Source organism: Streptomyces sp. YJ-C3 (genome assembly GCF_053891275.1).
On record NZ_CM132685.1, the window covers coordinates 3,373,304 to 3,430,974 of the forward strand.

Genomic DNA, 57,671 nt, shown 5'->3' on the forward strand with positions numbered 1-57,671 from the left:
GGCACACCACCCGTAATTCACTTGTGCGAGAGCTGGCCACTGACGCCAACCAGACGGTGCTCGACCACATCACCATGCTGGAGAACACCGGGGACGTGGACTTCGACGCCATCGCGAACGAGGCGGCGGGCAGCGCGAGCGCCAGTCCGACGGGCCCGCCCGCGCCGAACGGCCAGGTCCCGCCCGCTCCCGCGCCCGCCGGGCCCTCGGGATCGCCGGACGCCACATCGCGTCCCTCCGCCGGGCCGGCCGACGAACCGGGGCGCAGCATCGACACGGACCGGCCCGCCCCGACGTCGTGACGGAGCCCGGAAGGGGGCGACCGGAAGGAACCTGGCGAAGCCGGACGGAACCTGCTGAAGTACGCCCCGTGGACGGTAAACCGGTCGCGTCCCGGCGGGCCCGCGTGGCTGAATGAACACCCGGCGACCCCCACCGGGCGTACGGGTTTCAGCCCCATCGAGCGGACCCCCGCTCATTTGGTTACTCTGTAGCCGGACGGTTACCGCAAGTGGGTCCCACCCGTACCCATGGTGCCGTCCGGGAAGAGGCCGGTCACCACGGCCGATTCCACCAGCGACAACCGGCGCCACCGCGCCCGAACTGGCCCTCTGCTCAAGCCCGATCGGGCGTTCGGTGCCCTGCGCGACGCTGGGCCGGTCACGCCGGAGCGGGTTACCCGACACACAAGGAGTGCGCGGTGACACCAGAGAAGACGAATCGCGAACAGCGCCCGAAGGAACGTACGGAGCGGGCCGGCCGCAGGCCGGAGAAGCTCGGCAGTCTCGACGTCTGGGCCCGGTCGGCCCCGATCCGCCTCGCCGGGTACGAGGACGATCTCGCCGAACCGCACATCCTGCCCAGCGTCGACTGAGCCCCGCGCTCCGTCCCGTTCGTCCGCCCGCATCCCTCCACGGTGAGGGGTGTGGGCGCACGCGTGTCCGGATGCTCCGTCCCGGCCGGGACGATCCCGGGCGTCGTGCGGCAGGGCCGACAGGAGATCGGATCTGTGTCGGCGGATGTCCAAGCATCCGCCGGGTTTATCCATGGACTGTTCCGCTCCGTTCATGAATCATCCGATGTCATGTTGACCGAGCTCCGTACGAAGCCGCCCATGGGGCGGCGCAGATCGCGTCTCTTCGGCGGCGCCCTCGCCCTGCTGCTGACCGCCGTCCCGGTCTCCGCCGCCCACGCGGACCCGGCGCCCACCGCGCCCCGCACGGTCCCGGCGCTCACCGACTGGACCGCGGGGGAGGGAAGTTACACCTTCGGGGACCGGACCCGGCTGGTGGCCGCCGATGCCGCGTCCCGCCGCGTCGCCCGAACCCTCTCCGACGATCTGCGCGCCGCCGGCAAGGGGACCGTACCCGTCACCGCGGGCCCGGCCCGGACCGGCGACATCGTCGTCGACGTGGACGCCCACGACAAGCGACTGGGCGCCGAAGGCTACGAGTTGACCGCGGGCAAGCGCGTGGAGATCACCGGAGCCGCGGAGACCGGCGCCTTCTACGGCACCCGCACCCTCCTGCAACTCCTGCGCCAGAGCGACGAGATACCGGCCGGCCGCACCGTCGACGTGCCGCAGTACAAGGAGCGGGGCGTCGGCGTCTGCGCCTGCTACGTGCACATCTCCACCGACTGGCTGGAGAACCTCGTCCGCGACATGGCGTACCACAAGCTCAACCAGCTCCTCCTCGAACTCAAGGTGAAGAGCGACGCCCACCCCGAGGCCAACACCTGGGGCTACTACTCCAAGGACGAGATCCGCCGCCTCGTCGCACTCGGCGAGAAGTACCACGTCACCATCGTCCCGGAGATCAACTCCCCGGGCCACATGGACCCCTGGATCCAGGACCGGCCCGACCTCCAGCTCGTCGACGCCGACGGCAACGCCCAGCCGTCGCGCCTCGACATCACCGAGCCCGAGGCCCTCGCCTACTACAAGAGCCTCATCGACGAGTACGGCGAGGTGTTCCCCGCCAAGTGGTGGCACATGGGCGCCGACGAGTACATGCTCGGCTCCGACTTCGCCAAGTACCCGCACGTCCTGGAGTACGCGCGGGCCAAGTACGGCGCGAACGCGACACCGCAGGACGCGTTCATCGACTTCGTGAACCGCGTCGAGGCGTACGCCGCGAGCAAGGGCAAGCGGCTGCGTATCTGGAACGACGGACTGACCGGCGCCAACACCGTGCCCGTGAAGCCCGGCACCACCGTCGAGCACTGGCTGGACGTGAACGTGAAGCCGAGCCGGCTCATCGCGCAGGGCTACCCGGTGATGAACGCCGCCTACTCGCTCTACGTCATCCGCGGCGGCTTCCACACCGACACGAAGAAGCTGTACGACGAGCAGTGGGACCCGCGCAGCTTCGAGGGCGAGAAGCTCGCCTCACGCGACGGCGTCACCGGAGCCAAGATCATCCTGTGGCCGGACAACGGGCGCGGCGAGACCGAGAACGAGGTCGCCACGGCCACGTCCCAGCCGCTCGACCACATCGCCCAGGTGACCTGGGGATCGCCCCACCCGGACGCCACCTACGCCGAGTTCACGGCCCGCGCCGACGCCGTCGGCCACGCCCCCGGACGGCGGGACCTGACCCGGGTGCCGCTCGCCGACGGCACGTACACCCTCGCCGACCGCGGCCACCGCACGCCCCGCGCCCCGGTGCGGCTGACCCGCACCGCCGACGGCTACGCCACGCTCACGAACGCGGACGGCGCCTGCCTGGAGACGCGCAGCGGCAAGCTCACCCTCAACGTGCCGCTGGAGCCCGGCTCCGCCGTCACCTGGGAGACGTGCGACGCGAAGAACACCCTCCAGCGCTGGCAGCTCACGTCGGGCCAGGGCGGCTTCCGGATCACGAACGCCATCACCCGGATGACGCTGGACGCGACCTCCGGCGGCCGCCTCGTGCAGTACCCGCCGGACCAGCGGACCCCCACGACCTGGACCCTGACCCGCGCCTGAGCCGAAGGGACCCACCCCCAGATGCCCCTGATCCGACGTCACTTCCTGGCCGCGGCGACGGCCACGGCGGCCGTCGCCGCCACCGGCCTGCCCGCCGCCGCGGCACCGGCCGCCCCCGCCGATCCGTCCTTCCGGATCCCCGTCAGCCCCGGCGACAGCGCCCGGCAACTCCTCGCGAAGGCCGCGCGCGTCCGCCCCACCCGGCGCCAACTCGCCTGGCAGGCACTGGAGAAGACCGCCTTCCTGCACTTCGGCGTCAACACCTTCACCGGCCTCGAATGGGGCATCGGCGACGAGGACCCGAACATCTTCCAGCCCACCGGGCTCGACACCGACCAGTGGGCGCGCGCCCTGCGCGACGGCGGCTTCAAGCTCGCCATCCTCACCGCCAAGCACCACGACGGCTTCGTGCTCTACCAGTCCCGCTACACCGAGCACAGTGTGGTGAGCAGCAGCTGGCGCGACGGCCGGGGCGACGTACTCCGCTCCTTCGCCGACTCGATGCGCAAGTACGGCATCAAGGTCGGCGTCTACATCTCGCCCGCCGACGAGAACCAGTACCTCGACGGCGTCTACGCCAACGGCAGCGCCCGCACCACCCGCACGATCCCCACCCTCGTCGACGGCGACGACCGCGCGGGCCGGGACCTGCCCGCGTACGAGCTCGACGCCACCGACTACGGCGCCCACATGCTCAACCAGCTCTACGAGGTCCTCACCGAGTACGGGCCCGTCGACGAGGTGTGGTTCGACGGCGCCCAGGGCCGCATCCCGCCCGACAAGGTCGAGACGTACGACTGGGACAGCTGGTACTCCCTGGTGCGCGCGCTCGCTCCGGACGCGTCGATCGCCGTGTCCGGACCGGACGTCCGCTGGGTCGGCAACGAGGACGGCATGGCGCGTGAGAACGAGTGGAGCGTCATCGCCGTCAAGGACAGCGGCAACGGCAAGTACGACCGTGTCCTGCCGTACGACTCCGCCGACGAGGGCAGCCGCGAGGCCCTGCTGAAGGCGCAGCCGGACGCGGCCGCGCTCCAGTGGTGGCCCGCCGAGTGCGACGTGTCGATCCGCCCGGGCTGGTTCTACCACGCCGATCAACAGCCCAAGTCCGTGGAGCAGTTGACGGACATCTGGTACCGCTCCGTGGGCCGGGGCGCTGTCCTCCTGCTCAACATCCCGCCGGACACGGACGGCCTGCTGCCCGCCGCCGACGTCGCCCGCCTCAAGGAGTTCCGGGAGCGCACCGACCGCGAGCTGCCGCGGGACCTCGCCCGAGACGCCCGCGTCCGCGACGACGGCGCGGGCACCCGCACGGTCGATCTGGGCCGGCCCCTGGCGGTCGACCGGATCAGGATCGCCGAGGACATCCGGCACGGGCAGCAGGTCGAGCACTTCGTGGTGGAGGCCTGGGTCGACGGGGCGTGGACGACCGCCGCCGAACTGGGCACCATCGGCGCGACCCGCATCCTGCCCCTGGCCGCTCCCGTCACGGCGCGACGCTGGCGCCTGCGGGTCACCCGGGCCCGATCGGCCGTCCGCATCAGGGAGTTCGGGCTGTACAAGTCCCAGGTATGAGGCGAGAGGGGCGGGGCTCCGGCAGGGGTCCCGCCCCACCCCCTCCCTAGACGCGCACGTACGCCGCCGCCCATGACGTGTGGTCGTACGAACTGTTGCCGTTCGCGTCCTCCACGACCAGACGCAGCAGCCGCACCCCGGAGACGTCCACGTCGACGGGGCGCGGGCCGCCCGCGGCCGTCAGCGGCCCGCTGTCGAAGAGCTCCGTCCCGTCGTCCCCGACGACACGCGCCCGCGTGCCGCCCTTGCCGCTCTGCCTCGCCGAGAAGTCGTCGATGCCGACGACCGCCGTGAACCGCCGTGCCGTGCCGCCCAGGTAGTACACGATCTCCGACGGGGCGTGCACGCCGAGGCCCTTGGCGTACGTCGTGCCGCCGAAGGCGATCGGTGTGCCGTCGCCCGCGGCCTGCTTGCCGTTGCTCGTGTCGCGCTCGACGGGACCCCAGCCGTTGCTCGCCGATACCCAGTCGAGGTCGCTGAGAAATGCGTCGGCGCGGGGCGGCGGGGGCGGTGTCGCCGTGGTGACGGTCCGGGTGAACCGCAGCTTCTTCCTGTCGTACGTCGCCGAGGCGGTGGCCCGCAGGGGGAGACGGGCGCCGGTCGCGACATCGGCGGGCGCCGTCACCTCCCACGTCGCCGTGAACGAGGCGCCGGGCGCCAGCCGGTCCGTGGCGCGCGGCCCGGTCGCCCGCGCCTGCCAGCCGTCCGGGACCGCGAGGCGCACCCGTGCGTCGGTCCAGACCCGCGTCGAGGCGTTGCCGAAGCCGACCGTCACCGTGAACCGCTCACCGGGCAGGGCGAGTTCGGGTCCCCGCACCGTCAGGCCGTACGCCTCCCGGTCGTAGGACGCGACCCACGACGAGCGCAGCAGCGCGGTCAGTTCGGCGACGGCCGCAGGGCGCGCGGCGGCCAGGTCGGTCGTCTCGCCCGGATCCGCCGCCAGGTCGTACAGCTCGGTCTGCCACTGCTCGTCCGGCACGGACCGGTCCCGGGCCGGGGCGAACCGGACCGCCTTGAGATCGCCCTTGCGGACCGCCTCGGCGAGTTTCAGGATGCGGCCTCCGTCGACGGCGTTGGCGCGCCTGGTCGAGCCGGGGTCATTGCGCGACCAGTACAGATGCGGGTGCGTGTCCGCCGTGCCGCCGTGCAGCAGCGCCGCCGCGGACAGACCGTCGATGTCGCGCGGCGCGGGCGCGGCGGCGAGCTCGGCGAAGGTGGGCAGCAGATCGATCAGCGGTGTCGGCCGGTCGGTCGTGCCCGGCGCCACCGTCCCCGGCTGCCAGGCGATGAGCGGGACCCGCACCCCGCCCTCGTACAGATTCCGCTTGTAGCCGCGCAGCGGGCCGTTCGCGTCGAACAGGTCCGGGTCGAAGCCGCCCTCCTCGTGCGGGCCGTTGTCGCTGGTGACGAGGACGAGCGTGTGCCGGTCGACGCCGAGGGCCCGCAGCCGGTCGACGACCCGGCCGACCAGGGTGTCGAGGCGGCTGACCTGGGCCGCGTGCCCCTTGTCCGCGGCCGGCCAGGTCCGGTCCGCGTAACTGCCCGTGTCGGGGATGTCGGACGGGGCGTGCGGGATGTTCGGCGTCAGATAGAGCAGGAACGGCTCGTCGGCGTGCGCGTCGAGGAAGTCGAGGGCGTGCCGCTCGATCAGGTCGATCGCGTACGCGCCCTTCTTGCCGTCCGCGTTCTCCGGAAGGTCGGTCCTCTCGCCGTTGTGCCACAGATGGGCCGGGAAGTACTCGTGGGCGTGGCCGTGCCCGATGTAGCCGAAGAACTCCTCGAAACCACGGGAGTTGGGGTGGCTCGGCTGGTCCGCCTCGTCCGGCCCGAAGCCCCACTTGCCGACGCACGCCGTGCGGTAGCCGCGGGCCCGCAGCACCTCCGCGAACGTGGTGTCGCCGTCGCCGATCGCCCCCTGCGGGCCGCTGAACGGGTTCTCCCGCACCGCCGCGTGCCCGCCGTGCAGGCCGGTCAGGAGCGAGCAGCGGGACGGCGCGCAGACGGCCGCGGCCGCGTACGCCTGCGTGAAGCGCAGCCCCCGCGCGGCCAGCTCGTCGAGCCTCGGGGTGGCGATCTGTCTCTGCCCGTACGCCCCCAGCTCTCCCTGGCCGAGATCGTCGGCGAGGATCACCACGATGTTCGGGACCCGGCCTAACGTGCGAGGATCGGCCGAGACGGGAGCGCCGGGGAGCGCGGCCAGCGAGAGAGCCGCGGCGGAACCGGCAAGGAAACGGCGGCGATCGGGCATGGGGCTCCTCACGCAGGGGGCGGATCGGGGACGGCGACCCCGATCATCTGTGCCTGCACAAGGAGAAGACCATTGACCGCGCATGACATTTCTGTGACAGCCGGCGGGGACGGGCCGGCCGTCCCCGCGTGCTGCGCCGCGCCCCGTGGCGCGGCCGCGCCCGAACCCGTGGCCGGGACCGTCACGCCGCGCCGCCCGGCCTCCGGGCGCGGCATGGTCGAGCTGCCCGGCGGCACGTTCCGGATGGGCAACGAGGACGAGCAGGCCAACCCCGGCGACGGCGAGGGACCGGTCCGGGAGGTCACCGTCTCCGCGTTCCGCATCGACGAACACGCGGTCACCAACGCCCAGTTCGCGACGTTCGTGAAGGAAACGGGATACGTGACCGCCGCCGAGCAGTTCGGCTGGTCGTACGTCTTCGCCGGCTTCCTCGCGCCGGAGCACGTCCGGGCCACGCAGGCCCCGGCCGGCACCCCGTGGTGGCGCGGCGTCGAAGGCGCCACCTGGCGCGCGCCCGAGGGCCCCGGCTCAGGCGTCGGCGACCGCGCCCGGCACCCCGTCGTCCACGTCAGCTGGGACGACGCGCACGCCTACGCGCAGTGGGCGGGCAAACGGCTGCCGACCGAGGCGGAGTGGGAGTACGCGGCCCGCGGCGGCCTCGACCAGGCGCGCTACCCGTGGGGCGACGAGCTGACCCCGCGCGGCCGCTGGCGCTGCAACATCTGGCAGGGCGAGTTCCCGGCGGTGAACACGGGCGAGGACGGCCACGTCGGCACCGCCCCGGTCGACGCGTACCGGCCGAACGCCTACGGCCTGCACAACGTCGTGGGCAATGTGTGGGAGTGGGTCGCCGACCGCTTCACGGCGACGCACGACGCGGCCCCCGCGGTGGATCCGCGGGGGCCGGACGAAGGCGGGAACCGGGTCATGCGGGGCGGCTCGTACATGTGCCACGACTCCTACTGCAACCGCTACCGGGTCGCCGCCCGCACGTCCAACACCCCGGACTCCAGCAGCGGCAACTGCGGATTCCGCTGCGCGTATTGAGCCCCTCCGGAGATCGAGGAGCGGGGCCCCGTGAGCCCGGCGACCGCGCCGGGTCAGATCCCGTACACGCGGCGGCCCCCGACAAAGGTCTGCGCCACGCGCGTGGCCCCGATCTCCTCGGGCGCCCCGGCGAACGGATCCCGGTCCAGCACGACGAGATCCGCGAGAAAGCCGGGGGCGATCGTCCCGGTCTCCGCGTCGAGGCCGTTCACGTACGCGCTGCCCGCCGTGTACGCGGTGAGCGCGTCCAGCAGCCCGACGCGCTGCCCGGGCAGGAAGACGGGCGTACCGGCCGGGGCGTCAGGGGCGGTCCGGTTCACCGCGACGTGGATGCCCTGCAGCGGGTCGGGGCTGCTCACCGGCCAGTCGCTGCCGGCGGCGAGGGTCGCGCCGGAGCGCAGCAGCGCCCCGAACGGGTACTGGCGGTCCGCCCGCTCCGCCCCGAGGAAGGGGATCGTCAGCTCGTCCATCTGCGGCTCGTGCGCGGCCCACAGCGGCTGGATGTTCGCGGTGGCGCCGAGCGCCCGGAACCGCCCGATGTCGTCCGGGTGCACGACTTGGAGGTGCGCGAGATGCGGGCGCGTGTCCGACCAGCCGTTGGTCCGCCGCGCCGCCTCCACGGCGTCGAGGGCCTCGCGCACGGCCCGGTCGCCGAGCGCGTGGAAGTGCACCTGGAACCCGTGCGCGTCCAGCGCGGTGACGTACGTCTTGAGGTCCTCCGGCGGGACGAAACTGATCCCGCTGTTGTCCGTCCGGCAGCCGCACGCGTCGAGGTACGGGCCGAGCAGCGCCGCCGTGCCGTTCTCGGCGACCCCGTCCTGCATGATCTTCACGGTCGTCGAGCGCAGCCGGCCACGCGTGCCGGCCGCCCGCCGCGCGACGAGCTCCGGTATCTGCTCGGTGCCGCGCGCCCGGTCCCACCACAGCGCGCCGACCACGCGCGCGGTGAGCCGGCCGTCGTCCGCACACGCCAGATAGGCGTCCGTGGGGTCGGTGAGATTGGCGTGCGAGCCGAGCAGCGCGTCCTGCCAGGCCGTGATGCCGAGCGAGTGGAGCAGCTCCTGGGCGCGCAGCAGGCCGGCGATCCGCTCCTCCCGGGTCACCGGCGGCAGCAGCTCTCCGACCAGGTTCGCGGCGCCCTCCTGGAGCATGCCGGTGGGCTCGCCGGCGCTGTCCCGCTCGATGCGGCCGTCGGCCGGGTCGGGCGTGCGTGCGTCGATCCCGGCACGGCGCAGGGCGGGGGAGTTGACCCACGCCCCGTGGTGGTCGCGGTTGACGAGATACACCGGCCGGTCCGGCACGAGGGCGTCCAGCTCGGCGGCGGTGGGCAGGCCGCCGGGGAAGGCCTCCATCGACCAGCCGCCGCCGGTGATCCACTCCAGGTCCGGACGGTTTCGGGCGTACGCGGTGATCAGCTCGCGGTAGGCGGCGAGCGTGGTCGCCCCGCTCAGATCGCACTGCCCCAGCTCGAGCCCGCCGCCGACCGGATGCGCGTGCGCGTCCTGGAACCCGGGGATCAGCAGCTTCCCCGCCAGGTCGACGACCTCGGTCCGCGGGCCGATGAGCTCGCGCACCTCGTCGTGGCCGACGGCGACGACGCGCTCGCCACGGACGGCGACGGAGGTGGCGCGGGACCGGGCGGGGGAACCGGTGTGGACCGGTCCGCCGGTGAGGACCAGGTCTGCGGGTGCGGTGTCGGGCATGCGGGGCAACTCCTTGTGCGGTGAGGGGGGTTACGGGACTTCGAGCGCGGTCGGCGGGACGGCGTCGGCGTCGGTGCCGCGCCGGGTCGTGAAGTAGGGGGAGCGGCGGCGGTACTTGGCGACGGCCGCCATGGCGAGCCCGGAGACGATGGTGGCCACGGGTACGGAGAGCATGAACCAGCCGTTGTCCGGGCTGAGTTCGAAGTGGTCGCTCATCGTGGCGTAGTCCCGGCCGAGGTAGATGCCGACGCCGAGCAGCACCAGCGCGCCGGCGCCGGGCGCGACGACCGAGCGCAGCGCCTGCGCGGGTGAGGTGCGCAGGGCCGAGCGGAACCGGACGGCGCAGGCCAGCGCCGTCAGTCCGTAGTACAGGGCCACCGTCAGGCCGATCGAGTTCACGGCCGCGAGGATCATCTCGTTCAGCTTCGGGATGGCGAGGGCGAGCAGCGCGACCACGGCCGCGACGGCCATGACGAGCACCGTGCCGATCGCGGGGGAGCCGTACCGCGGGCTGATCCGCGTCCACACGCGGCCCATCGTGCGGTCCCGGCCCATCGCGTACAGGCCGCGCGCCGTCGGGATGACGCTGGACTGCAGCGAGGCCACCGCGGAGAAGAGCAGGGCGAGCAGCGGCAGGCTGGCCACCGGCTCGTCGGCGAGCTTCGCGCCGAGGTAGGTGAGAGCCTGCGGGCCCTGCTCGATCAGTTCCGGCAGCGACATCTCCCGCTGGAAGGCCACGGACCCGTACAGGAACAGCGCGAGCATCGAGAACAGGGCGATGAAGCCGCCGCGGCCCACGTCCCGGACGTCCTTCGTCTCCTCGGTGACGCTGAACGCGGCGTCCCAGCCCCAGAAGAAGAACACCGCGAGCACCAGGCCCTGCGCGAACGCCGTGCCGTCGTGGATCGCGAAGGGGTTCAGCCACGACCACTGGAAGCTGTGCGACCCGGTGACCAGGGACCAGCCGCAGAACCCGAGCAGGACCGCGTACTCGAACACCAGCAGCCACGCCTGCAGCCGGGTCGCCTTGCGGACGCCGGTGACCGCGGTGACGGTGACGACGCCGAGGACCAGCAGGCCGACGACCGTGCTCAGGGCCGTCGAGTTCGGATCGAGGTCGAGGCCCAGCAGCGTGTGCAGATGGGCCTTGTTGGCGAACTGCAGGAAGACCGAGCCGGTCACCGCGCTGGTGTAAGCCATGAAGATCACGGTGCCCACGAGCGTGACCCAGCCGGTGAGGAAGCCGAGCCAGGGGCCGAGCGAGGAGGCGACCCACACATAGCCGCTGCCCATGTTCGGCTCGTCGCGGTTGAGGCGGGCGTACGCCGTCGCGATGCCGAGGATCGGCAGGAAGGCGATGAGCAGGACGGCCGGCGCCTGGAGGCCCACCGTCGCGGCGAGGGATCCCATCCCGATGCCGATGCTCGTGGTGGCGGCCGTGCTCGACGCGGCGATCGCGACGCCGTCGACGACACCGAGGGAACGGCGCAGACCTGGAGGTTCGCTTCTCATGGGCAGACTCCTGTGACCTGAGAACAGGGGATGAACGGGAGGTGTGGCGAGGAGGCTGCGATCAAACCGGCCTTGTCAATGTTGCGTCAATGGTGTTGTCATAAAGGCGCGCGGACAGACCGGAGGAAAGGACGGGCCGCATGGCCGAGGGACGGATCCCGGCGGAGCGGCGGCGCCGCAAGCCGACCAAGTCGGGCGTGGTGCTGTCCGAGGACGTGATCGTCGACTGCGCGCTGCGCCTGGTCGGCCGGCACGGGCCCGACGCGCTGAGCGTGCGACGGCTCGGCGCGGCCCTGGGCTGCGACCCGAGCGCGCTGTACCGGTACTTCCACAACACGGACGATCTGCTGCTCGCACTGGCCGACCGGATCATCGGCGAGGCCCAGTCGGGCTTCGACCCGGACGGCATGCCGTGGGCCGAGGGGCTGCGCGAGATGGCCCTGCGCATCCACCGCTGCTACCGGGAGCACCCGAGGGTGGCGGCGATGGCGGCGTACCGGGTGACGCGCCGGCTCAACGAGTTCCGGGCCGTCGACACCGGCATCGGTCTGCTGCGGCGGGCGGGTTTCGACGACGCGACGGCGGTGCGGTACTACGCGGCCTTCGTGGATACGGTGCTGGGGCATGCGGCGCTGGATGCGGCGCACTTGGCTCTGCCGGTCGAGCGGAGGGAGGCGGATGATCTCGCGTGGGCCGGGGTGTATGCGGGGTTGTCCGCGCGGGAGTATCCGCAACTGGCTTCTGTGCGGGGGCACTTGCCGTTGATGGGCGGGAGCTCTTTCGATGCCGCGCTGGAGTTGTTGCTGGCGGCGTTGGTGGCCGCGGCGCCGGGAGAGGGTGGGTAGGGATTCGTTGCCGGGTGCGGGCCGGTGGGGCTTCTCGCGCGGTTCCCCGCGCCCCTGAGACGCGCACTGCGTGCGGCATCTCAGGGGCGCGGGGCCGGGGCTCAGTCCAGCTGGGCCCGCAGCCATTGTTCGACCTCACCGACGTGCGCCGCGGCAGCGGCCCGCGCCGCCTCCGGATCGTGGGCCACCAACGCCCGGTGGATACGGGAGTGCTCACGCCGGGTCCGCTCGAACGCCCCCTCCTCCTGGTAGCCGCGCCACACCCGGGCCCGGAACGTCCGTGAGGACAGGCCCTCCAGGATCGCCGCCATTGTGTCGTTCCCCGCGGCGGCCACGATGGCCCGGTGGAACGCCAGGTCGTGCGAGAGGATCTCCTCGGGGTCGTCGGTGGCCTCCATCGCCGCCAAGTGCTCCTCGACCTCGGCGAGTTGGGCGCGGGTGATACGGGCGGCGGCCAGCGCCGTCGCCGTCGACTCCAGGATGCGGCGCACCTCGAGCAACTCCACCAGACGTGGACCCCGCGACAGATCCGCGACGACTCCGAACGTCTCCAGCAGGTCCCCGGCCTCGAGCTGCGTGACGTAGATCCCCGAACCGTGCCGGGCCTCCAGGACCCCGAGGACGGTCAGCGCCCGGATCGCCTCGCGCATGGAGCTGCGCGAGATACCGAGCTGCGCCGCCAGGTCCCGCTCCGTGGGCAGGCGTTGCCCCGGCTCCAGCCGGCCGCCGCCGATCATCGCCTTGATCTGCTCGATCGCCCGCTCGGTGACGGTGCCCTTCTGGGGGGCGGTCTGCTCCACGATGACGTCCTCCCGAGTGCGGGTCCGCTCCGTGACGAGGCGCGGTGATGCGGCGCAGTCTAACCAGCCATGTGGTCCGACCACTACCGAGGTGGTCGGACCTTTTCGGGGTCTCGGAGGCGTAAAACCCGAGAAAACTTGGTTCCTAAGGGTGTCGTCGGGACGAAGTGGTCTGATAAATATCTCGGCGCGGCCGGTGCTGGGACGGCAGAACGCCGGTCGCGAGCCCATGACTTCCGGAGCCGAGGAGCGGTCCGATGACTGGCACCACGAAGCGCACCAAGAGTTCGAGAGCGGGAGCGCTGCGCCTGGCGGCCCTCCTGGGGTGCGCCGCCCTCACCCTCAGCGCGTGCGGCAGCACCAAGGACGACGCCGCCGGGGCCGGCGGCGCGGGAGGCGGCGACGGCACGGGCAAGGTCGGCGTCATCCTGCCCCTGCTGACCTCGCCGTTCTGGCAGTCCTACAACGACTACGTGCCGAAGATGGCGAAGTCCGAGAGCGTCGACGCGCTGAAGACGGTCAACTCCAACAGTGACCCCTCGCAGCAGATCACCGACATCAACAACCAGCTCAACCAGGGAGTGAAGGGCCTCGTCGTGGCGCCGCTGGACAGCGCCGCCATCGCCGCCGGACTCGACCAGGCCGAACGCAAGGGCGTCCCGGTCGTCGCCGTCGACGTGGCGCCCGAGAAGGGCAAGGTCGCCATGGTCGTCCGCGCCAACAACGTCGCGTACGGCGAGAAGGCGTGCGCGTACCTCGGCAAGCAGGTCAAGACCGGCAAGGTCGTGCAGATCATGGGCGATCTGGCGTCGGTCAACGGGCGCGAGCGGTCCAAGGCGTTCCGGGACTGCGTCAAGTCCGAGTACCCGAAGCTGAAGGTCCTGGAGATCCCCGCCAAGTGGGAGTCGGACACCGCCGCCTCCAAGCTGGACACCCTCCTCAACGCCAACCCCGACATCAAGGGCATCTACATGCAGGCGGGCGGCGTCTACCTCGCGCCGACCCTCCAGACCCTCAAGTCCAAGGGCATGCTGAAGACGGCTGGCAAGGCCGGGCACATCACGATCGTCTCCAACGACGGCATCCCGCAGGAGTTCGACGCCATCCGCAAGGGCCAGATCGACGCGACCGTCTCGCAGCCCGCCGACTCGTACGCCAAGTACGGCATGTACTACATCAAGGCGGCGATGCAGGGGAAGACGTTCGAGCCGGGTCCGACCGACCACGACTCGGAGATCGTCAAGCTGCCCAGCGGGATCCTCGAGGACCAGCTGCCCGCGCCGCTGGTCACCAAGGACAACGTCGACGACCCCAAGCTCTGGGGAAACACGGTCAAATGACAGCGACCACACCCCCGTTGGTGGAGGCCAGCGGCATCGCCAAGCGGTACGGGCCCACGGTCGCCCTCGCCGACGGACGGCTGACCGTGCGCGCGGGCGAGTCCCACGCGCTGGTCGGCCGCAACGGCGCGGGCAAGTCCACCCTCGTCACCGTCCTCACCGGGCTCCAGGCGCCGGACGCGGGCACCCTGCTCTTCGACGGCGAGCCCGCGCCGCCGCTCGGCGACCGGGAGGCCTGGCGGTCCAAGGTGGCCTGCGTCTACCAGAAGCCCACCGTCGTACCGGAGCTGACGGTCGCCGAGAACCTGTTCATCAACCGGCAGCCCGGATCCCGCCGCGGCTTCTTCAGCTGGAAGAAGCTGCACGCCGAGGCGGAGCGGCTCCTCGACACCTGGGACATCCGGGTCGACCCGGACGCGCGCACCGCCGACCTCAAGGTCGAGGACCGCCAAATGGTCGAGATCGCCCGGGCGTTGAGCGGCGGCGCCCGGTTCATCGTCCTCGACGAGCCGACCGCGCAACTCGACAACCGGGAGATCGAGCGGCTCTTCGCCCGCATGCGCTCGCTCCAGGACTCGGGCGTCACCTTCCTGTTCATCTCGCACCACCTCCAGGAGGTGTACGAGGTCTGCCAGACGGTCACCGTGCTGCGCGACGCCCGCTGGATCACCACGGCACCGGTCGCCGAACTGCCCCGCCCCGCACTGGTGGAGGCCATGGCCGGCGAGGTCATCGCCGAGCAGGCGGCGGCCGCGGCCGAGGCGGTCGTCGAGCAGGACGGCGTGGACGCCCCGGTCGTCCTGGAGGTGTCGGGGCTGACCTCGGACACCTACACCGACGTCGACCTCACCGTGCGGCGCGGCGAGGTCGTCGGGCTCGCCGGATCCAGCGGCAGCGGCAAGATCACCCTCGCCGAATCGCTGGCGGGCCTGCACACACCGACCGCCGGAACCGCTCGGCTCGACGGCGAACGGCTGCCGTTCGGCGACGTCTTCGCCGCGCTCGCCGCCGGAGTCGGCTGTGTGCCCCGCGACCGACACGACCAGGGCCTCGTCACCGGCATGTCCATCGGCGACAACGCCACGATGTCCGTCCTCGGCCGCCTGGGCCGCCACGGATTCGTCGGCACGGACCGCAAGAGGTCCTTCGCCCGCGACCTCATCGACCGCCTCGACATCCATGCCGAGGGCCCCGACCAGCCGGTCTGCGACCTCTCGGGCGGCAACGCGCAGAAAGTCGTCATGGCCCGGGCGCTCGCCTCCGACCCCCGTCTCCTCGTCCTCATCAACCCCACGGCCGGCGTCGACGTGAAGTCCAAGGAATCACTGCTGCGCCGCGTCGACAGCGCCCGCGACGACGGCACCGCGGTCCTCGTCGTCTCGGACGAGCTCGACGACCTCCGCCGCTGCGACCGGGTCCTGGTCCTCTTCCACGGGCGGATCGTCGCCGAGCACCCGGCGGGCTGGAACGACCACGACCTCATCGCCTCTATCGAAGGGGTGGACCGTGACTGACCTCCAGCCACGGGGATCCGCCCCGAACCCCGCTCCCCGAACGCCGGAGGTGCCGGAGAAGAAGGAGTCCACCATGGCTGACACACAGGCCCCGTCGGCCCCGGCGACGAAGGCCCCGGCCCGCCCCGGAGGCACCGGAACCGCGAAGAGCGTCCTGCTGCGACGGGCCCGCGAACTCGCCCTCGTCCCCGCGCTGATCCTGCTGCTGATCCTCGGCGCGATCGTCAACGACTCCTTCCTCACCGAACGCAACCTGATCTCCATCCTCGGCGCCTCCGCCGCCCTCGCGATGGTCGTCCTCGCCGAGTCCCTCGTGCTCATCACCGGCAAGTTCGACCTGTCCCTCGAATCGGTCGTCGGCATCGCCCCCGCCGTGGGCGCCCTGCTGGTGCTGCCGGTCGCCCAGTCCGGCTGGGGCACCGAGTTCCCCGCCGTCCTCGCGCTGCTCGCGATCCTCGTCGTCGGCGGCGCCATCGGCGCCTTCAACGGCATCCTCGTCGTCAGGTTCAAGCTCAACGCCTTCATCGTCACGCTGGCGATGCTGATCGTGCTGCGCGGTCTGCTCGTCGGCGCCACCAAGGGCAAGACCCTGTTCGGCATGCCCGACTCGTTCTTCTCGCTGGCGACGACCACGTTCCTGCGCATCCCCCTGTCGGTGTGGCTCGCCGCCGTCTGCTTCGGCGTGGCCGGCGTCGTCCTCAAGTACCACCGCGTGGGCCGCGCCCTCTACGCGATCGGCGGCAACGCGGACGCCGCCCGCGCCGCCGGCATCCGCGTCGAGCGCGTCATGCTCGGCGTGTTCGTCGTCGCGGGAGTCCTCGCCTCGGTCGGCGGCATCATGCAGACCGGCTACGTCGGCGCCATCAGCGCCAACCAGGGCAACAACATGATCTTCACGGTGTTCGCCGCGGCGGTCATCGGCGGCATCAGCCTCGACGGCGGCAAGGGCACCATGTTCGGCGCGCTGACCGGTGTGCTGCTGCTCGGCGTCGTGCAGAACCTCCTCACCCTCGCCCAGGTGCCGTCCTTCTGGATCCAGGCCATCTACGGCGGAATCATCCTGCTCGCCCTGATGATCGCCCGCGTCACCACCGGCCGCGCCCAGGACTGACCGAAGCCCCACACCTGCCCGAAAGGCAACACGTGTCCGCAACCACCCCCCGTGTCACCGCGGTCGACACCTACGACATCCGCTTCCCGACCTCCCGGGAACTGGACGGCTCCGACGCCATGAACCCCGATCCCGACTACTCGGCCGCGTACGTCGTACTGCGCACGGACGCCGCGGACGGGCACGAGGGGCACGGCTTCACGTTCACCATCGGCCGCGGCAACGACGTCCAGGTCGCCGCGATCAGGGCGCTGAGCCACCACGTCGTCGGCCGGCCCCTCGACGAGCTGTGCGCCGACCCGGGCAGCCTCAACCGCGACCTGGTCGGCGACAGCCAGCTCCGCTGGCTGGGACCCGAGAAGGGCGTGATGCACATGGCGATCGGCGCCGTCGTCAACGCCGCCTGGGACCTCGCCGCCAAGCGGGCCGCCAAGCCGCTGTGGCGGCTGCTCGCCGAGGCGGAACCCGAATGGCTCGTCCGCCAGATCGACTTCCGGTACATCGCGGACGCGCTCACCCCCGAAGAAGCCCTGGAACTGCTGCGAGCGGGGCGCGACGGCGCCGCCGAGCGCACCGCCCGCCTCCTGGAGCGCGGCTACCCCGGCTACACCACCTCGCCCGGCTGGCTCGGCTACTCCGACGAGAAGCTCACCCGTCTCGCCCGGCAGGCCGTCGCCGACGGCTTCACCCAGATCAAGCTCAAGGTCGGCGCCGACCTCGACGACGACATCCGCCGCTGCCGCACCGCCCGCGAGGTCATCGGCCCCGACGTCCGGATGGCGATCGACGCCAACCAGCGCTGGAACGTCGACGAGGCGATCCGGTGGACCCGGGCGCTCGCCGAGTTCGACCCGTACTGGGTCGAGGAGCCCACCAGCCCCGACGACATCCTGGGCCACGCCGCGATCCGCGAGGCGGTCGCCCCCGTCAAGGTCGCCACCGGCGAACACGTCCAGAACCGCATCGTCTTCAAGCAGCTGCTGCAGGCCGGTGCCATCGACATCCTCCAGATCGACGCCGCCCGGGTCGGCGGCGTCAACGAGAACCTCGCGATCCTGCTGCTCGCCGCCAAGTTCGGCGTCCCCGTCTGCCCGCACGCGGGCGGCGTCGGCCTGTGCGAACTCGTCCAGCACCTGTCGATGTTCGACTACGTCGCCCTGTCCGGCACCACCGAGGACCGCGTCATCGAGTACGTCGACCATCTGCACGACCACTTCCTCGACCCCGTCGTCATGGAGGAGGGTCACTACACGGCCCCGGCCGCACCCGGCTTCTCCGCCGCCATGCGGGCGGAGTCCATCGCCGAGTTCACCTACCCCGAAGGGGAGTTCTGGGTGAAGGACCTGGCCGAGCACGCACCGACGCACACGAACGGAGCCGCAGCATGACCGACAGCGCCAGCCTCCAGGACTTCGCCGGACTCAAGGCCCTCGTCACCGGCGGCGCCTCCGGCATCGGCCGCGCCACCGCCGACCTGCTCGTCGCGCGCGGCGCCGACGTCGCCGTCCTCGACCGCGACATCACGGCCGTGGACAAGCCCCTGCGCGGCCACGCCGCCGACGTCACCGACGACGAGACGGTCCGCGCCGCCGTGGCCGCGGCCGTCGCCGAGCTCGGCGGACTCGACATCCTGGTCAACAACGCGGGGATCGGCGCCCAGGGCACCGTCGCCGACAACGACGACGCCGAATGGCACCGCGTCCTCGACGTCAACGTCGTCGGGATGGTCCGCGTCGCCCGCGCCGCCCTGCCCGCCCTCCGGGAATCGCGGCACGCCGCGATCGTCAACACCTGCTCCATCGCCGCCACCGCGGGCCTCCCGCAGCGCGCCCTGTACGCCGCGTCCAAGGGCGCCGTGTACTCCCTCACCCTCGCCATGGCCGCCGACCACGTACGCGAGGGCATCCGCGTCAACTGCGTCAACCCCGGCACCGCGGACACCCCGTGGATCGGCCGGCTCCTCGACGCGGCCGACGACCCGGCCGCCGAACGCGCCGCCCTCGAAGCCCGCCAGCCCACCGGCCGGCTGGTCTCCGCCGACGAGGTCGCGGGCGCCGTCGCCTATCTGGCGAGTCCGCTGTCCGGCGCCACCACCGGCACCTCCCTCGCCGTCGACGGCGGCATGCAGGGCCTGCGCCTGCGGCCCGCGGGACAGTGACACCGATGCGCACCCGCACCCTGGGCCGCGCGGCAGTACCGGTCACCGAGCTCGGCTTCGGCGCCGCCGGCATCGGCAACCTGTACACCGAGGTCCGCGACGACGAGGCGTACGCCGCCGTCGACGCGGCCTGGGACGCCGGTGTCCGCTACTTCGACACCGCCCCGCACTACGGCATCGGCCTGTCCGAGCGACGCCTGGGCGCGTACCTGCGCACCCGGCCCTCGACCTCGTACACCCTGTCCACGAAGGTCGGCAGGCTCCTGGAGCCGTACGACGGCGGGGGAGACGACCTCAGGAACGGCTTCGCGGTGCCCGCCTCGCACCGCCGTGTCTGGGACTTCAGCGCGGCCGGGGTGCGGCGCTCCATCGAGGACAGCCTCGGCCGGCTCGGCGTCGACGCGATCGACGTGGTGTACCTGCACGACCCCGACGACCACGCGGAGCAGGCCTTCGGCGAGGCGTACCCGGAGCTGGAGCGGCTGCGCGGCGAAGGGCTCGTGTCGGCCATCGGCGCGGGCATGAACCAGGCAGGCATGCTGACCCGGTTCGTCCGCGACACCGATGTCGACGTCGTCCTGTGCGCCGGGCGCTACACCCTGCTCGACCAGCGGGCCCTGACCGGACTGCTCCCCGCGGCGGCGGCCCGCGGCGTCCGCGTCGTCATCGGCGGCGTCTTCAACTCCGGGCTGCTCGCCGACCCCAAGGAGGGCGCCACCTTCGACTACGCCCTCGCCCGGCCGGACGTCCTGGCGCGAGCAGGGGAGTTCAAGCAGCTGGCCGAGCGGCACGGCACCACCCTGCGCGCCGCCGCGCTCGCCTTCCCCTTCGGGCACCCGGCCGTCACCAGCGTCCTCGTCGGCACCCGCTCGGCAGCCGAAGTCGCCGACACCGCGGAGCAGTTCGCCGCCCCGGTGCCCGCGGAGTTCTGGGCCGAGGCCCGCTCCAGGAAGCTGCTCGCCGCAGACGTCCCCACCCCCGAACAGGAGCAGCACGCGTGAGAGTCGCCCTGCACACCAAGGTCCGCGCCGACCGCGTCGAGGAGTACGAGGCCGCACACCGCGAGGTCCCCGCCGAGCTGGTCGCCGCGATCCGCGCGGCCGGCGCCACACGGTGGACGATCTGGCGCAGCGGCACGGACCTGTTCCACCTCCTGGAGTGCGCGGACTATCCGCGGATGCTCGCGGAGCTGGAGCGGCTCCCGGTGAACATCGCCTGGCAGGCCCGCATGGACGAGCTCCTCGACGTCGCGCACGACTACTCGGCGGACGGCGCCGCGGCGGGCCTGCCCGTGGTCTGGGAACTGCCGTGACGGCGCCGGCGGGGATCATCGACGCCCACCACCACGTCTGGGACCTGTCCGTCCGGGACCAGGACTGGATCACCGGACCCGAACTCGCGCCCATCCGGCGGAACTTCACCCTCGACGACCTCGCCCCGGACGTGCGGGCGTCGGGCGTCGGGGCCACCGTCCTCGTGCAGACGGTCACCGTCGCGGAGGAGACCCCCGAGTTCCTCGCGCTCGCCGAGCGCAGCGACCTCGTCGCGGCCGTCGTCGGCTGGACCGATCTGACCCGCCCCGACGTGGCCGACACCCTCGCCGCGCTGGGCCGGCTCCCCGGCGGCCGCCACCTCGCGGGCATCCGGCACCAGGTGCAGGGCGAGCCCGACCCCGAATGGCTGCTCCGCCCCGACGTGAGCCGGGGCCTGGCCGCGATCGCCGCGGCCGGCCTCGTCTACGACCTGGTGGTGCTCCCGCACCAGCTGCCCGCCTGCGTCAAGGCGGCCGCCGACCACCCCGAACTCCTCTTCGTCCTGGACCACTTGGGCAAGCCGCCGATCGCCGCCGGTGACCTCGAGCCGTGGCGCACCCACGTGCGCGCCCTCGCGGCGCTGCCCAACACGGTCTGCAAACTCTCCGGCCTGGTCACCGAGGCCGACCGGGCGACCTGGACCGTCGAGACGCTGCGCCCCTTCGCCGACACGGTCCTGGACGCCTTCGGCCCCGGGCGCGTGATGTTCGGCTCGGACTGGCCGGTGTGCACGCTCGCCGCGACCTACGGCCAAGTCGTCGACATCGCACGGGAGTTGGCGGGCGGCGCGGACGAGGACGTGTTCGCTGGGACCGCCCGGCGCGTCTACCTCAGCCGGGTGGGCGGCAGGAACTCCCGTACGTAGGTCCGCTCCCACCACGCGCCCGTCGCGCGCAGCTCGCGCCACGTCGTGTACCGGTAGCGGTACACGCGGGCCCGGATGTGCGCGGGCGGCGCGTCGGGGAACGGGCAGTGGCGCAGCAGCCGCAGCGTGTCCCGGTCGCCCTCCAGGAGCCGCTCGACGAGCCCGTTGAACCAGGGGCGGGCGTACGCCGGTGACAGCGCGGCGAACCACATCATCCAGTCGAGCCGCAGATGGTACGGCGCGAACTGGCGCGGCAGACGGCGCGGATCGCCCGGCTTGCCCTTGAACTCGTAGGCGCGCCAGTCGGATGCGGCCCGCGGCTGCGGGTCGGTGGTGCCCTCGATCACGATCTCCTGCCGGATCCGGCCGACGGTGCCGAACGCCCCGTACGTGTTGACCAGGTGCAGGGAGTCGTACGACCGGTTCATGGACTGGCGCCGGGACAGCAGATTGCGCACCGGGCGCAGGCTCAGGCCCGCCACCAGCGCGGTCAGGGCCAGGACGACGACCACGTACCCCATCGGGGCCGGCGGCAGGGCGGGCGGCGCGTGCAGCGGGGTCAGGTCGAGGGCGAGGACGGCGAGGAGCACCGTCAGCCAGTTCAGCCACGCGAAGTTGCCGGACAGGATCAGCCACAGCTGGGTGACGATCATCGACGAGGCCGCCACCGTGGCGACCGGCTGCGGGGCGAACAGCAGGAAGGGCACGACGAGTTGGGTGACATGGTTCGCCGCCGCCTCCACCCGGTGCAGCGGCCGCGGCAGATGGTGGAAGAACCAGCTCAGCGGGCCCGGCATCGGCTGGGTCTCGTGGTGGAAGTACAGACAGGTCAGCTTCCGCCAGCACGCGTCGCCGCGCATCTTGATCAGGCCCGCCCCGAACTCCAGGCGGAACAGCACCCACCGCGCCAGGAACAGGACGAGGACCGGCGGCGCCACCTCGTCGTTGCCGAGGAACACCGCCAGGAAGCCGACCTCCAGGAGCAGTGACTCCCAGCCGAAGCCGTACCAGGTCTGCCCGACGTTCACGATCGACAGGTACAGCGCCCAGGGCGCCAGCCACAGCAGCATCGCGCCCCACAGCGGCAGCAGCCCGTCGACGCCCGCGAGCAGCGCCGCGGCGAGCAGCGCCCCGGTCCACGCGCACCCCGCGAAGAACCGGTCCGAGTAGTGCAGCCGGAACAGCGTGGGTGCCCGCCGCCACGGCACCCGCGCCAGGAACCGCGGCACCGGCAGCATGCCGCGCTCCCCGATCAGCGCCCGGAACTGCAGCGCGGCCCCGGCGAACGCGACGAGGTACACCGCCGCCAGGCCGCGCTGGAACACCAGGCGGCTCAGCCAGTGGTCGCAGGTGCCGAACCAGTTCACGCCCTCAGTGTGGGCCCCCGCGCGGCACGGCCACGACTTGCGGGGCCGTGCGACCCGCTCCTGACAATGGGGACATATCGCTGATGCACAGGTGGGAGAACACGTGCGCGCACGGACCAGGACCAGAACGTACGTCACGGCTCTCGGGATATCCGCGGCCCTGCTGCTCGCCGGATGCTCCGGGAGCGGCGGCGACAGCGCCGCCGACGGCAAGGGCGAGCTGTTCCTCCAGCCCGTCGCCGCACAGGGCCCCGATCCCTTCACCGACTCGACCGCCGCGTCCGACGAGAGCCCCCCGCCCGTCACCCGAACGCCGCAACCCTCACCGACCGGCAGCGCCTCCGCCACCTCGCAGGGGATGCACACCATCTCCGGCGCGACCCCCGGGCTGTACGGCGGCACCCACGCCGTGGGCAGCTGCGACGTCGAGCAGCAGGTCCGCTTCCTCACCGCCGACCAGGCCAAGGCCGGCGCGTTCGCCGAGGCCTCCGGCATCGCCCGGGCCGACGTCCCCGGCTTCCTGCGCGGCCTGACGCCCGTGGTGCTGCGCGCCGACACCCGGGTCACCAACCACGGCTACCGCGACGGCCGGGCCACCACGTTCCAGTCGGTGCTCCAGTCCGGCACCGCCGTCCTCGTCGACGAGCGCGGCATGCCGCGCGTCCGGTGCGCCTGCGGCAATCCGCTGAAGCCGCCCGTCGCCCTCAAGGGCTCGCCCGCCCACCAGGGCCAGGAGTGGAGCGGCTACCGGCCGACCCAGGTCGTCGTGGTGACCCCGGCCCCGAAGGTCATCGAGAACATCACCATCATCAACATCGTCAACAACACGTGGATCGAGCGGAAGATCGGTGACGACGGCGACCACGACCGCCCGGTCCCGCCGCCCACGCCGACACCGACACCCACGCCGACGACGCCGTCGCCCAACGACAGCCCCACGTCGCCCGCCCCCAGCGACTCCGACTCCGACTCCGACTCGGCGACCCCCGACGAGGACGCCTCCAGCACGGACTGCCCGACCCCGACGGCCACCGACACCGGCAGCCCCACGGGCTCCCCGTCCCCCGTGCCGTCCGGCTGCCCCACCCCGACGCCGGTCACCCCGAGCACCCCGGACGAGCCCACGACGCCGGACGAGCCCACGGCCCCGGACAGCGGGACCGACTCCGACACCGCCGTGCCGCCGGACACCCCCTCCGAGGACCTGCCCTCCGAGGACATCCCGTCCGACGACACCGGCACGCCGGGCGAGGAGACCGGGCCCGACCTGGTGCCGGACAGCCCGGACGAGTCGGACGGCGGAGGCCTGATCCCGGACGCGACGGACGAGACGTCGCCGTTCCAGGAGAACTCCTTCGACAGCTGACCGGCAGCCGGCCGTGAGCTGCCGCGCGGGCGCCGCCGACACCTCGGCGGCGCCCGCGCCGGCACGTCACCGGCCCGCCGGCGCGGCCCCGCCGAACCGGCCCGCGCCCCGCATGCGGCCCCCTGGACCTGCGCATAGCGTGGCTTCATGGACGCGGGTAGCGAGGGCGGCGAGGAGCCCGGCTCTCCCCCCGAGGGGGAGAGCCCGGAGGACTCCCCGCGCGGTTTTCTCGAGGCCTACGGGCGCGGCCTGCGGATGGGCAGCTTCGACTGGGACCTCGACTCCGGCCTCATGCACATGGACGCCAACGCGCACGAGGTGTTCGACCTCCTCCCCGAGGAGTACGACGACCACCCCGAGACCCTCGCCCTGCGCGTCCCGCCCGGTGAGGGCGGCCGCCTCGACAACCTCGTGTCCCAGGCCCTCAAGAGCGGCGAGGAGAACTACGGCGTCTACTTCCGCATCCGCACCCGCGACGGAGCGATGCGCTGGACCCACACCCGCGGCTACATCCGCCGCGACGACAGCGGCCGCCCGCGCCGCATCGTCGGCATCGTGCGCGACGCCACCGACGAACTCAACGACGCCACCGTCCAGCACGAACGGGCGGCCCGCGAGGCCGTGCGGCGCCGCGAGACCAGCGTCGTGCAGAACACCACCGCCGCCCTCGCGCACGCCCGCACCGTCAACGAGGTCATCGACGTGCTGCGCGAGACGCACGGCGTGGAGCACCTCGGCGCGACCAGCTTCGTCATGGGCCTGGTCCGGGCCGGCCGGATCCACCTGGTCGCCGAGGGGCCCTCCGGCAGCTTCGTGCCCGGCACGCACGTCACCCGCATCGACGACCCGTACCCGATGAGCGAGGTCGTGCGCACCCTCACGCCCCGCTTCATCGAGTCGCCCGAGGACTTCGCCGCGTCCTACCCGGTGCTGTGGCCGCACATCACGCACCTCGGCATCCGCTCGGCCGCCTATCTGCCGCTCATCGCGCAGGCCCGGCCGATCGGCGTCGTCGGCCTGCTCTACCACGACCGCAAGGGATTCACGCAGTCCGAGCGCAACGTCCTCGTCGCCCTCGGCAGCAGCATCGCGCAGAGCCTCCAGCGCGCCATGTTCTACGAGCAGGAGAAGGACCTCGCCCAGGGCCTGCAGCAGGCGATGCTGCCGCGCACCATCCCGGCCGTGCCGGGCGCCGACATCGCCGTGCGGTACCGCTCCGCGTCGCTGGGCCGCGACATCGGCGGCGACTGGTACGACGTGATCCCGCTGCCCGGCGGCCGCGTCGGCGCCGTGATCGGCGACGTCCAGGGCCACGACACGCACGCCGCCGCCGTCATGGGGCAACTGCGCATCGTGCTGCGCGCGTACGCCGCCGAGGGCCACACCCCGGCCACCGTGATGGCCCGCGCCTCCGTCTTCCTCCACGAACTCGACACCGAACGCTTCGCGACCTGCCTGTACGCGGAGGCGGACCTGTCCACCGGCGTCGTCCAGGTCGTGCGCGCCGGGCACCTCGACCCGCTGCTCCGCCGGATCGACGGCACCTGCCGCCGGGTGCCCGTCGAAGGCGGTCTGCCGCTCGGCCTGTCCGCCGAGTTCGGGCGGCTCGAATACCCGGTCACCACCGTCGAACTGGACCCGGGCGAGACCCTGTTGCTGTGCACGGACGGCCTCGTCGAGCAGCCCGGCGCCGACCTCGACGACGGTCTGCACGCCCTCACCGCGCTGATCGGCTCGGGTCCCGCCGACCTCGACCGGCTCGCCGACCGGCTGTGCGCGTCCGTCGACGGGCGCGGCGACGACGACGTGGCGCTGCTGCTCCTGCGCCGCCGCGGCGCGGGCGCCCCGCAGAGCGGCGGCCGGCTGACCGAGCACGTACCGCCCGGCGACCCGGAGGCGCTCAGCGCCGCCCGGCACATGATCCGCGCCGCCGTGCGCGCGTGGGGCGCGGGCGAACGCGCCGACGAGATCGAGCTCGTCGCCGACGAACTCGTCACCAACGCCCTGCTGCACACCGAGGGCCCGGCCATCGTCACCCTGCGGGTGCTGACCGGGCCCGACCGGCGCCTGCGGGTCGACGTGGAGGACACCTCCAGCGCCCTGCCGCGCCGCCGTGAGGCCGGCGATTCCGGCGTCTCGGGGCGCGGCCTGCTCCTCGTCGACCGGCTCGCCGACGTATGGGGCGTGGAGGCGCGCGGCGGCGGCAAGTGCGTGTGGTGCGAGTTCGTGGTCCCCGCACGCCGGTAGGGGATCAGCCAGGCGTCGTCCAGCGCTGGCCGGCGCCGCCCGAGCACGTCCGGACGACGAGCCGCGTGCCGTCGGCGCTCGCGCCGCCCTCCGTGTCCAGGCACCTGCCCTGGTTCACGAGGGTCTCGCCCGACCGCGTCCACTGCTGCGCGGCCGACCCGTCGCACGTCCGCAACTGCACCGAACTCCCGTCGACCGCGACGCACTTGAACAAGGACCGCACCGAACCGTCGTGCGCGAGCACGAAGTTCTGGTGGTTCCCGCCGCCGCACGACCACAGCTCCAGCGCCGTGCCGTCCGCGCTCGACCCGCCGGTCACGTCCGCGCACGCGCCGCCGGTCCCGGTGATCGCCCCGGACGCGGAGTTCCCGATCGCGTCCTCCTGCACGCTGCCGCCCGTCACCCGGGTCACCTTCGCGTACGCGGCGCAGGTGCTGCTCACCGAGGTGCCGCTGACGGAGGCGGTGGCACCCGGGCCCGTCGGCAGATCGAACCGGACCCGCGAGTAGGGCTCGTCCTCGCAGGTCGCCGCGTTGTTGTTCCAGTCGAAGTACTCGACCCAGTCCACCAGGCCGTCGGCGCTCACCCGGGCGCCCGTCCCGACCTGAAGACTCCCGAGCACGAACGACGTACCGGCGGTGGCGTCCGTGATCGTCGCCCGGTACCAGCCCGCGTCGGCGCCGGGCGCGATCCGGAACGTGTAGTGGTGCCCGGCCGCGAACTTCTGCTCGAAACGGCACGTGTAGCCGGAGCCGGTCTCGTCGAGGGTCTGGCAGTACGTCCCCGAGGAGCCCGGCCGCGCGGCCGTCGCGTCCCACAGGGAGAACAGGAACATGCCCGTGCCGGTGCGCCAGCGCTGCTGGCCGACGTAGCCGCCGACCCCGTTCGTGAAGCCGAACTGATGGGCCCAGTAGACGTTCCCACGCCCCGGGTCGGCCTCGACGGTGGTGCCGAACGTCACCTCGGACAGGTCCGAAGTGCCGCTCGGGAAGCGGTAGTTCGTGTACGTGCCGGGGGTCTGGCCCGCGGCCTGCGCGGGCGCGGCGGACAGCCCCAGACAGGCGGCGACGGCGACCACGGCCGCCGTACACAGGGATCTCCAGCGGAACACGGATGCCTCCAGGAGAGTGGGGGAGGATGGCATGTGCACGTCTAGCGAGGGTGTGTGTCGAGCGTGCGCCCACCCCGGCGCCCAGGGCATGGACTTCCGGAGCGGCCGCTTGGACTCTTCGATGGCACCCTGGACGTATGCCGGAACTGCCCGAGGTCGAAGCGCTGACGGACTTCCTCACCGACCACCTGGTCGGGCACGACATCATGCGCGTCCTGCCGGTCGCGATCAGCGTCCTGAAGACGTACGACCCGCCGCTCACGGCCCTGGAGGGCCGCACCGTGACGTCCGTGGCGCGGCACGGCAAGTTCCTCGACATCGCCACGGACGGGGGCCCGCACCTCGTCACCCATCTGGCCCGCGCGGGCTGGCTGCACTGGAAGGACCGGCTCCCCGACGGGCCGCCGAAGCCCGGCAAGGGGCCGCTGGCGCTGCGCGTCGCGCTGGAGACCGGCGCGGGCTTCGATCTCACGGAGGCCGGCACGACGAAGAAGCTCGCCGTGTACGTCGTCCACGACCCCGCCGACGTACCGGGTGTCGCCCGGCTCGGCCCCGACCCGCTCGCCGACGACTTCGACGAACCGGCGTTCGCCAAGCTCCTCGACGGGGAGCGGCGGCAGATCAAGGGCGCCCTGCGCGACCAGTCGCTGATCGCCGGGGTGGGCAACGCCTACAGCGACGAGATCCTGCACGTGGCCCGCATGTCCCCGTTCAAGCTGGCGTCGAGCCTGACGCCCGACGACCTCCACACGCTCTACGCGGCGCTGCGCGACACGCTCACGGAGGCCGTCGAACGCTCGCGCGGGGTCGCCGCCGGGCGGCTGAAGGCCGAGAAGAAGAGCGGCCTGCGCGTCCACGGGCGGACCGGCGAGCCCTGCCCGGTGTGCGGCGACACGATCCGCGAGGTCAGCTTCAGCGACAGCTCCCTGCAGTACTGCCCGACGTGCCAGACGGGCGGCAAGCCGCTCGCGGACCGGCGGATGTCGCGGCTGCTCAAGTAGCGGGCCGCCGGTCCCGGTCCGCGGTCACCGGGGTACCGGAAGCGTCAGCAGCCGGTCGCCGCCGAGCGCCCGCACCTCGAACCGCCGGATCTCGTCGGGCCGGTCCGCGGCCCCGCCCTGCACCTCGACGCGGTCGCCCCGCACCGCCCAGCTCGCCACCGTCTGCTCACTCCCGTCCCGGCCCACCGCGACCAGCTCGCACACCCGTGGTCCGCCCGGATCGCGCACGTCGAGGCCCACCTGGGTGCCCCACCCGCGCTCATCGGCGGTGAGCGTCGCGGCCACTTCGGACGCCGGGTCCCGCCCGCGCAGCGTGAGCGCCGCCGCTTCATGATCGCGCGCCCCGGCGATCAGGGCCGCGCCCTGTCCGGCCGCGCCGAGCAGCAGCACCACCGCGACGACCGCGCCCCACAGCCGGCGCCGGCCCGCGCGGTGCAGCGCCGCCAGCCGGTCGACGGCCCGCTCCACCACGGTCGGGGCGGGCCGCGCGAACAGGTCGACACAGCCCGGCGTCGCCCGCGCGTACAGACCCAACGCCACTACCGGGGGGCCGAGTTCGCTCACCCGCGCCGCACACATCGCGCACTCCAACAGGTGGTCCTCGAAGCGGAACCGTTCCGCCGCGTCCAGGACCCCCAGCGCATAGGCGCCGGCGTCGCGATGCCGTTCCAGGGACCTCATTGCGTTCCTCCCGCTCTCGCCCACCGGTACGCACCGGGCGCCCGATTCACTCAAGCGACCACCCGATTACACTCCGCCGCATGCTGCGCGTACTGGCCGTCGACGACGAGGAACCCGCCCTCGCCGAACTCCTCTACCTCCTGCGCTCCGACCCCCGCATCCGCAGCGCGGAGGGCGCCACGGACGCCACCGAGGCACTGCGCCGCATCGGCCGCGCGCTGGAGGACGGCCCGGGCGGCGACGGCGCGGTCGACGTGCTCTTCCTCGACATCCAGATGCCGGGCCTGACCGGGCTCGACGTGGCACGGCTCCTCGCCGGTTTCGCCCGCCCGCCCCTGGTCGTCTTCGTCACCGCCCACGAGGACTTCGCCGTGCAGGCCTTCGACCTGAAGGCCGTCGACTACCTGCTCAAACCGGTCCGCCGCGAACGCCTCGCCGAGGCCGTCCGCCGGGTCGCCGAACGCGCGGCCAGCGCCCCGCCCCCGGCCACCGTCGCCGACCGCATCCCCGTCGAACTCGGCGGCGTCACCCGCCTCGTGGCCGTCTCCGACATCACGTACGCGGAGGCGCAGGGCGACTACGCCCGGCTGCACACCGCCGACGGCGCCAGCCACCTCGTCCGCATCCCGCTGACCACCCTGGAGGAGCGCTGGCAGCCGCTCGGCTTCGTCCGCGTGCACCGCAGCCATCTGGTCTCCCTGCACCGCATCGACGAACTCCGCCTGGACGGCGGCGGCATGACCGTCCGCGTCGGCGCCGCCGAACTCGCGGTCAGCCGCCGGCACGCCAGCCGCGTACGGGAGCTGCTGATGCGCCGGGCCGGTGGCTGACCAGCCCCTTCCTCTGACGGGCCGGGCCTGCCTACACTCCGCCCGTGTCCGAACCACGGCGACAGGTGGTGACCGGCGAGCCGCGCACCGTGCACGGCGCGCCCGGTCTGCCCGGCCTGCGCACCCAGTGGGAGATCGACGAACAGACGACGCTCGGCGCCGCCTACGTCCGCTCCCTCATGCGCAGCCAACTGCGCGCGGCGGCCGCCGCGTTCGCGGTCCTCGCCCTGCCCGTCGCCGTCCTGCCGCTGTTCTTCGGAGCCCTGCGCAACACGGCCGTCCAATGGCTCGTCCTCGGCTTCGGCTGCTACCCCTTCCTCGTCCTCATCGCGTGGTGGTACGTGCGCCGCGCCGAGCGCAACGAACGCGACTTCGCCGACCTGGTCCGCGGCCGCGACACCGGGGCGCCGTGAACGAGGCGTACGCGATCCCGGCGGTGGCCGTCGTCGTCCTCGCCACCGTCCTCATCGGCGGCTTCGGCCTGCGCATCTCCCGCACCACGTCCGACTTCTACGTCGCCTCGCGCACCGTCGGCCCCCGCCTCAACGCGGCCGCGATCAGCGGTGAGTACCTGTCGGCGGCGTCCTTCCTCGGCATCGCGGGACTGCTCCTGATCCACGGCCCGGACATGCTCTGGTACCCGGTCGGGTACACGGCGGGCTACCTGGTCCTGCTGGTCTTCGTCGCGGCGCCGCTGCGCCGCTCGGGCGCGTACACGCTGCCCGACTTCGCCGAGGGCCGCCTGGAGTCCCGCCAGGTCCGTCGCGTCGTCAGCATGTTCGTCGTCGGCGCGGGCTGGCTCTATCTCGTGCCCCAGCTCCAGGGCGCGGGCATGACGCTGCAGATCCTCACCGGGGCGCCGCGCTGGTTCGGCGGCGCGCTGGTGGCCGCGGTCGTCGTGCTCGCGGTGGCGGCGGGCGGCATGCGCTCGATCACCTTCGTGCAGGCCTTCCAGTACTGGCTGAAGCTGACGGCCCTGCTGGTCCCGGCGTTCTTCCTGCTCCTGGCCTGGCGGGGCAGCGGCGGCCCGCCAGGCGACGTACCGGCGGCCGACCTGCCCTCGGCGGGCGTCGGCGCGGGCCGGCCCCTCGCCACCAGCCGCGCCGACCACCCGCTCTACGCCACGTACGGACTGATCGTCGCGACGTTCCTCGGCACGATGGGCCTGCCGCATGTCGTCGTCCGCTTCTACACGAGCCCGAACGGCCGCGCGGCCCGCCGTACGACCGTGGTGGTCCTCGCCCTGATCGGCGCCTTCTACCTGCTGCCGCCCCTCTACGGCTGGCTGGGCCGCCTCTACGCCCCCGAACTCACCGCCACCCATGACGCCGACGCCACCGTGCTGCTGCTGCCGGGCCGCGTCGTGGGCGGCGTGGCGGGGGACCTGCTCGGCGCCCTGGTGGCGGGCGGCGCGTTCGCCGCGTTCCTCTCGACGGCGTCCGGGCTGACGATGGCGGTGGCCGGGGTGGTCAGCCAGGACGTCCTGCCGACGCGCGGGGTGCGCCACTTCAGGCTCGGCGTCGTCCTGGCCATGGCGGTGCCCCTGGCCGGCGCGCTCCTGGTGGACGGCGTGCCGGTGGCGGACGCGGTGGGCATGGCCTTCGCGGTCTCGGCGTCCTCCTTCTGCCCGCTGCTCCTCCTCGGCATCTGGTGGCGCCGCCTCACCCCGCCCGGCGCCCTGGCCGGACTCTTCCTGGGCGGCGGCTCGGCCTTCGTCGCGGTGACGTCGACGGTCGCCGGCGTGGCCACCGACGGCTGGCTGCACACCCTGCTGGCCTGGCCGGCGGTCTGGTCGGTGCCCGTCGGCTTCCTGGCCATGATCCTGGTCTCCCTGGCGACCCCGGACGCGATCCCCGCCCACACGACGGCGACGATGACCCGCCTGCACCTGCCGGAGGCCCTCTGGTCGGGCGGCGTCCGAGGACGCGGAGAACGGCGCGAGCAGCCCGCGACGCCCCGCACGCGCCGGACCCCGTCGCCCCCCACGGCGAGAGGCGACCACGAGTGACCGGCACCGTCACGGCGACCCTCCTCGCGCTCTGCCCCGTCCTGCTCGCGGCCGGTTTCCTCGTCGGCAGGCGCACGGCCCACCCGGCGGGCCGCAGCGACGTGGGCACACCCGTGGAGCGCGCCACCTTCGAGACCCTGCACACCGCCTCGCTCGCCGCCCCGGCCCTGCGCGCCGGCCTCACCGAGGACACCGCCCGCAAGTCGGCCCGCCGCCTGCGCACGCTCCTCGGCACCGACGCCCTGGCCCTCACCAACCGTTCGACCGTGCTCGCCTGGGACGGCGCGGCCGAGCAGGCGCACGCCAAGTCCGTCATGGACGAGGTCACCCCGGTCCTGGCCGGCGGCCGTTCCGTCGCCTTCGACTGCGGCTGCGCCACCGTCGACTGCCCGCTGCGCTGGGCGGTGGCGGCGCCGGTGGTCGCCGACGGCCGCGTCCTCGGCGCGGTCGTCGCCTACGCGCCGCACGAGTCCGCGGTCCTCGCCCGCGCCACCGACGAGGTGGCCCGCTGGGTCTCCGTCCAGCTCGAACTCGCCGAACTCGACCGTTCCCGCACCCGGCTCATCGAGGCCGAGATCAAGGCGCTGCGCGCCCAAATCTCCCCCCACTTCATCTTCAACTCCCTCGCGGCGATCGCCTCGTTCGTCCGCACCGACCCCGAGCGGGCCCGCGAACTCCTCCTGGAATTCGCCGACTTCACCCGCTACTCTTTCCGCCGCCACGGCGACTTCACCACGCTCGCCGACGAACTGCACTCCATCGACCAGTACCTGGCACTGGTCCGCGCCCGCTTCGGTGAACGGCTGTCCGTCACCCTGCAGATCGCCCCGGAGGTGCTCCCGGTCACGCTGCCGTTCCTGTGCCTGCAACCCCTCGTCGAGAACGCGGTCAAGCACGGCCTGGAGGGCGCCGTCACCCGCAGTCGCATCACCATCGGGGCGACGGACGCGGGCGCCGAGGCCGAAGTGGTCATCGAGGACGACGGCCTGGGCATGGACCCCGAGGAACTCCGGGCGATCCTGCGGGGCGAGGGCGACCGCTCGACCGGCATCGGCCTGTCGAACGTCGACGAGCGCCTGCGCCAGGTCTTCGGCGACGCCTACGGCCTGGTCATCGAGACGGCCGTGGGCGCGGGCATGAAGATCACGGTGCGCATCCCGAAGTACCGGGCGGGCGTCTACGCGCCCTGAGCGGCCGTGCCGGAACGGTCAGAACAGATGGATCGCCAAATGGCCCAGGGGAAGGCCCAGTTGCCAGGCCGGTGTCCACACCTGCGGTCCGTCCTCCTCGTCGGGAACGGGCACCGCGTCCAGGTCCGGCGCGAGCAGCTCGGTCTCCTCCAGCCATCTCCACGCGGTGACGGCGAGCTCCAGGTCGGGCGACGGACTCCCGAGGCCGTGCGCCCGCTCCTCCCGCTCGGCGAAACACGCCCGCACCCACGCCTGCCACGGCTGGTCGTACGCCGTCAGCGACGACCACGTGTCCAGCTGCGACACCACCCGGATCCTGGACAGTTCGTCGCCCGAGTCGGACAGGAAGATGGTCAGGGCGAGCGCGTCACGTCCGGCCCGGAACTCGAAGGACGTGGGCGGCATCAGATCCCCGGTGCGCAGCAACTCGTCCGCGATGTACTCGGCGTACAACCACGCCATGGGAACGACGAGTTCACCGCCGTCGGTGCCCGAGGCACCGCCCTGGCTCTCGTACGACATCCTTTCCTGCCTTCCTCCGGTCCGTGCGCTTCGCCGGCCCCCGGGCCCCACCCGTCCAACTCGCCGGGGAGGACAGCGGATTACTCAACCGAGGAAACAGCACGCTGAGCAAGGCGCTTTGCCGATGCTTGACCCGGCCTCCCGTTTCATCGCAGGTCAGGCGCGTAGCCCGGAAGTACCCGTCGCAACGCCCGCAACGCATAGTACGCACGGGACTTGACGGTACCCGGGGGGATGCCGAGCGCTCCTGCGGCCTCCGCCACACTCGCGCCCTTGAAGTAGACCTCGAGGAGCACGGCCCGGTGCTCCGGGCTGAGCGTCGCCACCGCCTCCCGCACGTCGAGCGCGGCCGCGGACCGCTCGGCGTGGTCGGCGCACACCCGCGCGCTCTCCAGGACGGCGTCGCCCACCTCGGCGGGCCGGGCGAGCCGCGCCCGCCGGGCGTCGATGGCGAGGCGCCGGCCGACCGTGAACAGCCAGGGCCGCACCGACTCGTAGCGGGAGTCGAGTGCCTCCGGGTGCTGCCAGGCCCGGACGTACGTCTCCTGGACGAGGTCCTCCGCGCGTTGGCGGTCCCCGTCGCACAGCCGCAGCAGGAACGAGAACAGCGGCCCGCCGTGCTCCCGCTGGACCTGGGCGAGGTCCTCCTCCGGTGTCGTGGGTGTCGTGAGCGCCGTCGTCATGCGCGTATGGCAACGCAGGGCGCCGCGCCCGCCCAGGGGCCGCGCGCGGCTCTGCGGCAGGCGGTCGAAGCCGTCGACGAACGGTGCGGTGAACGGGCCGAGTGGAGCAGCGGCGTGCCGCCCGTTCAGGGGCGCGCCCGGTATGGGGCCTTGACTCACCTTTGTCCTCGTACGTGGATGCGTAGGACGAAAATCCCCCCGAAAACGACCCCTGCGCGGGTCCACTCTGTCCAGGGAGCCTGGTCGATGACACGGAGCACACGCCGGACGCGGCGGACGGCGGTCCTCGTGGCCGCCTTGATCGGACTGGGCGCGGGCTGCTCCGCCCCGGCCGGCGAACCGGCCCGCACACCGGGTCCGCCCACCGCGACGGGGGCCACCGGCCGCCCCGCCCCGTCCGCGGCCCGCGGCTTCACCCTCGTCGCGTCCGGCGACGTCCTGCCGCACACCTCGATCATCGACAAGGCCCGAGCGGACGCGGGCGGCGACGGCTACGACTTCCGCCCCATGCTCGCCGGCGCGAGATCGGTCGTCGCCGGGGCGGACCTGGCGATCTGCCACATGGAGACGGTGTACGGCGCGAACGGCGACTACAGCGGCTACCCCGCGTTCAAGTCCCCGCCGCAGGTCGCCGCGGGCCTCAGGGCCACCGGATACGACTCCTGCTCCACGGCCTCGAACCACACCCTCGACGACGGCGCCGACGGCATCGCCCGCACCCTGGGCGCCCTCGACCGGGCCGGCGTGAAGCACGCGGGCTCCGGCCGCACGGCCGCCGAGGGGCGCGGCCCGGCCTGGCTGCGCGCGGGCGGCGCCAAGGTCGCCCAGCTCGCGTACACCTACGACACGAACGGCTACCCGCTGCCCCAGGGCCGCCCCTGGGCCGTCAACCTGATCGACCGTCAGCGGATCGTGGCCGACGCCCGCGCCGCCCGCAGGGCGGGCGCCGACGTGGTCGTCGTCTCGATGCACTGGGGGACGGAGTGGCAGGACGAGCCGGACGCCCGGCAGCTGAGCCTCGGCAGACAGCTCACCGCGTCCCGCACGAACGGCCGCCCCGACATCGACCTGATCCTCGGCACCCACGCGCACGTCCCGCAGGCGTACGAGAAGGTCAACGGCACCTGGATCATCTACGGCATGGGCGACCAGATCGCCGGCGAGATGTTCACCTACGACGGCGCGCAGGACGCCCGCGGCAACATGGGCACGATCGGCCGCTTCCGCTTCGCCCCGCCCGCCCGCGCGGGGGAGCGCTGGCGGGTGACGAAGGCCGAGTTCGTCCCCGAGTGGTTCGACCTCGGCCCGGACCGTGTCGTGAACCTGAACCGCGCCATCGACCAGGGCGCCGACGTCGAGGGCATCCGGGACCGGATCCGGAGCGTCGTCCTCAGCCGGGGCGCCGCGAAGGACGGCCTCGTCATGGGGAAGTAGGCGCTTCCAGCCGCAGCAGCAGGCCCCGTCCCGGTGCGACCCGGACGGGGCCTCCCGCCGGGTACGAGCTCGCCTCCTGGAAGCCCTCGACCGCGGGCGCGTGGGCCTCGACCGCCCTGCCGTCCAGGGTGATGCGGCACTCCACAGGCTCCGTCGCCCAGGACGCGAGCGCCACCGTCGTGTGCCCGTCGCCGCTCCGCCAGGTCGTCGCGAGCACGTCGTCGTGCCCGGTGCGCACCGCCGGGTCGCCCGCCCACCAGCCGGTCATCTCCGCCTGCGGCAGGCCGAGTTCGTCGAAGGCGCGCCACAGCGGGCGCACGTCGGTCATCGGGGCCCGCGCGGTCATCCCGAACACCAGCCCGCGCCACGGGTTCCCGCCGCCCTCCAGCATCTCGCCCATCAGGCCGAACGGGATGCCGGACACCTCCACGAGCCAGTACGCCGGATCGGTGCCCTCGTAGTCGAAGAGCTCGCCGAGCCACAGCCGGTCGACGTAGGGCAGAAGCTCCGCGTACAGATTGGCACTTGAGGCGAAGCCGTCCGGGGCGCGGTACTGGTTGCATGAGTGCAGGTCGACCAGCGGCGGGGTCTCGCCCGAGGCGCTGAGGGCCTTGCGGACCCGCTTCATCGTCACCCGGTCGTACGCGACGTCGTCGAGATACAGGCCGTCCGCGCCGATGTGCTCGCGCAACCGCCGGATGCCCGCCACGTAGAAGTTGTGCCAGCGGGACTCGCCGGTGGTGACCACGGCGACGTCGCGCACGTCCGGCGCGACCCAGCCCGGCACGTGCGTGTCACCCAGGTGCTCCTGGAGCCAGGCGTGGCCGCCGCCGGGGCCGGCCGCGAGCACCTCGTCGCCGAACGACGCGAGCACCGGCAACTCCGGTGTGTGCCGAGTCAGTTCGCGCACCGTGTCGTAGACCTTCACCCGGACGCCGAGCGCATGTGCCCGCTCGGTGTAGGCGCGCAGCCGGTCGGCGGCGAGCAGAGGGTCGTTGATGTACGGGTTCGGGGGAGTGGCGTGGTGCAGGTTGACGACGTTCGCGCCGTAGTCCGCGACCTCTTCCGGCGCGGCGTACGCGTGGAAGTACCGCTCGGTCAGCTGCCGCCCCGGATCGATGGGCTTGAACGGCGTGAGCAGCAGCCGCAGTTCGAAGCGCCGGCTCTCCCCGGCGCGCAGCCGCACGGGCCCGCTGTGCGCGGTCAGGGTGCGCACGCCGTGGGCCGTGCGCAGCCGCAGCCCGCCGAGCCCGTCGTCGCCCGCCCAGGAGCGGGGCGTGACGAGGGGCTTCTCCCGGTAGTAGTTGGTGTTGAGCGGGCGTTCGTAGTGCTCGTCGCGCAGGGAGAGCTGGAGCCCCGCGTGCGTCGTGCCGAGCCACAGCGCGTCCTGGTTGCGGGTCGGGGTGTCCCACGTCCAGTCGTACGTCTCCGGGCAGACGCGACCCGTCAGGCCGAGGCCCATCACGTACCGGGCGATGTCCTCGTGGACCGGCACCTCCAGGCGCACGTCGGGCAGCTCGACCTCGGCGGTGGCCTCGACCGTCGCACGGACGACGAGGAAGCCGTCCGCCTCCAACTCGCCCTCGGTGTGCAGCAGTACACCGTCCCCGTCGGCCCGCGTCGACCAGCTGACGCGGGCCGGACCCGGCTGCTCCACGGTGAGGGAGCCGGACTTCACGGCGCGTCCGAGATCCAGGCGGACCGGCGCGGCGAGCACCTCCCGCGCGGGGCCGTCGGCCGCCGTCACCGCCGGGGTGAACGTGGAGACCAGCCGGTGCGGGAGGCCGTCCGGACCGAGGTGCACGGTGCGGCCCAGGATGTCCAGGCGGTGCCCGCCGTCCGGCGCCGCCCCGGCGCGGACCGGGGTGAAGGGCGGCACCGGCTCGTCGTCGTGCCCGGCCGTCGAGTCCAGCCACGCCAGCCGGGCCAGCCGGTGCGGCTCACCGGCGCCGCCGTCGGGCAGCAGCCGGTCGGTCACCGTCAGCCGGACCGGCAGCACCCGCTCGGCCCTGCCCTCGGCGCGGACCGCCACCTCGCCCTCGTACCGCCCGGGCCCGGTGTCCGCCGGGACGTCCGCGAGGAACCACAGGGCGCACACCCCGCCCGCGGCCACATCGACCCGCCGCTCGAAGGCGCGGCCCCGCGCGTCGATCCCGCCCAGGCTGAGGCAGCGGACCGCGAACGGCAGCCCTCGCACCGCCACCCGCACGTCGGCGAGGCCGGCGGCCCCGGCGTACACGCCGACCTGGAACGCGTAGGACTCGCCGCGGTCCGCCGTCCCCTCGAACGGGGCGAACGCGGCGCCGCGCGCCCACCGCGCGGGCACCTGCCCGTAACGGCCCAGCGGGTGCGCCCGGTCCTCGCCGAACAGCAGCAACTCGGCGTCGGGAAAGTCGAGTTCCAGTGCCCTGCGCTCCGCCGCCGTCGCCGCGAACCCCAGCGGGGCGAACGAGTCCACCGCGCTCGCCGCCTCGTAGCGCAGCGCCCGGGCCCGCGGCAGTCCGGCCCAGGACTGCGCCGGCCGGTCGAGGCCGTGCTCGTGCACCCACTGCGGGTCGGCGGTCCGTGTCGGTTGCCGGTAGGCGGCCTGCGGGTAGTAGGCGCGGCCCGTGTGCGCGTACGGCAGATAGTGCACCGCGTACGTCCCCGGGCCCTCGACGGGCTCGAACGCGATCCGGCCGACCTCGGCGGTCACCTTGACCGCGAGGGTGTTGCGCACCCGCCGGCCGGACGGCGCGCGCACGATCACATCGACGAGCGCCGGGTCCGGATCCTGGCGCCGCCACGGCACCTCCACCGCGCACACCGGGCCTGCCGCCTCGGCCCGTACGAGGATGCGGTGGTTGCCGTACACGTCGGCGTCCCAGTCGCCCACGCCGCACGTGAGCTCCGGATGGCCGTGCCCGGCGGCGAGGTCGAGATGCTGTCCCGCGAAGTGCTCACCCATGCGTGGTCCCCCAGGGGCGCGTTTATTAGGTAAGTTGCTCAATCACTCCGGGTCACCCTGGGGAGTCACCGATCATGCTGTCAAGGGGGACGCCTTGGATCGGGGAGAGCCGCAACCATGAAATCCACGCACCACGCCAAGAGTGGTGATCCTTCACTGCTGCGCCGCCTCAACGCGGCCGCGGCCCTGCGCGTGCTGCGCGAGCGCGCGGAGATCACCGTGCCCGAACTCGCCGCGCTCATCGGCGTGTCCCGGCCCACCGCGCAGGACCTGACGGCCCAACTCCTGCGCGAGGGCCGCCTGGTGGAGCTGGAACCGGGCATCGGAGGGGTCGGCAGACCGGCCCGCCGGTTCCGGTTCCGCGCCGAGGCCGGACATGTCATCGGCGTCGACATCGGCGCCCACAAAGTGCTCGCGCTCGCCGCCGACCTGCTCGGCCGCACCGTCGCCACGTACCGCGTGCCCGTCACACCCGAACTGTCCGCGCCCGAGCGCCTCGACGCGGTGCGCGCCGCCATCCGGGGCTGTCTCGCCGGACCCGACGCGGTGGGCGTGCGCCCGCTCGCCACCGGGGTCGGCACCAGCGGCATGGTCGACACCGCGGGCCGTGTCGTCACCGTCAGCGACTCCCTGCCCGGCTGGAGCGGCGTCGACCTCACGGCCGAACTCGCCGGCACGGCTCCGGGCACCGTGATCGTGGGCAACGACATCCAGCTCGCCACCCTCGCCGAGGGCACGGCCGGGGTCGCCGCCGACGCCGACGACTTCCTGTACCTGTACGTCGGCAACCGGCTCGGCATCGGTCTGTGGCTGCACGGCGGGCTGCACCGCGGCCACCACGGCGCCGCCGGCGAGATGGTCGCCGGTGACGGCTGGACCACCCCCTACCGGCGGCTGCTCGACTGGTTCGCCGGGCACGGCGGAGAGGCGCGGCCCACCCGGGAGAACGCGGCCCGCGCGGTCGTCGCCGCTGCCGCGGCCGGCGACGGCGGAGCCGCGTACACGCTGCGCGCGTTCGCCCACGCCCTCGCCGAGAGCCTCGCCCGGCACGTCGCCGTGCTCGACCCGGGGTCGGTCGTCCTCGGCGGCGGCATCTCGCGCGCCGGAGCCCTGCTGAGCGAGCCGTTCGCCGAGCGACTCGCGGCCCTCAGCCCCTGCCCGCCGACGGTACGGACCTCCACGCTCGGCGAGGAATCGACCGCAATCGGGGCAGCCCGTCTCGCACTGGAACACATCGAGCACGCCGCGTAGAAAAGTCCAAGACCCGCCGACGAAGAGTCCAACTCTCCGGGGCCGGCAGGCGGTTGACGCGCCTTCCGGCCCCTTCCATGATGACTCTCCACTTCAGCAAGTTGCCTTCCAAATTGGCGATCCCGTCCCGTCGGTGGGAGAACGTGTGTCATCCCCTGCAACTGAGCGGCGCCCACGCGCCGCCTCGCCCCCCGTGGCCACGGCGCAGCCCGCCGCCGACCGCAAGGTCAGAAGCCGTCCACCGCTCGGGCGCCGGATCCGCAACAACTGGGTGATGCTCGCCCTGATGGCGCCCGGCCTGCTGTTCTTCGTGGTGTTCTTCTACGTCCCGATGCTCGGCAACATCGTGGCGTTCGAGGACTACCAGCCGTTCATCGGCTTCAAGGACAGCGCCCTGGTCGGCCTCGCCAACTTCCAGGAGCTCTTCGCCGACCCCGCCTTCTGGGAGTCGGTCCGCAACACGCTCGCCTTCGCCGCCCTCCAGCTGATCTTCTTCTTCCCGGCCCCGCTGGCCCTCGCGCTACTGATCAACAGCCTGGTCTCCAGCCGCGTGAAGAAGTTCGTGCAGAGCGTCGTCTACCTGCCGCACTTCATCTCCTGGGTCCTGGTGGTGGCCCTCTTCCAGCAGGTGCTCGGCGGCGCGGGCCTGATCTCCAACTTCCTGCGGGAACACGGACTTTCGGCCCTCGACGTGATGACCGACCCCTCCACCTTCCCGATGCTGATCACCGCACAGGTGATCTGGAAGGACATCGGCTGGGGCATGATCATCTATCTCGCCGCGCTGGCGAGCGTCGACCAGAGCCTGTACGAGTCCGCCGCCGTCGACGGCGCCGGGCGCTGGCGCCGCATGTGGCACGTGACCCTGCCCGCGGTGCGCAGCGTCACGATCATGCTGCTCGTGCTGCGTCTCGGTGACGTGCTCTCGGTGGGCTTCGAGCAGTTCCTGCTCCAGCGCGACGCGGTCGGCGCCCGTGCCGCCGAGGTCCTCGACACGTACGTCTACTACCACGGCGTGGTCTACGGCGACTGGGGCGTCGGCGCCGCCGCCGGCCTCGTCAAGGGCGTCGTCGGCGCCCTGATGATCTGGGGCGCGAACCGGCTCGCCCACGCCTTCGGAGAGCAAGGGGTGTACTCCAAGTGACCTTCTCCTTGCCTCTGTTGAGGCCCCGGCCCGAGGACGTGCGACCCGCGTGGGAAGAGGAGCCGTCGCGGCTCGGCAAGGCGTCGAAGGCGGTCGTCCTCGCCGTGATCTGCGTCGTGATGATCCTGCCGTTCCTCACGGTCCTGTCGACCAGCCTCGCGTCGCGCAAGGAGATCACGGAGTCCGGCGGCTTCGTCCTCTTCCCGACGGACCCGAGCTTCGAGGCGTACACGACGATCCTCTCCGGCGGCCTGGTCACCCGCGCCGTCCTGGTGAGCATCGGCATCACCGTCGTCGGCACGACCCTCTCGCTCCTGACGACCATCGGCCTCGCCTACTCGCTCTCCAAGCGCGGCGTCCCCGGCAGCAAGCCGGTCCTGCTCCTGGTCCTGTTCACGCTGCTGTTCGCGCCCGGCATGATCCCCATGTACGTCCTCGTGAAGGAGCTCGGACTCCGCGACTCCTACTGGTCGTTGATCCTCCCGGGCCTCATCAACGCCTTCAACCTCGTGGTCATGCGGGCGTTCTTCATGAACATCCCCGAGGAGCTGTACCAGGCGGCCCGCATCGACGGCGCGGGCGACTGGCGGATCCTGACCCGCATCGTTCTCCCGCTGTCCAAGGGCGTCATCGCGGTCGTCGGCCTCTTCTACGCGGTCACGTACTGGAACGCCTTCTTCAACGCGATGCTCTACCTCGACGACTCCGGCAAGTGGCCCATCCAGGTCGTGCTGCGCAGCTACGTCGTGCAGGGCAAGTCGATCACCGGCGACCAGCTCGGCGTGAACCACATGGCGCCCGCCCAGTCCATCTCGATGGCCGTGGTGATGCTGGCGCTGCTGCCGATCCTGCTGCTCTTCCCCTTCCTGCAGAAGTACTTCAGCAAGGGTGTGCTGACCGGCGCCATCAAGGGCTGACCCGCCCCGCGCCGCCCACCTGCCCTCCCCATTCTTGGAGTTGACCCATGAGCACCGGTCTGTCCCGACGCCACTTCCTCGGTCTGAGCACCGCCGTCGCGGCGGGCGCCGCCGCCCCCTTCCTCACCGGCTGCGGCTCGTCCACGGCGGGCAAGGGCGAGGCGGCCTCCGCGAAGGTGAAGCTGCCGACGTACGTCCCCTTCACCAAGGTCAAGCCCGACCTGCCGCCCAACGCCAAAGGCCTGTCGGCCGGCTTCCTCTCGTACCCGAAGGAGCTCGTGCAGAGCGTCGCCAAGGTGCCCGGCGACGGCTCGGAGGTGTCGATGCTCACCGAGATATGGGTGCAGCCGCCCACGCCCAAGGGGTCCAACGCCCACTGGAAGCAGGTCAGTCAGAAGCTCGGCGTCGACCTGTCCGCCATCCTCGGCACGGACCCCGGCTACGAGGAGAAGTTCCCGGCGATCGTCGCGGGCGGTGATCTGCCCGACCTGATGTGGATCCCGCCGAACCAGGGTCTGCAGCACATCTCGCAGCTGCTGGAGTCGAAGATGGCCGACATCACGGAGTACGTCTCCGGCGACGCGGTCAAGGACTACCCGAACCTCGCCAACATGACCCCGGCCCACTGGAAGACGGCCGTCGTCAACGGCAAGATCTGGGGCGCCCCGAGCCCGTACCCCGCCCTCGGCCAGGTCTACGCCGGCAACCCGGACATCTGGGCGAAGGCCGACGGTTTCTCGGCGTCGAGCACCGAGGAGTTCATGGACAAGTGCAAGGAGGTCACGGGCAGCAACGTATGGGCGCTCGAACCGATCTACGTGAACGCCGTGAGCGTGCTGAGCCAGTGCTACGGCGCGCCCAACAAGTGGGGCCGCGCCAAGGACGGTTCGGTCACCTTCTGGATGGAGTCGGAAGGGTTCCTGGAGGCGCTGAACCTCGTCGTCAAGCTCAAGAAGGCGGGCGTCTTCTACCCCGGCGACCCGAAGATGGCGGACGCGTACCTGAAGCTCGCGCAGGGCCGCATCGGCGCGTGCGTCTACGCGAACCCGTTGGGCGCCCGCAAGGACACCCGCACCAACGACCCGAAGCTGGCCGCCGAGATCCTCGTCCCCTTCGACGCCGACGGGCACAAGGCCAACGCCCATCTGCACGCCTTCGGCACCATCGGCTACACCGCCATCAAGAAGGGCAGCGAGAAGCGCGTACGCATGCTCCTCGAAGTCCTCAACTACCTTGCGGCGCCGTACGGGACGAAGGAGCGGGAGTTCCTGGAGTTCGGCGTGGAGGGCACCGACTTCACGTACGACAAGGACGGCTATCCGCAGCGCACGAAGAAGGGCAAGCAGGAGGTCGAGGGCCTGTGGAGCGGTCTGACCACGGCCACCACCGCCCCCTATGTCCTCGCGCCCTCCAGCTTCCCCGGCACCCACGGCGTCCAGGACGTCCGCGACATCTACGGCGTCGAGCAGCAGCTCCTGAAGACCGCGGTCCCGAATGCCGCGGTCGGTCACTACTCGGACGCCTACACCGAGCACTACGGCCGCCTGTCGACCGAATCCGGCGACCTCGTCAACGACATCGTCGCCGGCCGCAAGAAGATCAGCGAGTGGAAGCCGTTCTGGCAGGAGTGGGGCCCCAAGGGACTCGACCAGATGAAGCAGGAGTTCCAGAAGTCCCTTGAGGCGAGCGGGGAATGACTAGTCGGTGGACGTGCGGGCGAGCTCGGACCTCTTGTAGGAGTACCCGAAGTAGATCCCGAGCCCGATGACGAACCACACGGCGAACCGCACCCACGTCTGCCACTGCAGGAACGTGATCAGCCAGATCGAGAAGACGACACCCACCGCGGGCACGACCGGCATCCCCGGCGTGCGGAAGGTGCGCGGCAGGTCCGGCTGCCGGTAGCGCAGCACGATCACCGCGACGCACACCACGACGAACGCCAACAGGATCCCGATATTGGTCAGTTCGGCCGCCTCGCCGATCGGCAGGAAACCGGCGATGGCGGCCGACGCGACCCCGACGATCCACGTCACGCGCGTCGGCACGTGCCGCGTCGGGTGCGTCTTCGCGAACCACTTCGGCAGCAGCCCGTCCCGGGACATGCTGAACCACACCCGGGTGACACCCAGCATGAACGTGAACATCACGGTCAGGATGCCGATGATGGCGCCCACCGCGATCACGTCCGCGAGCCCGCTCAGTCCGGCCGCCTTGAACGCGGTCGAGAAGCCGCTCTCCGGATCGATGTCCTTGTAGTTCTGCATACCGGTCAGGACCAGGCACGCGAGCACGTACAGCACCATCGAGATCGCGAGGGAGTAGAGGATCGCCTTCGGCATGTGACGCTGCGCGTCCTTCGACTCCTCCGCCGCCGTCGACATGGCGTCGTAGCCGAACACCGCGAAGAAGACGGTCGCCGCACCGGTGAACGCGCCGCTGACCCCGAACGGGAAGAACGGCGTGTAGTTGCCCGTGTTGATGTGGAAGAAGCCCACCCCGATGACGAGCAGCACCACGAGCACCTTGAGGACGACGACGATCGTCTCGAAGCGGGCCGCGTTCCTGATCCCGAGCGTCAGCAGGTACGCGATGAGCAGGCACAGCGCCGCGGCGAACAGGTCGACCTTGTGGCCGTCGCCGGTGCCGGGCGCGCCCAGCATCCAGTTCGGCAGATCGATGCCCATCTCGCCGAGCAGGAAGCTGAAGTAGCCGGAGATGCCGATCGCGACGACCGCGACGATCGCCGTGTACTCCAGGAGCAGGTCCCAGCCGATGAACCAGCCGGCGAGCTCGCCGAGCACCGCGTAACCGTACGTGTACGCCGATCCGGCCTTCGGGATGAGCCCGGCGAACTCGGCGTAGGAGAGGGCGGCCGCGGCGCTCGCCACACCCGCGATGAGGAAGGAGATCAGCACGGCGGGGCCGGCCGTGCCGTTGGCGACGGTGCCCGCGAGGGTGAAGATGCCCGCCCCGATGATGCCGCCCACGCCGATCGCGGTGAGCTGCCCCAGGCCCAACGAGCGGGTGAGCTGGGACCGTTCGCCGCCCGCCCCGCCCTCGGTGTCCTCGATCTGTTCGATGGGTTTGCGGCGCAGCACGCCCTGTCCCATGCGCGGTCGTGGGGGAACGGCCATGAGCTCACCTCTTCGCAGACGTGACGGCTGACGGCCGATCATGATGCACCCGTGGCGACGGCGAGGGAAGACGACGCGCCTTGTGGGGCCGGGCGGTCGTTACGGAACGACGGTGACCGGCCAGCGCCCCGCCTTCACCAGGCGTACGGCCACCGAGCCGACGATGCGGTGCCCGGCCTGCTCGGACGCGCCGACCACGACGGCGTCGGCCGTGAGCTCGTCGGCGGCGGTGACCAGCCCGTTGAACGGGTCGCCGCGGAACGTGTGGAACTCCCAGCGCACGTCGTATATGTCCTTCACCCGCTCCGCCGCCTCGCGGATCTCCGCGATGAGGCCCTCGGCGATCTCGTCGGTCGTCTCCGCGACGGGCACGCCGAGCGCGGCGCCGGCCGCCATCACGGGCTGCACATAGACGACGGCGAGCAGGGCGCCCTGCCGCCTGGCCAGGCCTCCGGCATATGCCGCCGCCCGGAACGAGGAATCGGAGCCGTCGACTCCGACCACGATCACCTTGGGCCCGTCCGTACCGCGCTCGAACTGGTGTGGCTGCTGATCGGTCACGCGCAGAGGTTAGCGGAAACCCCCAGGTGAGGGGACCCGTGGGGCAGAACGGATCTCTCGGTTCCGAGATCTTCACACGTATCCCGACAGGCGGCCGCACCCGACCCTTCCTAGAGTCGGAACCATGACCTCAGCCGCGCCGGACACCGAGGCCGGGGCCGCGGGCCGCACCCGCGAGGGCCGCCTCGGCCGCGTCCCGGAGATCTTCGCGACGTTCTTCGGCACCCTCGGTCTCTTCTGCGCCCTGATCGCCCTGATCGCGCCGCTGCGCCACTTCCTGCGACCGGTCACCCGCTTCCTGGACACGCTCACGGTCCCGGTCAGCGCGAACCTCGCCTACGCCGCGTTCCTCTTCCTGCTCGCCGGAGCGACCGCGGCCCGCAAGAAGGTCGCCTGGTGGCTGGTCACCGTCTACTTCGGGCTGCTGCTCGCCGTCGACGTGCTGGGCGTCTGCCTCGGCCTGTTCGCCGATTCGCTCCCGTCGCTCATCGTGTGCGGCATCGCGTTCGTGGTGCTGCTGCGGGCGCGCCGGGAGTTCTCCGCGCAGTCGCGGCGCGGCTCGGTCCGGCGGGCCTTCGCCGTGCTGCTCGTCGGGCTCGCCGTGGCGATCCTCGTGGGCTGGGGCCTGGTCGCCCTGTTCCCGGGGACCCTGCCGGCCGGCCAGCGCCTGCTGTGGGCGGCCGACCGGGTCTGCGGCGGCCTGGTCTCGGGCGGCACCTTCGACGGAAGACCGCCCCGGCCCCTGTACTTCCTCCTCGGCCTGTTCGGCGCGCTCGCCCTGCTGAACGCCTGCGCCACCATGTTCCGCTCGCAGCGCATGGAAGCGGCCCTGCACGGCGACGAGGAACCCCGCATCCGCGCCCTCCTCGGCGCCTACGGGTCCCAGGACTCGCTCGGCTACTTCGCGACCCGCCGCGACAAGGCCGTGGTGTTCTCGCCCAGCGGCAAGGCGGCCGTCACCTACCGCGTCGAGGCCGGCGTCTGCCTGGGCAGCGGCGACCCGGTCGGCGACCGGGAGGCCTGGCCGCACGCCATCGGCGCCTGGCTCGACGTGGCCCGCCGGCACGGCTGGTCACCCGCCGTCATGGGCGCCTCCGAAGAGGGCGCCACCGCGTTCGCGCGGGCCGGGCTCGGCGCACTCCAACTGGGCGACGAGGCGATCCTGTACGTCGCCGACTTCGACCTGAACGGCCGCGACATGCGCGTCGCCCGCCAGGCCGTCGCCCGTGTCCGCCGTACCGGCGCCACCTGCCGGGTCCGCCGCCACGCCACCCTCACCGACGAGGAGATGGAGGCGATCGTCGACAAGGCCGACGCCTGGCGCGACACCGAGACCGAGCGCGGCTTCTCCATGGCGCTCGACCGGCTCGGCGACCCCCAGGACGGCGACTGCCTCCTCGTCGAGGCGCTCGACGACCAAGGACGCCTGCTCGCCCTGCTCTCCCTCGTGCCGTGGGGCAAGGACGGTGTCTCCCTCGACCTGATGCGCCGGGACCGCAGCGCGCCCAACGGCGTCATGGAGTTCATGATCGCCGAACTGTGCGAGGCGGCGGGCCGGTTCGGCATCCGCCGCATCTCCCTGAACTTCGCCGTGTTCCGCTCCGTCTTCGAGGAGGGCGCCCGCATCGGCGCGGGCCCGGTCCTGCGCCTGTGGCGCAGGCTGCTGCTGTTCTTCTCCCGCTGGTGGCAGCTGGAGGCCCTCTACCGGTCGAACGCCAAGTACCGCCCCGAGTGGTACCCGCGGTTCATCTGCTACGGCGAGACCGCCTCGCTCGCCCGCATCGGCCTGGCGTCCGGCATCGCCGAGGGCTTCGTCTCCGTACCCTCGCTGCGCAAGCTGTGGGGCAAGGGCCACCGCCCGGCCGGCGTCACCACGCCCGCCACCACGGCGGGCCTGCCGCCCATCGAGGCCCTCGACCTGCACACGGCGGACACGGCACCCGCGTCCCGGCTGCCCGACCAGATCCGGGTACGCCACCGCAAACTCGACCGGCTCCGCGCCGCCGGCATCGACCCGTACCCCGTGGGCGTCCCCGCCCGCACCCACACCCTCGCCGATGTCACCGAGGACCTGACGGGCCACGAGGTCACCGTCGCCGGGCGTCTCATGCTCGTCCGCGACTTCGGCGGGGTCGTCTTCGCGACCCTGCGCGACTGGTCGGGGGACCGCCAACTCGCCCTCACCCGCGACCGGTCGGGCCAGGAGCTCCTCGACGCCTTCACCACCGGCACCGACATCGGCGACCACCTCACCGCGACCGGCGAGGTCGGCGCCAGCGACAGCGGCGAACTCACCGTCTTCGTCACCGACTGGCGGCTCACCGGCAAGTGCCTGCGCCCGCTGCCCGACAAGCGCCGCGGCCTTGCCGACCCCGAGGCCAAGGTCCGCCGCCGCTACCTCGACCTCGTCGCGAGCCCCGACGCCCGCGACGTCGTCCGCGCCCGCTCCACCGCCGTCCAGGCACTGCGCCAGGGTCTGCTGGAGCGCGGCTACCTGGAGGTCGAGACGCCGATGCTCCAGCAGATCCACGGCGGCGCCAACGCCCGGCCCTTCACCACCCACATCAACGCCTACGACCTCGACCTCTACCTGCGCATCGCCCCCGAGCTGTACCTGAAGCGGCTGTGCGTCGGCGGCCTGGAGAAGGTCTTCGAGATGGGCCGCACCTTCCGCAACGAAGGCGTCTCCTACAAGCACAATCCCGAGTTCACGATGCTGGAGGCCTACCAGGCGTTCGCCGACTACGACGTCATGCTCGATCTCACCCGCGAACTCATCCAGGGCGCCGCCACCGCCGCCTTCGGCTCGCCGGTCGCCCGCAAGGACGGCACCGAGTACGACATCTCGGGTCCCTGGCCGGTCAGGACCGTGTACGGGGCGATCTCCGAGGCGCTGGGGGAGGAGGTCGACGCCGACACGGAGCTCGACGCCCTGCGGCGCCTCTGCGACCGCGCCGATGTCCCCTACTCGCCGGACGACGGCCGCGGCGACGTCGTCCTGGAGATGTACGAGCGCCTCGTCGAGGAGAAGACACAGCTGCCGACCTTCTACAAGGACTTCCCGACCGACGTCTCCCCCCTGACCCGGCAGCACCGCACGGACCCGCGCCTTGCCGAGCGCTGGGACCTCGTCGCCTTCGGCACCGAACTGGGCACCGCGTACAGCGAGTTGACCGACCCCGTCGAACAGCGTCGCCGGCTCACCGCCCAGTCGCTGCTCGCCGCCGGCGGGGACCCCGAGGCCATGGAACTCGACGAGGACTTCCTCGACGCCCTCGAATACGCGATGCCGCCCACCGGTGGCCTCGGCATCGGCGTCGACCGGCTCGTCATGTTCCTCACCGGCCGCACCATCCGCGAGACCCTGCCCTTCCCCCTGGTCCGCCGCCGCTGAACGGGTGCTTTCGCGCGTCCCATCCGGTGGTCGTGTGCGCGGCGACGCCGACACCGTGCGACGCATACATCATGAAAAAGCATCAGACCGCTCCAGGGCGACGGGCGTTCCTGCGCGGCTTCACGGCCGTCGGCGTGGCCGCCCTCACCGGCTGCGCCGCGACCGGCCGCCCGAGCACGCCGCCGAGTGCCTCGCCGAGCGCCGCGCCCGCCGCGGGACCGCCTGCCGCCCGCGCCCTCGAACCGTCGGCCTACCGGCTCAGCCCGATCGCCGGATACGGGCCGCAGCGCGCCGTGCCCGGCAGACTGAAGGTGCGTCACGAGCCCATCCTCAGCATGGACTTCGACCGCGGCGACCGCGCCATGGTGCTCAGCTTCGACGACGGACCCGACCCCCGCTACACGCCGGACATCCTGCGCACCCTGCGCAAGCACGATGTGCGCGCCATGTTCTTCGTGTGCGGCGAGATGGCCGTCGAGAACAAGGACCTGCTGCGCGAGATGGCCGACGACGGGCACGTCATCGGCAACCACACCTGGACCCACCCCCTGCTCACCAAGATGACGCGCTCGGGCATGCGCCCCGAGATCGAGCGCACCTGCGACGTCATCGACGACGCCGTCGGTGAACCGCCCGCCTGGTTCCGCGCCCCCTACGGAGCCTGGAACCGCGCGGCGTTCCGGCTCGGCGCCGACCTCGGCATGGAACCCCTCGCCTGGACGGTCGACACCCTCGACTGGAACACCCCCGGCACCGGCACCATCGTCTCCCGGGTCCTGGGCGGCGCGGCGCCGGGCGTCGTCGTCCTCAACCACGACGCCGGCGGCAACCGTTCGCAGAGTGTCGCCGCACTGCGCGAGTACCTGCCCAGGCTGCTCGACGACGGCTATCGCATCACGGTCCCGCGCCGCCGCGGCATCTGACGGAATTTTTCCCCCCCCACGGGCCGCCGCCCGCCCGGTCCGTGCGCTCAGCGCACGGACACCAGGCGGGCGAAAGCCACCACATTCCCGTCGTAGCCGTTCTGCTTCGAGAAACCGCCGCCGCACGTGATGACCCGCAACTCCGGCGAACCGGTGGAGCTGTAGACCTTCTTGCCCGGGAAATTCGACTTCTCGAAGACCTCGATCCCGTAGATCTGGAAGACGGCCGTCCTGCCGTCCTTGCGCCGGACCTCGACGTGATTGCCCTTCTTCAGGGAGCCCAGACCGTAGAAGACGGCCGGCCCCTGCATGTTGTCGACGTGCCCGACGACGACGGCCGTGCCCTTCTCGCCCGGCGAGACCGCGCCCGTGAACCAGCCCGCCAGATTCGGGTCCTCGGGCGGCGGCGCGTCCACCCAGCCGTCCGCGTCCAGACCGACCTGCGTGACCGGCGCGTCCACCCGGATCGCGGGGATCCGCACCCGGTCCACCAGCGAGAACGGCAGCGGCTCGGGCGCCTTCGACTTCGCCCACGCGGGGGTGCGGCTGTCCGCGGCGGCCGCCGAGGCGGGCTGCGGCGGACCGATGTCGAATTCCCCCGAACCATTGCGGATCAATGCGAGCCCGGTCAGCAGCACCAGCGCTATCACGCCCCACGGCGCACGCTTTCTCGGCTGCTCCTCGGCTGCGAACCTTGCGTCGGACATTCGCTCATCCCCTCTGGCCGCGGCGGCGAGACCGCGACGGTTGCGCGTACCGAAACGCTAAATCGGCCGCGCGCGGCCAGCGACGGGGCGAGGGCGAACGGGTGGTGGCGCACACGGCCGTCCAGGGGGCCGGTGCGCCATCCGAGTTGCCGACGCCAAAAGATTTCTGACGGTCCGTGACCTGCGGCAATATCGGCTTGTACGGAATTCCTTCGGTGTGTCGGCTCACCAGGACGGCCGATTCCCGAAATGCGGCTCTGCGCACGGCATCTGAGGGTTCGTCTGGGAGGCGTTCTCGCCGAAAGTCCCGGGGACCGTTCCCCGGGGACGCCTTCCGCGGAGGATTTCCATGCGTAGCACCCGTGCCCTGGCGGTGTCCGCCGTCGCTGTCGCCGCCGTCGGTCTCGCCGCCCCTGCCGCGTCCGCCTGGACGGACCCGTCCAACGTCGCCGCCACCCCGAGCGTCATCCCGCGCGGCGGTCAGCTCACCATCACGGTCGACGGAACCAACTGCCAGAAGTCGGGGGCCACGGCTTCCTCGGACGCCTTCGGATCGGTGCCGCTCTCGAACGCCGGCGGCAGCACGGCCAGCGGTACCGCCACGGTCCACGAGAACGCCACCCCCGGCGCGCACGACATCACCGTCAGCTGCCCGGGCTCCCAGCCGCTGGCCAGACCGGCCGCCTTCACCGTCATCCACGGTGGTGTCCGCGGTGGTCTCGGCGGCGCGAGCGAGACCGGCGCGACCCGCACCGACATGGCGATCGGCGGGGCGCTCGTCACCGCCGCGCTGGTCGGCGGCGGCGTCTTCTGGATGCGCCGCCGTGCGGAGGGCAAGGCGTAACCGCACAGGACGGCGGGCGACAGCGGGCCCCGACCCCTTCGCGGGGCCCGCGACGCACGTGAACGGGCCGGTGCCCCGAGGACCGAGCGGTCTTCGGGGCACCGGCCCGTGCGGACGTCCGTCAGGCGCCGCCGTCGCCGGTGCGGCGCCGCGCCAGGTGGTACGCGGTGCCCAGCGCGCCGGCGATCAGGGCCGCGCCGAGGCCGATCTCCTTGAGGTCGAAGCCGGCGATGCTGCCGCCGACCCCGGCCCTGACCCCGTGATAGACGGGTGGGGGATTGGGGACGACCGGATTGACCGGTCTGCCGCCCGCGATGGTGAGGTCGACGTTGCGTGTGGTGCCGCTGTCGCAGCGGAACTGCACGGAGTACATGGCACCCTGCTTGGCGTCCCAGTCGACGGTGGCGGACGCCGAACCGCGGTCCTTGCGGATCGTGACGGTGTCGAAGATCCCGGCGGACACCTTGGTGTCACCCGAGCAGCCGCTGGCGTTGAGCGTGACCTGACCGCCCGCCGCGATCGTCGTGGGCGAGACACTGACCTGGAACGGGTCGGACTCCTTCGCCACGGCGGTGGGCGCGGTGAGGGTCAGGGCGGTGAGCGAGAGCACGGTGGCGGAAACGGTGCGTATCGCGTGCATGATGGTTCCTCCGGGTCCACGAGGAGCAGCTGCGGACCGGTTCCGCTCGCTTGGGACAAGCACCTCGATGTCCGAAACGCTAGGGACACCCCCTTATGGGCGCGATCCGTGTCGTGCGAACGGGGCACGCGCTTGGGCCGGTCAGGGGATGTCGCGGCGCGCTGACGGTCCGTCGGGCCCGGTGGTGTGCCATACGTGCGGACCGGCTCCCCGCCACTCCACGAGGTGCGGGTCGTCGAGGGTCAGGTCCGCCGCGCCGATCCCGGCCCGCCGCAGCAGGGCCGCCAGATCCCCGTCGCCGTGGGCGAGGCCCACCGCCCGTCCGCGTACGGACACGTGCCGCCCGCCCTCGGGTGCGGGCGGGTGGACGACGATCGGGGCCTGCCATGGGGTCATGCCCTCAGAGTGCTCCGTGCGGGGCCCGTCCGCAGCCCGGCGGCGTCAGTGGGCCCCGGGGAAGAGCATCAGGAACGGTTCCGCGGTCGCCGCGACGCCGCGGCTGTAGGGGGCGTCGAAATCCCAGATCAGGAAGAGCAGGAAGGCGATCAGGGAGGAGAAGAGGCCGGCGAGGATCAGCTCGCGGGGCGTGCGCCGGATCTGCAGCGCGAAGATCATGCCGATGGTGACCAGTCCGCCGACGATCAGGCCGAACCAGACGACGCCCGGCATCGTGGCCCCGGTCGAGTCCGCACGGGCGTTGCGCGCGTCGTCCGCGGCCGTCACCTGGTCCAGGAGCGGCTGGTAGGCCTGGGCCTGGAAGTCGTTCTTCGGCTCGAAGTCCGTGACGTCGTGGCGGACCTTGTCGAGCAACTGCGTGCCCTGGTCCGTCAGCTCGCCCTTCGTCCGCATCACGTGCCACTCCGTCGTCACGACATGGCTGACATACGTGTCGACATCCGCCCGGATCCGGTCCCGGACGTCGGCCGGGTAGACGCGGACGCGCTCGTGGACCTCGTGCAGCGCCTGCGCCTCGTTGCGCACGTGGTCCTGGGCCGCGCTGCGGGCCTCCCAGACGCCCGCGATGGCCAGACCGAGGACGATCGCGTAGACCACGCCGATCATCATCGTCATGTACTCGATGACGTCCGGGGTCTCCGACGGGTCGTCGTCGTCGCCGATCCGCCGCTGTTGCAGGACCTGGACGACGAGCACGACCGCACAGACGGCGACCATCGCGAGGGCGAGAACAAGCCATTCCGACATGGGTGACTCCACACAGGTTCAGCGGGGGCGCAGGGCGGCGACCGCGAGGACCGCGGGTGCGGTGATGAGCAGGGTGAGCGTGACCAGGGACGGTCCGCCGCTCGGCGGCGCGCGGTGCGCCGTGGGGCGGTAGGCGGGGTAGTGGACGGGCGTCGGCTCGGCCTTCGGGGACGCGGAGTGCGTCGGTGTCGGGCTCGGCGGCGGCGGCGGCGGTGGTGGTGGCGGCGGTGGTGGTGGCGGCGGAGGCGGGGGCGGCGGCGGTGGGGGAGGCGGTGGTGGAGGAGGGGGAGGCGGTGGTGGGGGAGGTGCGGGTTTCGGGGGCGGGGGCTTGGGGGCCGGCTTCTTCGGCGCGGGCGTGCGCGGCCCGGCGCTGCAGATGACACCGTCGCCGGAGACGGCCACGGCGCCGCCCGTCGCGCCGCCGTCGATCGAGGCGTACGCGCAGTTGTCGGCCGGGGCGAGGACGGGCGCCGCTGCCGCGGCGGGCGAGCCGCACAGCCAGGCGACGGTCATCGCCGCGAGGAATCGGGTGACCAGGGCGGACCTGGCCCGCTTGGTTCGGGGCACGACCGAGATCATGAGCAGCGCGCCGGAGCGGCACGCCGCCCGCCGACCGGATTGCCCCGAAGGAGGGGAGCGGGAGCACTCGGGGTTTGCGCCGCGTCCCGTAGCCCGTCCGAGGCAATAAATCTTGGACCGCGTTGAACGCACCCGATGTTCCCGCCCGTACCTAGGGCCATGTGCGAGCCCGGCCGGGTTTGCGCAACACCCAAGTAACATACGGGAGTTGACGATGAAGACCTCCTGGCGGAGCGCCTCGCTCGTAGCGACAGCTGCGGCCCTGCTGGCGCTGACGACGGCGTGCGGTCAGGACACCGGCGGCTCGTCCACGAACGGCCAGAACGTGGGCAACGCCGCCCCGGCGCAGGGCGGTTACGGATCCGACGGGGCCGACGGGTACGGCTCGTCCGGGAAGGACGACGCCGGCGCCGCGGCCAAGGCCGAGTCCGCCGGTCAGCTCGCCGTGTGGGACAGCAAGAAGCTCGGCAAGGTCGTCACGGACAGCGCCGGGCTCACGCTCTACCGCTTCGACAAGGACACGGCGCAGCCGCCCAAGTCGAACTGTGACGCAGCCTGCCTGAAGACATGGCCGGCCGTCCCCGCGAGCGGCGCCAAGTCCGCGCCCGGCGTCGACGCGTCGCTGATCGGCGAGGTGACGGCCGCCGACGGCACCAAGCAGCTGACCATCGACGGCTGGCCGATGTACCGCTACGCCATGGACAAGAACCCCGGGGACGCCAAGGGCCAGGGGGTGGGCGGCACCTGGTACGCGGCCGCGCCCGACGGCAAGAAGGCGAGCGCGGCCGCCGCCGCGCAGCCCGCCGACGTCAAGGGCCTGTCGACCCGCAAGGACCCGAAGCTCGGCGAGATCGTCGTGGACAAGAACGGCATGACCGTCTACCGCTTCCTGAAGGACTCGGCCTGGCCCATCAAGTCCAACTGCGTCGGCGCCTGCGCGAAGAAGTGGCCCGCCGTCGCGCCGGTCGCCAAGAACGACACCGAGAACATTCCCCTGAAGGGATACATGACCTTCGACCGGCCCGACGGCACCAAGCAGCAGACGCTGAACTGCTGGCCGGTCTACACGTTCTCCGGCGACAAGGAGCCCGGGGACACCAACGGGCAGGGCGTCGGCGGCACTTGGTACGCGGCCTCGCCTGACGGAAAGCCGGTGGGCGCTCCCAAGTAACAACCGCGGAGGTGCCGGTGCGCCCCGCGCGCGGCTCACAGTAGAGTCCTCGAAGGATTTGTCGAAAGACCGGTCCGTTCCTCCTCTGGCCAAGTGACGGCCATAGGACGGAACGGACCGGTTCTTTTCGGCTGGGAAAGAGATGGTTTCGGGGTGGTTTCGGATCCTCGCCAAATGGCACGTGCCGCAGGCAGTGACCGAGAACGGACGGTCAATTTCCGTTTTGACTCGCTCCTTTGGCGGCTGATCAGTAGCCTCAGCTCGAACACCGGCTCGCCTACGCCTTGGAGAGATTGATGGAGCGTCCTGCCTGGGCCCCGCAGGGCATCGACATCTCGGTGCCCAGTGTGTCCCGGATCTACGACTACTACCTGGGCGGTTCGCACAACTTCGAGGTCGACCGGGAAGCCGCCCGCAAGGCCATGGAGTTCCTGCCGGGCCTGCCCAAGATCATGCAGGCGAACCGGGCGTTCATGCGGCGGGCCGTGCGCCACGCCGTCGACGAGGGGCTGACCCAGTTCCTCGACATCGGCTCCGGCATCCCGACGTTCGGCAACGTCCACGAGGTGGCGCAGCAGGCGAGCCCCGGCGCGCGGGTGGCCTACGTCGACCACGACCCGGTCGCCGTCGCGCACAGCCGGGCCGTCCTCGACGGCAACCCGGACACCACCGTCGTCTCCGCCGACCTCCGCAAGCCGCAGGAGATCCTGCGCAGCCCGGAGATCGCACAACTCCTGGACCTGGAGCGCCCGGTGGCGCTGCTCCTCGTCGCCGTCCTGCACTTCATCGAGGACTCCGACGATCCCTACGGGGCGGTGGCCGAACTCAGTGCGGCGCTCGCCCCCGGCAGCATGCTGATCGTGACGCACGCCTCCTACGAGGGCATGCCGATACCGACCGAGCAGGCCGGCGGTGCCGTCGACGTCTACCGCGACGACGTCCGCAATCCGCTGATCATGCGGACCCCCGAGCAGATCGGACGGTTCTTCCAGGGGTACGAGCTGGTCGACCCCGGCATCGTGCCGCTGCCGGTGTGGCGGCCGCAGACCGCGCCCGAGGACGAGGACCCGTTCACTTTCGCGGGCTATGTGGGAGTGGGGCGCAAGGCGTGAGCGGGGAGCCGGGCGGCCCGGAGGACAGACTGCGCAGGTTCGCCACGATCTGGAGCCGGGCCATCTTCCCGGTGACGGCCACATCCCTGACCCGGCCCGAGTTCGAGGAGAAACTCGTGCCGCTCGCCCGCCGGCTGCGCGACGCGCTGGCCGCACGGGCCCTGGACGCCGTACAGACGAAGGCCGTCGGGTCCGCCCTCGTCGACGTGCACTGCACCGACCCCGAGGCGCTCAGCCGCACCCTGGACGTGGTCGACGCCTATCTCGTCCTGTACTGCGGCGACGAGGCACAGACCCCGGAGCGCGAGGACGACCTGCGGGCCCGCTGCGCCCGTATCCAGCACTCCGTCGCCGCCGGCTTCGCGGCGGCCCTGCGGGAGCGCACCCTCGCCGAGCAGGAGGCCATCTCGATGGCCGCGCTCAACGCCCGCAGCGCCGTCGCCGAGGCGCTGCACGCGAGCGAGGCCCGGTTCCGCGCGGTGTTCCACGGCGCCGCGATCGGCATCAGCATCGCCGATCTGGACGGCACGGTGCTGGAGGTCAACGACGCGCTGGTGCGGATGTTCGGCGGCGGTGAGAACGTGCTGCGCGGCCGCAAGGTCATGGAGTGGACCCACCCCGACGACGCGCCGCAGGTCTGGCACCTCTACAACGAACTGGTGCGCGGCGACCGCGAGCACTACCGGGTCGAGAAGGCGTTCTACCGGCCCGACGGCACGGCCCTGTGGACGAACCTGACGGTGTCGCTGCTGCGCGACGCGGACGGCGTACCGCAGTACCAGCTCGCCCTGGTGGAGGACACGACCGAGCGCCGCCTCCTCAACCTCCGGCTCCGGTACGAGGCCACACACGACGCCCTGACCGGGCTCCCCAACCGCACCCTGTTCTTCGAGCGCCTGGAGAAGGTGCTCGGCGCGGGCGAGAACATGCGGTTCGGGCTGTGCTACCTGGACCTCGACGGCTTCAAGACCATCAACGACAGCCTCGGCCACGCCGTCGGCGACCGGCTTCTCGTCGAGGTTGCCGACCGCCTCCAGGCCTGCGCCACCGCGCCCGGCGAGATGGTCGCGCGGCTCGGCGGCGACGAGTTCGTGGCCCTGACCACCGGCAAGGACACCGAGGCCGAGGTCGACGACCTCGCCGGCCGCATCATGGGAGCGCTTGCCACGCCCATCCGCATCGACGGCCGCGAGCTCACCGTGCGCGGCTCCATCGGCATCGTCGAGGGCCCGGTCGGCGACCGCAGCCCCGCCGAGGTCCTGCGCAGCGCCGACATCACGATGTACCGGGCCAAGTCCGCGGGGGGCAACCGGTTCGAGCTGGCCGACCCCGAGGCCGACGCCCGCGCCATCACCCGGCACGGGCTGACGACGGCGCTGCCCGCGGCCCTGGACCGCGGCGAGTTCTTCATCGAGTACCAGCCGCTGGTCCACCTCGGCGACGGCAGCGTGCGCGGCGCCGAGGCCCTGGTGCGCTGGCGGCACCCGCAGCACGGCGTGCTCGGGCCCGACCGCTTCATCCCGCTCGCCGAGCACACCGGCCTCATCGTGCCGCTCGGCCGGTGGGTCCTGGAGGAGTCGGTCCGGCAGGCCCGCGTCTGGCAGGACCGGCACGCGGAGGCGGGCCCGCTGCGCATCAACGTGAACCTGTCGCCGATGCAGCTCACCCACCCCGGCCTGGTCTCCGACACCGTCGACATCCT

General features: G+C 72.2%; 49 protein-coding genes (2 of these 49 running past the window's edge). 32 read left to right on the forward strand and 17 right to left on the reverse strand.

The genetic code is table 11. The annotated features are described in order from the left end of the window. The 4 genes from ACVHNB_RS14715 to ACVHNB_RS14730 form a co-directional block, all read left to right on the forward strand. Window positions 1–302 carry the end of a DUF4142 domain-containing protein gene (locus ACVHNB_RS14715; RefSeq protein WP_456228291.1) on the forward strand. Its footprint begins 478 nt before the window's first position, so 302 of the gene's 780 nt are visible here — the last part of the coding sequence; its start codon lies off the left edge, out of view; it ends in the stop codon at window positions 300–302. A 398-nt stretch (window positions 303–700) separates the two neighbouring features. Further along, complete coding sequence (locus ACVHNB_RS14720) at window positions 701–874, forward strand: hypothetical protein (protein WP_255978286.1); 174 nt, start codon at window positions 701–703, stop codon at window positions 872–874. Window positions 875–1,084: 210 nt separating this feature from the next. Next, window positions 1,085–2,968 carry a family 20 glycosylhydrolase gene (locus tag ACVHNB_RS14725; protein ID WP_456228292.1) on the forward strand — a complete coding sequence of 628 codons (1,884 nt, stop codon included), beginning with the start codon at window positions 1,085–1,087 and terminating at the stop codon, window positions 2,966–2,968. Between the two features lie 21 nt (window positions 2,969–2,989). Next, a complete protein-coding gene (locus tag ACVHNB_RS14730) occupies window positions 2,990–4,543 on the forward strand; it encodes an alpha-L-fucosidase (protein WP_428950724.1) in 1,554 nt (517 codons plus the stop codon). Between the two features lie 46 nt (window positions 4,544–4,589). On the opposite strand, the gene ACVHNB_RS14735 is transcribed toward ACVHNB_RS14730, so the two are convergent. Next, window positions 4,590–6,791 (reverse strand): sulfatase-like hydrolase/transferase, encoded by a 2,202-nt coding sequence (locus ACVHNB_RS14735; RefSeq protein ID WP_428950723.1) that lies wholly within the window; start codon window positions 6,789–6,791, stop codon window positions 4,590–4,592. Between the two features lie 72 nt (window positions 6,792–6,863). Here ACVHNB_RS14735 and ACVHNB_RS14740 point away from each other — a divergent pair, with 72 nt between their 5' ends. Continuing rightward, entirely contained in the window at window positions 6,864–7,838 is a 975-nt protein-coding gene (locus ACVHNB_RS14740) for a formylglycine-generating enzyme family protein (RefSeq protein ID WP_428950722.1), read from the forward strand. Window positions 7,839–7,891: 53 nt separating this feature from the next. On the opposite strand, the gene ACVHNB_RS14745 is transcribed toward ACVHNB_RS14740, so the two are convergent. Together ACVHNB_RS14745 and ACVHNB_RS14750 are read right to left on the reverse strand one after the other, a co-directional pair. Beyond that, complete coding sequence (locus ACVHNB_RS14745) at window positions 7,892–9,541, reverse strand: amidohydrolase (protein WP_456228293.1); 1,650 nt, start codon at window positions 9,539–9,541, stop codon at window positions 7,892–7,894. Window positions 9,542–9,571: 30 nt separating this feature from the next. Continuing rightward, window positions 9,572–11,053, reverse strand: a complete 1,482-nt coding sequence (locus ACVHNB_RS14750; protein WP_428950720.1) for an APC family permease — start codon at window positions 11,051–11,053, stop codon at window positions 9,572–9,574. 140 nt (window positions 11,054–11,193) lie between these two features. Here ACVHNB_RS14750 and ACVHNB_RS14755 point away from each other — a divergent pair, with 140 nt between their 5' ends. Then, on the forward strand, window positions 11,194–11,898 hold the full coding sequence (locus tag ACVHNB_RS14755) for a TetR/AcrR family transcriptional regulator (protein WP_456228294.1): 705 nt from the start codon (window positions 11,194–11,196) through the stop codon (window positions 11,896–11,898). Between the two features lie 101 nt (window positions 11,899–11,999). Here the strand turns inward: ACVHNB_RS14755 and ACVHNB_RS14760 are convergent, their stop codons facing one another. Next, entirely contained in the window at window positions 12,000–12,698 is a 699-nt protein-coding gene (locus tag ACVHNB_RS14760; RefSeq protein WP_428950718.1) for a FadR/GntR family transcriptional regulator, read from the reverse strand. Between the two features lie 257 nt (window positions 12,699–12,955). On the opposite strand from ACVHNB_RS14760, the gene ACVHNB_RS14765 reads away from it, so the two are divergent. From ACVHNB_RS14765 to ACVHNB_RS14800, 8 genes are all read left to right on the forward strand, one after another. Continuing rightward, entirely contained in the window at window positions 12,956–14,038 is a 1,083-nt protein-coding gene (locus tag ACVHNB_RS14765) for a sugar ABC transporter substrate-binding protein (protein WP_428950717.1), read from the forward strand. Beyond that, entirely contained in the window at window positions 14,035–15,552 is a 1,518-nt protein-coding gene (locus ACVHNB_RS14770) for a sugar ABC transporter ATP-binding protein (RefSeq protein WP_428950716.1), read from the forward strand. Before ACVHNB_RS14765 ends, ACVHNB_RS14770 begins: the two co-directional genes overlap by 4 nt. A gap of 73 nt (window positions 15,553–15,625) precedes the next feature. Next, window positions 15,626–16,663: an ABC transporter permease gene (locus ACVHNB_RS14775; protein ID WP_428950715.1), complete on the forward strand. Its 1,038-nt coding sequence runs from the start codon at window positions 15,626–15,628 to the stop codon at window positions 16,661–16,663. Between the two features lie 32 nt (window positions 16,664–16,695). Beyond that, window positions 16,696–18,051, forward strand: coding sequence for an L-fuconate dehydratase (locus tag ACVHNB_RS14780; protein ID WP_428950714.1), 1,356 nt, complete (start codon window positions 16,696–16,698; stop codon window positions 18,049–18,051). Further along, on the forward strand, window positions 18,048–18,821 hold the full coding sequence (locus ACVHNB_RS14785) for an SDR family NAD(P)-dependent oxidoreductase (protein ID WP_428950713.1): 774 nt from the start codon (window positions 18,048–18,050) through the stop codon (window positions 18,819–18,821). The genes ACVHNB_RS14780 and ACVHNB_RS14785 overlap by 4 nt, the downstream gene beginning before the upstream one ends. Window positions 18,822–18,826: 5 nt before the next feature. Then, window positions 18,827–19,822: an aldo/keto reductase gene (locus ACVHNB_RS14790; RefSeq protein WP_456228295.1), complete on the forward strand. Its 996-nt coding sequence runs from the start codon at window positions 18,827–18,829 to the stop codon at window positions 19,820–19,822. Then, window positions 19,819–20,133 (forward strand): L-rhamnose mutarotase, encoded by a 315-nt coding sequence (locus tag ACVHNB_RS14795; RefSeq protein ID WP_428950711.1) that lies wholly within the window; start codon window positions 19,819–19,821, stop codon window positions 20,131–20,133. Before ACVHNB_RS14790 ends, ACVHNB_RS14795 begins: the two co-directional genes overlap by 4 nt. Further along, window positions 20,130–20,999, forward strand: coding sequence for an amidohydrolase family protein (locus tag ACVHNB_RS14800; protein ID WP_456228296.1), 870 nt, complete (start codon window positions 20,130–20,132; stop codon window positions 20,997–20,999). The genes ACVHNB_RS14795 and ACVHNB_RS14800 overlap by 4 nt, the downstream gene beginning before the upstream one ends. Here ACVHNB_RS14800 and ACVHNB_RS14805 read toward each other — a convergent pair. Further along, on the reverse strand, window positions 20,960–22,366 hold the full coding sequence (locus ACVHNB_RS14805) for a lipase maturation factor family protein (RefSeq protein ID WP_456228297.1): 1,407 nt from the start codon (window positions 22,364–22,366) through the stop codon (window positions 20,960–20,962). The two genes, ACVHNB_RS14800 and ACVHNB_RS14805, sit on opposite strands and share 40 nt — an antisense overlap. 103 nt (window positions 22,367–22,469) lie before the next feature. On the opposite strand from ACVHNB_RS14805, the gene ACVHNB_RS14810 reads away from it, so the two are divergent. Together ACVHNB_RS14810 and ACVHNB_RS14815 are read left to right on the forward strand one after the other, a co-directional pair. Further along, window positions 22,470–23,732, forward strand: a complete 1,263-nt coding sequence (locus tag ACVHNB_RS14810; protein ID WP_456228298.1) for a DUF6777 domain-containing protein — start codon at window positions 22,470–22,472, stop codon at window positions 23,730–23,732. A 147-nt stretch (window positions 23,733–23,879) separates the two neighbouring features. Beyond that, a complete protein-coding gene (locus tag ACVHNB_RS14815; protein ID WP_428950707.1) occupies window positions 23,880–25,979 on the forward strand; it encodes a SpoIIE family protein phosphatase in 2,100 nt (699 codons plus the stop codon). Between the two features lie 4 nt (window positions 25,980–25,983). On the opposite strand, the gene ACVHNB_RS14820 is transcribed toward ACVHNB_RS14815, so the two are convergent. Continuing rightward, window positions 25,984–27,090: a ricin-type beta-trefoil lectin domain protein gene (locus tag ACVHNB_RS14820; RefSeq protein WP_456228299.1), complete on the reverse strand. Its 1,107-nt coding sequence runs from the start codon at window positions 27,088–27,090 to the stop codon at window positions 25,984–25,986. A gap of 137 nt (window positions 27,091–27,227) precedes the next feature. Here ACVHNB_RS14820 and ACVHNB_RS14825 point away from each other — a divergent pair, with 137 nt between their 5' ends. Continuing rightward, window positions 27,228–28,091 (forward strand): Fpg/Nei family DNA glycosylase, encoded by an 864-nt coding sequence (locus ACVHNB_RS14825; RefSeq protein WP_428950705.1) that lies wholly within the window; start codon window positions 27,228–27,230, stop codon window positions 28,089–28,091. A gap of 24 nt (window positions 28,092–28,115) precedes the next feature. On the opposite strand, the gene ACVHNB_RS14830 is transcribed toward ACVHNB_RS14825, so the two are convergent. Beyond that, the gene (locus ACVHNB_RS14830) at window positions 28,116–28,772 is read right to left on the reverse strand and encodes a hypothetical protein (RefSeq protein WP_428950704.1); all 657 of its coding nucleotides are present in this window, start codon (window positions 28,770–28,772) and stop codon (window positions 28,116–28,118) included. An 80-nt stretch (window positions 28,773–28,852) separates the two neighbouring features. On the opposite strand from ACVHNB_RS14830, the gene ACVHNB_RS14835 reads away from it, so the two are divergent. From ACVHNB_RS14835 to ACVHNB_RS14850, 4 genes are all read left to right on the forward strand, one after another. Further along, on the forward strand, window positions 28,853–29,602 hold the full coding sequence (locus ACVHNB_RS14835; RefSeq protein WP_428950703.1) for a LytR/AlgR family response regulator transcription factor: 750 nt from the start codon (window positions 28,853–28,855) through the stop codon (window positions 29,600–29,602). A 68-nt stretch (window positions 29,603–29,670) separates the two neighbouring features. After that, window positions 29,671–30,015: a hypothetical protein gene (locus tag ACVHNB_RS14840; RefSeq protein WP_428957456.1), complete on the forward strand. Its 345-nt coding sequence runs from the start codon at window positions 29,671–29,673 to the stop codon at window positions 30,013–30,015. After that, on the forward strand, window positions 30,012–31,610 hold the full coding sequence (locus tag ACVHNB_RS14845) for a sodium/solute symporter (RefSeq protein WP_428950702.1): 1,599 nt from the start codon (window positions 30,012–30,014) through the stop codon (window positions 31,608–31,610). The genes ACVHNB_RS14840 and ACVHNB_RS14845 overlap by 4 nt, the downstream gene beginning before the upstream one ends. Further along, window positions 31,607–32,800, forward strand: a complete 1,194-nt coding sequence (locus ACVHNB_RS14850; protein WP_428950701.1) for a sensor histidine kinase — start codon at window positions 31,607–31,609, stop codon at window positions 32,798–32,800. The genes ACVHNB_RS14845 and ACVHNB_RS14850 overlap by 4 nt, the downstream gene beginning before the upstream one ends. Before the next feature lie 18 nt (window positions 32,801–32,818). Here the strand turns inward: ACVHNB_RS14850 and ACVHNB_RS14855 are convergent, their stop codons facing one another. Continuing rightward, window positions 32,819–33,322 (reverse strand): hypothetical protein, encoded by a 504-nt coding sequence (locus tag ACVHNB_RS14855; protein WP_456228300.1) that lies wholly within the window; start codon window positions 33,320–33,322, stop codon window positions 32,819–32,821. Window positions 33,323–33,468: 146 nt separating this feature from the next. Beyond that, window positions 33,469–34,005, reverse strand: a complete 537-nt coding sequence (locus ACVHNB_RS14860; RefSeq protein WP_428950699.1) for a sigma-70 family RNA polymerase sigma factor — start codon at window positions 34,003–34,005, stop codon at window positions 33,469–33,471. A 246-nt stretch (window positions 34,006–34,251) separates the two neighbouring features. Here ACVHNB_RS14860 and ACVHNB_RS14865 point away from each other — a divergent pair, with 246 nt between their 5' ends. Beyond that, window positions 34,252–35,439, forward strand: a complete 1,188-nt coding sequence (locus ACVHNB_RS14865; protein WP_428950698.1) for a CapA family protein — start codon at window positions 34,252–34,254, stop codon at window positions 35,437–35,439. Here the strand turns inward: ACVHNB_RS14865 and ACVHNB_RS14870 are convergent. Continuing rightward, window positions 35,426–38,386 (reverse strand): glycoside hydrolase domain-containing protein, encoded by a 2,961-nt coding sequence (locus tag ACVHNB_RS14870; RefSeq protein WP_456228301.1) that lies wholly within the window; start codon window positions 38,384–38,386, stop codon window positions 35,426–35,428. The two genes, ACVHNB_RS14865 and ACVHNB_RS14870, sit on opposite strands and share 14 nt — an antisense overlap. 117 nt (window positions 38,387–38,503) lie before the next feature. Here ACVHNB_RS14870 and ACVHNB_RS14875 point away from each other — a divergent pair, with 117 nt between their 5' ends. From ACVHNB_RS14875 to ACVHNB_RS14890, 4 genes are all read left to right on the forward strand, one after another. Then, window positions 38,504–39,637: an ROK family protein gene (locus ACVHNB_RS14875; RefSeq protein ID WP_428950696.1), complete on the forward strand. Its 1,134-nt coding sequence runs from the start codon at window positions 38,504–38,506 to the stop codon at window positions 39,635–39,637. Window positions 39,638–39,911: 274 nt separating this feature from the next. After that, complete coding sequence (locus ACVHNB_RS14880; RefSeq protein ID WP_428957455.1) at window positions 39,912–40,781, forward strand: ABC transporter permease; 870 nt, start codon at window positions 39,912–39,914, stop codon at window positions 40,779–40,781. Then, window positions 40,778–41,698, forward strand: coding sequence for a carbohydrate ABC transporter permease (locus ACVHNB_RS14885; protein WP_428950695.1), 921 nt, complete (start codon window positions 40,778–40,780; stop codon window positions 41,696–41,698). The genes ACVHNB_RS14880 and ACVHNB_RS14885 overlap by 4 nt, the downstream gene beginning before the upstream one ends. A 47-nt stretch (window positions 41,699–41,745) precedes the next feature. Then, window positions 41,746–43,395 carry a hypothetical protein gene (locus ACVHNB_RS14890; protein WP_456228302.1) on the forward strand — a complete coding sequence of 550 codons (1,650 nt, stop codon included), beginning with the start codon at window positions 41,746–41,748 and terminating at the stop codon, window positions 43,393–43,395. Here ACVHNB_RS14890 and ACVHNB_RS14895 read toward each other — a convergent pair whose 3' ends face one another. Continuing rightward, window positions 43,396–44,835 (reverse strand): amino acid permease, encoded by a 1,440-nt coding sequence (locus tag ACVHNB_RS14895; protein WP_456228303.1) that lies wholly within the window; start codon window positions 44,833–44,835, stop codon window positions 43,396–43,398. A 99-nt stretch (window positions 44,836–44,934) separates the two neighbouring features. Further along, a complete protein-coding gene (locus ACVHNB_RS14900; RefSeq protein WP_428950692.1) occupies window positions 44,935–45,396 on the reverse strand; it encodes a universal stress protein in 462 nt (153 codons plus the stop codon). A gap of 124 nt (window positions 45,397–45,520) precedes the next feature. Between ACVHNB_RS14900 and lysX the strand changes: the two genes are divergently transcribed. Both lysX and ACVHNB_RS14910 read left to right on the forward strand, forming a co-directional pair. Beyond that, window positions 45,521–48,790, forward strand: a complete 3,270-nt coding sequence (gene lysX, locus ACVHNB_RS14905) for a bifunctional lysylphosphatidylglycerol synthetase/lysine--tRNA ligase LysX (protein WP_456228304.1) — start codon at window positions 45,521–45,523, stop codon at window positions 48,788–48,790. A gap of 71 nt (window positions 48,791–48,861) precedes the next feature. Further along, a complete protein-coding gene (locus tag ACVHNB_RS14910; RefSeq protein WP_456228305.1) occupies window positions 48,862–49,713 on the forward strand; it encodes a polysaccharide deacetylase family protein in 852 nt (283 codons plus the stop codon). Between the two features lie 47 nt (window positions 49,714–49,760). On the opposite strand, the gene ACVHNB_RS14915 is transcribed toward ACVHNB_RS14910, so the two are convergent. Further along, window positions 49,761–50,420, reverse strand: a complete 660-nt coding sequence (locus ACVHNB_RS14915) for a class F sortase (protein ID WP_428950689.1) — start codon at window positions 50,418–50,420, stop codon at window positions 49,761–49,763. A 349-nt stretch (window positions 50,421–50,769) separates the two neighbouring features. Between ACVHNB_RS14915 and ACVHNB_RS14920 the strand changes: the two genes are divergently transcribed. Continuing rightward, the gene (locus ACVHNB_RS14920; protein ID WP_428950688.1) at window positions 50,770–51,264 is read left to right on the forward strand and encodes a hypothetical protein; all 495 of its coding nucleotides are present in this window, start codon (window positions 50,770–50,772) and stop codon (window positions 51,262–51,264) included. Window positions 51,265–51,385: 121 nt separating this feature from the next. Here ACVHNB_RS14920 and ACVHNB_RS14925 read toward each other — a convergent pair whose 3' ends face one another. The 4 genes from ACVHNB_RS14925 to ACVHNB_RS14940 all read right to left on the reverse strand — a co-directional run bounded on the left by ACVHNB_RS14925 (window position 51,386) and on the right by ACVHNB_RS14940 (window position 53,674). Next, a complete protein-coding gene (locus tag ACVHNB_RS14925) occupies window positions 51,386–51,904 on the reverse strand; it encodes a hypothetical protein (protein WP_428950687.1) in 519 nt (172 codons plus the stop codon). Window positions 51,905–52,045: 141 nt separating this feature from the next. Beyond that, a complete protein-coding gene (locus tag ACVHNB_RS14930; protein WP_428950686.1) occupies window positions 52,046–52,300 on the reverse strand; it encodes a hypothetical protein in 255 nt (84 codons plus the stop codon). Window positions 52,301–52,345: 45 nt separating this feature from the next. After that, window positions 52,346–53,107 carry a bestrophin-like domain gene (locus ACVHNB_RS14935; protein WP_428950685.1) on the reverse strand — a complete coding sequence of 254 codons (762 nt, stop codon included), beginning with the start codon at window positions 53,105–53,107 and terminating at the stop codon, window positions 52,346–52,348. Window positions 53,108–53,125: 18 nt separating this feature from the next. Next, window positions 53,126–53,674, reverse strand: coding sequence for a hypothetical protein (locus ACVHNB_RS14940; protein WP_456228306.1), 549 nt, complete (start codon window positions 53,672–53,674; stop codon window positions 53,126–53,128). Between the two features lie 226 nt (window positions 53,675–53,900). On the opposite strand from ACVHNB_RS14940, the gene ACVHNB_RS14945 reads away from it, so the two are divergent. From ACVHNB_RS14945 to ACVHNB_RS14955, 3 genes are all read left to right on the forward strand, one after another. Next, a complete protein-coding gene (locus tag ACVHNB_RS14945; protein ID WP_428957454.1) occupies window positions 53,901–54,857 on the forward strand; it encodes an SCO0930 family lipoprotein in 957 nt (318 codons plus the stop codon). Between the two features lie 296 nt (window positions 54,858–55,153). Beyond that, complete coding sequence (locus ACVHNB_RS14950; protein ID WP_428950683.1) at window positions 55,154–55,969, forward strand: SAM-dependent methyltransferase; 816 nt, start codon at window positions 55,154–55,156, stop codon at window positions 55,967–55,969. Beyond that, window positions 55,966–57,671 carry the 5' portion of a putative bifunctional diguanylate cyclase/phosphodiesterase gene (locus ACVHNB_RS14955; RefSeq protein WP_428950682.1) on the forward strand. The gene runs 442 nt beyond the window's last position, so the window shows 1,706 of its 2,148 coding nt (coding positions 1–1,706); the start codon lies at window positions 55,966–55,968; its stop codon lies off the right edge, out of view. The genes ACVHNB_RS14950 and ACVHNB_RS14955 overlap by 4 nt, the downstream gene beginning before the upstream one ends.

Coding starts and splice junctions, on each gene's coding strand:
- ACVHNB_RS14725 (WP_456228292.1), top strand. CDS start 1,085: ATGTTGACCGAGCTCCGTACGAAGCCGCCCATGGGGCGGCGCAGATCG.
- ACVHNB_RS14730 (WP_428950724.1), top strand. CDS start 2,990: ATGCCCCTGATCCGACGTCACTTCCTGGCCGCGGCGACGGCCACGGCG.
- ACVHNB_RS14735 (WP_428950723.1), bottom strand. CDS start 6,791: ATGCCCGATCGCCGCCGTTTCCTTGCCGGTTCCGCCGCGGCTCTCTCG.
- ACVHNB_RS14745 (WP_456228293.1), bottom strand. CDS start 9,541: ATGCCCGACACCGCACCCGCAGACCTGGTCCTCACCGGCGGACCGGTC.
- ACVHNB_RS14750 (WP_428950720.1), bottom strand. CDS start 11,053: ATGAGAAGCGAACCTCCAGGTCTGCGCCGTTCCCTCGGTGTCGTCGAC.
- ACVHNB_RS14755 (WP_456228294.1), top strand. CDS start 11,194: ATGGCCGAGGGACGGATCCCGGCGGAGCGGCGGCGCCGCAAGCCGACC.
- ACVHNB_RS14765 (WP_428950717.1), top strand. CDS start 12,956: ATGACTGGCACCACGAAGCGCACCAAGAGTTCGAGAGCGGGAGCGCTG.
- ACVHNB_RS14770 (WP_428950716.1), top strand. CDS start 14,035: ATGACAGCGACCACACCCCCGTTGGTGGAGGCCAGCGGCATCGCCAAG.
- ACVHNB_RS14775 (WP_428950715.1), top strand. CDS start 15,626: ATGGCTGACACACAGGCCCCGTCGGCCCCGGCGACGAAGGCCCCGGCC.
- ACVHNB_RS14785 (WP_428950713.1), top strand. CDS start 18,048: ATGACCGACAGCGCCAGCCTCCAGGACTTCGCCGGACTCAAGGCCCTC.
- ACVHNB_RS14790 (WP_456228295.1), top strand. CDS start 18,827: ATGCGCACCCGCACCCTGGGCCGCGCGGCAGTACCGGTCACCGAGCTC.
- ACVHNB_RS14815 (WP_428950707.1), top strand. CDS start 23,880: ATGGACGCGGGTAGCGAGGGCGGCGAGGAGCCCGGCTCTCCCCCCGAG.
- ACVHNB_RS14825 (WP_428950705.1), top strand. CDS start 27,228: ATGCCGGAACTGCCCGAGGTCGAAGCGCTGACGGACTTCCTCACCGAC.
- ACVHNB_RS14830 (WP_428950704.1), bottom strand. CDS start 28,772: ATGAGGTCCCTGGAACGGCATCGCGACGCCGGCGCCTATGCGCTGGGG.
- ACVHNB_RS14835 (WP_428950703.1), top strand. CDS start 28,853: ATGCTGCGCGTACTGGCCGTCGACGACGAGGAACCCGCCCTCGCCGAA.
- ACVHNB_RS14855 (WP_456228300.1), bottom strand. CDS start 33,322: ATGTCGTACGAGAGCCAGGGCGGTGCCTCGGGCACCGACGGCGGTGAA.
- ACVHNB_RS14860 (WP_428950699.1), bottom strand. CDS start 34,005: ATGACGACGGCGCTCACGACACCCACGACACCGGAGGAGGACCTCGCC.
- ACVHNB_RS14865 (WP_428950698.1), top strand. CDS start 34,252: ATGACACGGAGCACACGCCGGACGCGGCGGACGGCGGTCCTCGTGGCC.
- ACVHNB_RS14870 (WP_456228301.1), bottom strand. CDS start 38,386: ATGGGTGAGCACTTCGCGGGACAGCATCTCGACCTCGCCGCCGGGCAC.
- ACVHNB_RS14875 (WP_428950696.1), top strand. CDS start 38,504: ATGAAATCCACGCACCACGCCAAGAGTGGTGATCCTTCACTGCTGCGC.
- ACVHNB_RS14880 (WP_428957455.1), top strand. CDS start 39,912: ATGCTCGCCCTGATGGCGCCCGGCCTGCTGTTCTTCGTGGTGTTCTTC.
- ACVHNB_RS14890 (WP_456228302.1), top strand. CDS start 41,746: ATGAGCACCGGTCTGTCCCGACGCCACTTCCTCGGTCTGAGCACCGCC.
- ACVHNB_RS14895 (WP_456228303.1), bottom strand. CDS start 44,835: ATGGCCGTTCCCCCACGACCGCGCATGGGACAGGGCGTGCTGCGCCGC.
- lysX (WP_456228304.1), top strand. CDS start 45,521: ATGACCTCAGCCGCGCCGGACACCGAGGCCGGGGCCGCGGGCCGCACC.
- ACVHNB_RS14910 (WP_456228305.1), top strand. CDS start 48,862: ATGAAAAAGCATCAGACCGCTCCAGGGCGACGGGCGTTCCTGCGCGGC.
- ACVHNB_RS14915 (WP_428950689.1), bottom strand. CDS start 50,420: ATGTCCGACGCAAGGTTCGCAGCCGAGGAGCAGCCGAGAAAGCGTGCG.
- ACVHNB_RS14920 (WP_428950688.1), top strand. CDS start 50,770: ATGCGTAGCACCCGTGCCCTGGCGGTGTCCGCCGTCGCTGTCGCCGCC.
- ACVHNB_RS14925 (WP_428950687.1), bottom strand. CDS start 51,904: ATGCACGCGATACGCACCGTTTCCGCCACCGTGCTCTCGCTCACCGCC.
- ACVHNB_RS14930 (WP_428950686.1), bottom strand. CDS start 52,300: ATGACCCCATGGCAGGCCCCGATCGTCGTCCACCCGCCCGCACCCGAG.
- ACVHNB_RS14935 (WP_428950685.1), bottom strand. CDS start 53,107: ATGTCGGAATGGCTTGTTCTCGCCCTCGCGATGGTCGCCGTCTGTGCG.
- ACVHNB_RS14945 (WP_428957454.1), top strand. CDS start 53,901: ATGAAGACCTCCTGGCGGAGCGCCTCGCTCGTAGCGACAGCTGCGGCC.
- ACVHNB_RS14950 (WP_428950683.1), top strand. CDS start 55,154: ATGGAGCGTCCTGCCTGGGCCCCGCAGGGCATCGACATCTCGGTGCCC.